We start from the raw sequence: 55468 nt of genomic DNA, 5'->3' as shown, positions 1-55468 counted from the left end.
CCGAAATGCGGCAAGAGCGCGCGCCGCGAGACCGACACGATGGACACCTTCATCGATTCGTCCTGGTACTACATGCGCTATACCTCGCCGGGCTCGAACGAGGCCATGGTCGACGCGCGCAACGATTACTGGATGCCGATGGACCAGTACATCGGCGGCATCGAGCACGCCGTCATGCACCTGCTGTACGCGCGCTTCTGGACCAAGGTCATGCGCGACTTCGGCCTGGTGAAATTCGACGAGCCGTTCGTGAACCTGCTGACCCAGGGCATGGTCCTGAACGAGACCTATTACCGCGAAGACGCCTCCGGCAAGAAAACCTGGTTCAACCCGGCCGACGTCGAACTCGTGTTCGACGACAAGGGCCGCCCGCAGAGCGCGACCCTGAAAAGCGATGGCCAGCCGGTGCAGATCGGCGGCACCGAAAAGATGTCGAAGTCGAAGAACAACGGCATCGATCCGCAAGCGCAGATCGCGCAGTACGGCGCCGACACCGCGCGCCTGTTCACGATGTTCGCCTCGCCGCCGGAACAGACCCTGGAGTGGTCGGATACCGGCGTGGAAGGCGCCAGCCGCTTCCTGCGCCGTGTCTGGGCCTTCGCCTATGCCCAGCGCGAACGCGTTGCCGCGGCCTTGGCCGGCCAGCAGCAAGGAACTGTGGAAGAAGCCCATAAAACGCTGCGCCGCGAAGTGCACAAGATCCTGCAGCAGGCCGACTACGACCTCAAGCGCATCCAGTACAACACCGTGGTGTCGGCCTGCATGAAGATGCTCAACACGCTGGAGCAGGCAAAGCTGGCCGAGGGCGTGGCCGGCGACGCCGTCATCGCCGAGGGCCTGTCGGTCTTCCTGCGCATGCTGAACCCGGTGGCGCCGCACATCACCCACGCGCTGTGGCAGGAACTCGGCTACGCACAGGTCCACGGCGACATCCTCGACGTGCAGTGGCCGGAAGTGGATGCGCAGGCGCTGGAGCAGGCCGAGATCGAGATGATGATCCAGGTGAACGGCAAGCTGCGCGGCTCGGTGAAGGTGGCCAAGGATGCCGACAAGGCGACGGTCGAGGCGGCCGCGCTGGCCTGCGAAGCCGTTCAGAAGTTCCTCGAAGGCGCGCCGAAGAAGGTCATCGTCGTGCCCGGCAAACTCGTCAACATCGTGGTCTGAACCATGCGCGCCCCTTTGACTCTCTTCAAGCGCGCGGCGGCGGCCTTGCTGCTGGCGCTGACGGTGGCCGCGTGCGGCTTCCAGCTGCGCGGCTCGACCGGCGCCTACGACATGCCCTTCTCCAGCATCTACCTGGCCTTCCCGGACACCTCGCCGCTCGGCAATGAGCTCAGGCGCAACCTGCGCGCCGGCGAGCGCGTCGTCGTCACGCCGACCCAGGACGGCGCACAGGCGCGCTTCGAGGTGCTGTCCGAAACCCGCAACAAGGCCGTCCTGTCGCTGAATAACCTGGGCCGCGTGCGCGAGTACCTGCTGAGCTATACGCTGGTGTTCCAGGTGCGCGACGCCAGCGGCAAGCTGCTGCTGGGGCCGACCGACATCACGCTGCGCCGCAACCTCGCCTTCAGCGAGGAAGCGGTGCTGGCCAAGGAAGGCGAAGAAGCGCTGCTGTACCGCGACATGCAGTCCGACCTGGTGCAGCAGGTCATGCGCCGCCTGGCGGCCGTGAAACTCCAGTGAGCACAGCAGGCGCAACAGGGATGATCGATGCAACTACGGCCTGAGGCGCTCGAGCCCCACCTGGCAAAAGGACTCGCCCCGTTGTACGTCATCACCAGCGACGAGCACCTGCTGGCGCTGGAGGCGGCCGACAAGATCCGCCGCGCCGCGCACGCCGCCGGCCACACCGAACGCGAGGTCCTGAGCGTCGAGCGCAGCTTCAAATGGGGCGAGCTGCTGGCGGCGAACCAGGCCTTGTCCCTGTTCGGCGACAAGAAGCTGATCGAACTGCGCATCCCCAGCGGCAAACCGGGCAAGGACGGCGGCGCCGCCCTGCAGGCCTATGCCAAGGACCTCAGCCCCGACAACATCACCATCATCACGCTGCCGAAACTCGACTGGCAGACGGCAAAGGCGGCTTGGGTCGGCGCCCTGCAGCAGGCCGCCGTGTACATCGAGATCCCAAGCATCGAACGGGCGCAGCTGCCGGCCTGGATCGGCCAGCGCCTGGCGGCGCAAGGGCAGGGCGCGGACCGCACGGCGCTCGACTTCATCGCCGACCGGGTCGAGGGCAACCTGCTGGCGGCGCACCAGGAAATCCAGAAGCTGGGCCTGCTGCACGAGCCGGGAAAACTGAGCTACGAGCAGGTGCAGGACGCGGTGCTGAACGTGGCGCGCTATGATGTCTTCAAGCTGTCGGAAGCGATGCTGGCCGGCGACCCGGCGCGCCTGACGCGCATGCTCGAGGGGCTCAAAGGAGAGGGCGAGGCGCTGCCGCTGGTGCTGTGGGCCGTCTCCGAAGAGCTGCGCACGCTGCTGAAACTGAAGGCCGGGATGGCGCAGGGGCGTCCGCTCGGGGCTTTGATGAAGGAATACCGGATCTGGGGGCCGCGCGAGCGCATGATGGAGCCGGCGCTGCGGCGGGTCTCGCTCGCCACGCTCTCGAACGCGCTGCAGCAGGCGGCGCAGGTGGACAAGATGGTCAAGGGCCTGCGCGCCAAGGGGTTTGCCGGCGATGCGTGGGATGCGATGCTGCAGCTGGCCTTGCGGGTGGCCGGGTAGGGAAGGAAGCGACACCATGGACATCACCGACTACATGCACACCCTGGGCCGCCAGGCCCGCACGGCCGCGCGCGCGATGGCGCGGGCCGATGGCGCCGCGCGCAACCGTGCGCTGCTCCTGATCGCCGAAGCCATCGAACGCGATGCTTCGCTCCTGTCCGCGGCCAACGGGCGCGATCTCGAGGCCGCCCGCAATGCCGGCCTCGAACCCGCGCTGCTCGAGCGCCTGGCCCTGTCTCCAGGCGCGATCGCGACCATGGTCGACGGCCTGCGCCAGATCGCCGCGCTGCCCGATCCCGTCGGCGGCATCTCGAACATGACAACCCGCCCGAGCGGCATCCAGGTCGGCCAGATGCGCGTGCCGCTGGGCGTGATCGGCATCATCTACGAGGCGCGCCCGAACGTCACGGTGGACGCCGCGGGCCTGTGCATCAAGAGCGGCAACGCGGCGATCCTGCGCGGCGGCTCCGAAGCCATCCATTGCAACCGGGCGCTGGCGGCATTGGTCGCCGAAGGTGTCGGCAAAGCCGGGCTGCCGGTCGATGCCGTGCAGGTGGTCGACACGGTCGACCGCGCCGCCGTCGGCGTCCTGATCACGATGCCGCACTACGTGGACGTGATCGTGCCGCGCGGCGGCAAAAGCCTGATCGCGCGCCTGATGGCGGAAGCGACGGTCCCGATGATCAAGCACCTCGACGGCATCTGCCACGTCTACATCGACGACAAGGCCGACGTCGCGAAAGCGCTGCCGATTGCGTTCAATGCCAAATGCCACCGCTACGGCACCTGCAACACGATGGAAACGCTGCTGGTGGCGCGCTCGGTCGCTGCAAGCGTGCTGCCGCAACTGGCGCAACTGTATGAAACTGAACAGGTCGAGCTGCGCGCCGACGCCGAGGCCCACGCGATCCTGGCCGGCTACCCGCGGCTGGCCGCGGCCAGCGAAGAAGACTGGAATACCGAATACCTGGCGCCGATCCTGGCGATCAAGGTGGTGGCCGGCATCGACGAAGCGATGGACCACATCGACCGCTATTCGTCCAAGCACACGGACGCGATCGTCACCGAAGACTACAGCGCGGCCCTGCGCTTCCTGCGCGAGGTGGATTCGGCTTCGGTGATGGTGAACGCCTCGACCCGGTTCGCCGACGGTTTCGAGTATGGGCTGGGCGCCGAAATCGGCATCTCGAACGACAAGCTGCACGCACGCGGCCCGGTCGGGCTGGAAGGGCTCACTTCACTCAAATACGTCGTCTTCGGTCACGGCGAAATTCGCACCTGACAACACCCTCATGGCGGCGTTGCACCGTCTCGCCGTACTAGCGTACTGTCATCGACGGTGCGCCTTGCCCTGAGGGCGCTGTCAGGCGCTCTGATGTTTTAATAATAAGGAATTTATGTACCTCTGGATCAAAGCCTTCCACATCATCTTCATCGCCTCCTGGTTCGCCGGCCTGTTCTACCTGCCGCGCATCTACGTCAACCTGGCCCAGGAAAGCGACGCCGCTGCCACTGCGCGCCTGCTCGGCATGGCGCGCCGGCTGTTCCGTTTCACGACCATCCTGGCGCTGCCGGCGCTGTTGCTGGGCCTCTGGCTGATGCTGGGCTTCGGCATCAAGGGCGGCTGGATGCATGCGAAACTGGCGCTGGTGGTACTGGCGATCGGCTACCATCATGCCTGCGGCTCGCTGCTCAGGAAATTCGAGCGCGGCGCGAATGTGCGCAGCCATACCTGGTATCGCTGGTTCAACGAAGTGCCGGTGGTCTTGCTGGTCCTGATCGTGATCCTGGTGGTGGTCAAGCCGTTCTGAATTCCCATGGCCGCAAGCGGAGGCGCTTGCGGCAACAATCTTTTTTTACCAACGGACAAAGGGTACTCCCATGACCTCATATTTTTGCCCATGCCCGCGCGGCATGGAAGCGGCGCTTGCCGAAGAAATCGCTGAAATCGCAGAGCAGCACAGCAGTACGCTGAAGGTGCACCAACAGGTGCCGGGCGGCGTGCACTGCTCGGGCAGCCTGGTCGATTCCTACCTCGTCAACCTGCATTCGCGGATTGCCTCGCGCGTGCTGATGCGCATGGCCCAGCGCAGCTACACCACCGAAAACGACATCTACGACCTCGTGCTCGAGCAGCCCTGGGAAGACTGGTTCGGCGTCGGCCACACGATCCGGGTCGACGTCACGGCGGTGAAATCGCCGCTGCGCAGCCTCGAATTCACGACCCTGAAAATCAAGGACGCGATCTGCGACCGCTTCCGCGACCAGTTCGGCGAGCGCCCGTCGGTCGACACGCGCGAGCCGGACATGCGCATCGTCGGTTTCCTCGATGCGCGCAACTTCATCATCTACCTCGACACGTCGGGCGAAGCGCTGTTCAAGCGCGGCTGGCGCGAAGAAACGGGCGACGCGCCGCTGCGCGAGAACCTGGCGGCCGGCATGCTGCGCGTGGCGGGCTGGAAGCCGGGCACGCCGCTGTTCGACCCGATGTGCGGCTCGGGCACGATCCTGATCGAGGCGGCCCAGATCCTGCAGGGTATTCCCGCGGGCGCGCGGCGCCGCTTCGCGTTCGAAAAATTCGCCGATTTCGACAGCAAGGCCTGGCAAGACATGAAGGCCGCGATCAAGGCCAATCCGCTGCCTGCAGAGCCCAGCATCTTCGGTTCCGACATTTCCGGCGACATGGTCGAGATGACGCGGCATAACCTGAAAATCGCGGGCATCATGTTTGAAGTGCCCCTGAAACAGATCGAGGCGCAGCACGTGAGCCCGCCGGTCGAGGGCCCGGGCATCCTGCTGACCAACCCGCCCTACGGCGAACGCATCGGCGTGCGCGGGGATTCGACCATGGCGCCGGACGACATGGCGGTGTCTTTCTATTCGGCGCTGGGCACCACGCTCAAGCAGCGTTTCGCCGGCTGGACCGTGTTCCTGTTCACCGCCGACCTGTCGCTGCCGAAGCTGCTGCGCCTGAAAGAAGCGCGCAAGACGCCGTTCTTCAACGGCGCCCTCGAATGCCGCCTGTTCCGCTTCGACATGGTGGCCGGCTACAACCGCCGCGAGGAAGCCAAGCCAAAACCGGGCCTGCCGCAGGAATAAGCCATGCTGCCGCCGACCGAACCCGACCTGCTGCCGAAAGACCCCGTGGTCCCGGTGCCGCTGCCGGCGCCGCACAAGATCGTCATGCTGTCGGCAGGCGGCCTGGCGATGGTGCTGGCGGCGCTGGCGATGCTGGGGCCGTTCTCGATCGACGCCTACCTGCCGGCTTTCCCGCAGATCCAGGCCGACTTGCGGGCCACGCCACTCGAAGTGCAGCAGACCCTGACCGCCTACATGCTGGCGTTTTCCGGCATGGTGCTGTGGCACGGCGCGCTGTCGGACGCGTTTGGACGGCGCAACGTGATCCTGGTGGCGCTGGTTGTGTTCGCGATCGGCACCCTGGGCTGCGCGGCCGCCTCCACCGTGCATTACCTGTGGGTGTTCCGCATCATGCAGGGGGTGTCGGCCGGCGCCGGGGTGGTGGTCGGGCGCGCCATCATCCGCGACCTGTATTCGGATGCGCCGGCGGCGCGCCTGCTGTCGATGGTGACGATGATTTTCTCGATCGCGCCGGCCCTGGCTCCGGTGCTGGGTGGCTGGATCGTCACCTGGTTCGACTGGCGCGCGATCTTCCTGGCGCTGTGCGGCTATACGGTGGTGCTGGGCTGGGTATGCTGGCAGCACCTGCCGGAAACGGTGCCGCCCGGCCAGCGCCAGCCCTTCAATCCGCGCTTCCTGGCGCAGAGCTACAGCGCCATTTTCAGCTCCGTGCTGTTCCACCTGAAGGCCGGCATCACGGCCCTGAACTTTGCCGGGCTGTTCCTCTACATTACCGCCTCGCCGGTGCTGCTGCCGGTGCACCTCGGGCTCGGCCCCTCGGAATTTGCCTGGCTGTTCGTGCCGACCGTGAGCGGCATTTTCCTGGGCTCGATGGCGGCCAACCGCATGGCCGGCAAGCAGAGCTTCGCGCGCCAGATCTGGATGGGTTTCGGCTTCATGCTCAGCGCCGTCGCCTTCAATGTCGGCTACCACCTGTTCCTGCCGCCGGCGCTGCCGTGGACGGTGCTGCCGATGTTCGTGTTCACCTTCGGCAGCTCGCTCATTTCGCCCGGCGCGACCCTGCTCGCGCTCGACCTGTTCCCGCACATCCGCGGTACCGCCGCGTCCTGCCAGTCCTTCATCACGACCCTGCTCGGCGCAATCGTGGCCGGCGTGATTTCGCCGGCGCTGTCGCATTCGGTGCTGGCGCTGGCGCTGGGCCAGGCCGGTTTCGCCGTGCTCTCGCTGCTGCTGTGGCTGACGGCCCGCCGCTACCGCCGGGTCAGGGAGCAGCGCGGCGCGTAGCACTGAGCATGACACCGCCGTTTCAGGTGTAAAAATGCTTTTATTGCAATAAAGTGTACCTAATATGCATAATTGTCCCAGGACTGACCAGACTTTTTACAGAAAGTATTGTTCCTGATCAGAAATGTATATATGCTAAGACGGCTTTTTAACAATGGAACAGAGGCAATTTATTTTCTCTGTTTCAAAGATTGCTTGATTGTCATGTCGTGGTAGCCCCGTCGGGAGCGCCACCCCGCAACCATCGTTTAGTGGCGTCCTCGCTTGAGACAATGCATCAACCAGACCAGGATATCCGCAATCGCCTGTTGATCGCCCGCTTGCCGGCGATGCCGCAGATACTCATCAAGCTGCTCGGGCACCTGCAGGCCGACGACCTCGGCATGCCGGAGCTGGCGGCCCTGATCGCGAACGACGCCGGCATTACCGGCAAGCTGCTGGCCACGGCCAGCAGTTCGGCCTATCACCGCAGTGGCCGCGGCACCAGCCTCGAACAGTCGCTCGTTGCGCTCGGCACCGACATGATCAAGACGCTGGTGATCAGCGATTCGGTGTTCCAGACCTTCAGCAGCTTCCCGCATTCCGGCAGCACCGACCTGCGCGCCTTCTGGAAAACCTCGCTGGCAGCGGCCGTGATCGCACGCGACATCGCGCGCCGCATCGACTATCCGCAGCTCGAGGAAGCCTATCTGGCCGGCCTGCTGCACAACGTCGGACGCCTGGCGCTGCTGGCCACCGCGCCCAAGGAATACGCGTTCAACTTTACCGCGCGCGACGACGAAAACCTGTGCGCGGTCGAGCAGCGCACGCTGCAGATCACCCACGCCGAAGCCGGCGCCTGGCTGATCGAGCGCTGGCAGCTCGACTCCTTCATGGCCGACGCCGTGCTGTACCACCACGAGTCGAGCGAGCGCCTGCAGTCGGCCCATCCCCTGATCCGCATCGTGCGCCTGGCGCACCTGATGGCCTGCCACTCCGAAGACCGCGAGGCAATGGGCGAGGGCGCGGCGCTGTGCGGCATCGAAGAGACTGAACTCGACGCGATGCTGACATCGGGCGCGCGCCAGGTCGACAAGGCCGCCGCCCACCTCGGCATCGACCTCGCCGGCGCCGACGACATCCCGACCCCGCCGGCCTATGCGCCGCCGACGCTCGACCCGGTCCAGCAGCGCCTCTCGGAAGAAGTGCGCAACCTGGTGCTGGTGTCGGAAGTCGGCCAGACCTTCGCGCGCCAGCAGGGCGAAAGCGGCCTGCTCGAATCGATGACGCGCTCGGCGCGCATCCTCTTCGATTTCGACAACACCGTGATCCTGCTCGAAAACCCCACCGGCCAGACCCTGGTCGGCGCGCCGAGTGGCAGCAGCGGTCGGATCGCCGAGTTCACCATCCCGCTGGGCAGGGGCGGCCAGGTGGCCGAGGCCGTGCAGCAGCGGCGCACCGCGTATATCCGGCGCGACGCCGAGGCGCTCGCCCTGCCCGAAGAACAGCTGCTGCGCATGCTCGGCACCGAAAGCATGGTCTGCCTGCCGCTGGTGGCGGGCGGGCGCTGCCTCGGCGTGATGGTCGGCGGCATCCAGGGCTGGCAGCTGGCCGATTGCCAGAAGCGCGAGCGCTTCATGCAGGCCTTCGGCGCCCAGGCCGCGAGCGCGCTCGAAACCGCGTTTTCCGAGCGCGGCAATGCGCGGCGCCAGCTGGCCAGCGTCGCCGAGGAATACCGCGAGGCCTCGCGCCGCGTGGTGCACGAGGTGAACAACCCGCTGTCGATCATTAAGAACTACCTGAGTGTCCTCGACAGCAAACTGGCGCGCCAGGAGCCGGTTACCACCGAAATGTCGGTCCTGAACGAAGAGATCGACCGCGTCGGCCAGCTGATCGGCAGCCTGGCCGAAATCCAGCCGGCCGCCACCGGTCCGCGTCCGCTCGACGTGGCCAAGGTGGTCGACGAGGTGGTGCGCCTGTTCCGCGCCGGCCAGTTCGTCCCGGCCGGCGTCCAGATCGCCACCAGCATGAACGACGAGGCGCGCCTGGTCGAGGGCGACGCCGACCTGCTCAAGCAGATCCTGGTGAACCTCGTCAAGAACGCGGTCGAGGCGCTGGCCGGTGGCGGGCGCATCGAGATCGTCAACCGCGGCCATGTCCACCGCGAGCGCAAGCTGTACCTGGAACTGGCCGTGACCGATACCGGTCCGGGCCTGTCGCCGGACGTGATGGCCAACCTGTTCTCGGTTGTGCGCAGCACCAAGGACGGCGCGCACCGTGGCCTGGGCCTGTCGATCGTCCATGGCCTGGTCAAGAAGCTGGGCGGCCAGATCGCCTGCCGCAGCGGCCGTGGCGGCACGGCATTCGAAATCCTGCTGCCGGCCTGGTCCGGCACCAGCTCCAACCCGGCGCCGGCACTTCCGGCGCGCGCAATCGGTTCTGTTTAAGGTCATGATGAACGAGTACAGCGCTAGCGGCGAACCAGGCGCACCTGCCGATTATGAAGACCAGCCACGCCTGCTCCTCGTCGACGACGAGCCGCGCCTGCTCGCTTCGCTCTACGAACTGCTGCGCGACCGCGGCTTCCACCTGACCACGGCCAGCTCCGGCACCGAGGCGATCGCCCACCTGTCGCGCTTCCGTTTCGACCTGGTCCTGCTCGATTTGCGCATGCCCGACATCGGCGGCCACGAGATCATGGACTTCATGAACGAGCGCGGCGTCGACGCCGACGTCATCGTGATGAGCGGCGAAGTCGGCATCGACGCGGCCATCGGCGCCTTGAAGCGCGGCGCCTACGACTACCTGCGCAAGCCCTACAGCCGCGAAGAGCTGCTGAAAACGGTCGGCAACGCGCTCGAGCAGCGCCGCCTGGCCGGCGCCAACCTGCGCATCGCGAACCAGCTGGAAAACTCGGAAAAGATGTACCGCTACCTGGTCGACAGCTCGCCGGACATCATCTACACGCTGAACCACGAAGGCCGCTTCACCTTCGTCAACGACCGCGCCTACCAGTTGCTGGGCTTTTCGCGCGATGAGCTGATCGGCAAGCATTACTCGATCCTGGTGCACGACGAAGACCTCGAGCGGGCGCGTTATGTCTTCAACGAGCGCCGCGTCGACGAACGCGCCTCGCGCAACGTCGAACTGCGCCTGAAGTGCCGGGGCGCGCGCAGCAATACCGGCGACCGCACCTTCAACAACACCCTGATGACGATCTCGCTGAACTCGATCGGCATGCACGTGCCCGACGGCGAAGTGCGCAAGCTCGAATTCTTCGGCACCTATGGCGTGGCGCGCGACATCACCGACCGCAAGCGCGCCGAGGAAGTCATCTCCTACCAGGCCTACCACGACATCCTGACCGACCTGCCGAACCGGATCCTGTTCAAGGACCGCCTCGGCCTGGCCGTGATCCAGGCCAAGCGCAAGCAGACCGAACTGGCGGTGATGTTCATCGACCTCGACCGTTTCAAACTGGTCAACGACACGCTCGGCCACGTCAAGGGCGACGAGCTGCTGCAGCAGGCGGCGGTGCGCCTGAAGGATTGCCTGCGCCGCGGCGACACCATCGCGCGCCAGGGCGGCGACGAGTTCACCATCGTCCTGCCCGAGCTGCGCGACCGCGACGACGCGCGCATCATCGCCGACAAGTTCCTCGAGAGCCTGCAGCGCCCGTTTGACCTGGACGGCCACGAAGTGCACATCTCGGCCTCGATCGGCATTGCGATCTACCCCGGCGACGGCGAATCGATCGACGAACTGCTGCGCCATGCCGACATCGCGATGTACCAGGTCAAGGCGCTGGGCAAGAACGGCCACAGTTTTTATCACAACTCGATGCTCGACGTGTCGCACCAGAAGATCGCGCTCGAGCAGGCGCTGCGCCGCGCGCTCGAGCACAACGAGCTGGAGATGTATTACCAGCCGCAGATCGACTCGACCAGCGGGCGCATCGTCGGCGCCGAAGCGCTGATGCGCTGGAACCATCCGACGCGCGGCCTGCTGGCCGCCGGCGAGTTCCTGCCTTTCGCCGAAGAGAACGGCCTGATGCTGCCGATTTCGGACTGGATGATCGGCGCCCTGTGCCGCGACATGCTGCAGTGGAACCTGGCCAGCGGCCAGGAAGTCAAACTGTCGCTGAACCTGTCGCCGCAATACCTCGACCGCGGCGACTTCTTCGAGAAGATGCGCGGCGCCCTGGTGCGCTACGGAATTTCCCCCGGCCAGATCGAGGTCGAAATCACCGAAAACATCTGCATCCGCAATCCGCAGTATGCGATCGAGCAGCTCAATAAACTGTGCCAGCTGGGCGTATCGGTAGCGATCGACGACTTCGGCACCGGCTACTCGTCGCTCTCCTACCTGCACCGCTTCCCGATCCACACGATGAAGATCGACCAGTCCTTCGTGCAGGAGATCCACGACGCCAACGGCCACTACCCGGTGATCCTTGCGATCATCTCGATCGCACGCGGGCTGAAACTGAACCTGGTCGCCGAGGGCGTCGAGACCGAGACGCAGGCCGATTACCTGCGCGCCAACGGCTGCGAAACGATGCAGGGCTACCTGTTCCACCGTCCGATTTCGCTCTCGTCCTTCATCGGCGTGCTGCGCGCCCAGGTGCCGATGGCGTCCGCGCCGCGGCCCCCGCGGCCGGCCGTGCGCGTGCTGCGCGCCTGACCCCTGCCCATGCATAGCGCCAGCGCGCCCGTCCCGAGCGAACGCCACACGGCCGAGTACCTGCGCGTCAAGGGACTGGCCGAGCGCGGCATCGCCAGCGCCCAGCACAGCCTGGGCTACATGTACGCCAATGGCGAAGGCGTGGCGCGCAGCGAAACCATGGCCGTGGCCTGGTACCGCAAGGCGGCCGAAGCCGGCTTGAGCCACGCCCAGTACAACCTCGGCGTCATGTTCCAGAAGGGGCAGGGCGTGGCGCAGGACCAGGCCGAGGCGATCTACTGGTACACCCGGGCGGCCGAGCAGGCGTATGCGCCGGCCCAGTACAACCTGGGCTGGCTGTATGCGAAGGGGCAGGGCGTCCAGGCCGACATCGGCCTGGCGCTGCACTGGTTCCGCCAGGCGGCCGAACAGGGCGACCCCGGCGCCCAGCACAACCTCGGCATGATGTTCGAAGGCGGCAAGGGCATGGCCCAGGACCTGGACGCGGCGCTGGCCTGGTACCGGCGCGCCGCGGCCCAGGGCTATGCGCGCGCGCAGTTCGCCCTCGCCCTGCGCTACGACAGCGGCCAGGGCGTGGAGCGCAATCCGGTGGAGGCCCTGGCCCTGCTGCGGCTGGCCGCGGAACAGGGCTATGCACCGGCCCAGTTCAACCTGGCGCTGCGCTACGATAAGGGTGACGATCATGGCGAGGGCGTCGAGCAGGACAGCCGCCAGGCGATTGCCTGGTACGAGCGCGCCGGCGCCCAGGGGCACGCCAGTTCCCAGTTCAACCTCGCGCTGATCCTCGACAGCGGCCATGGCGTGGCGCGCGACGAAGCGGCGGCCCTGACCTGGTACCGCCGCGCCGCCGAGCGCGGCCATGCGGGCGCGCAGGACAACCTCGGCCTGCGCTACGAGCACGGCCAGGGCGTCGAACGCGACCACGCGCAGGCCGCAAACTGGTACCGGCAAGCCGCCGTCCAGGGGCTGCCGGCGGCGCAGTACCACCTGGCCCAGCTGCTCGATGGCGGCATCGGCATCGAGCACGATCCGGCCCAGGCCGTCGAGTGGTATGTGCGCGCGGCCGAGCAGGGCCACCTGCGCGCCCAGTTCGACCTCGGCCTGCGCTACGAGAACGGCGCTGGCGTGGCGCCCGATCCGGCGCGCGCGCTGCGCTGGTATTTGCGCGCGGCCGAGCAGGACTATGCGCCGGCCCAGCACATGGTCGCCACCCTGCTCGACCGCAGCGAGTCGGTCGATCCCGCGGAGGCGACCGGTTGGTACCGCAAGGCGGCCGACGCCGGCCACGCGCTGGCCCAGTTCGCGCTCGGACTGCGCCATGACACCGCCCATGGCGCCGAGCGCGACGACGAAGCCGCCCATTTCTGGTACCTGTGCGCTGCGCGCCAGGGCCATGCGCGGGCGCAGTTCAATATCGGCGTGATGTTGGCGATGGGGCAGGGCACGATGCGCGACCTGGTCGAGGCGCATGGCTGGCTGGCGCGGGCAGCAAGCAGCGGCATCGCAGCGGCGGGACCGTACATGAAGCGGGTGCTTGGCCGCATGACGGCGGAGCAGCTGGCGCAGGTGCGCGGAGTCGAGCGCGAAGCGGCGTAAGGGCCCAAAACCCATCCCGATCGCCGGCCCCCACGGTTAAAATACGGACACAACAACCACAACGTTCCCCCGGAGATCCATGAACAAACCGCTTCCTGCCGTGCTGGCGCTGGCGCTGGCGCTCGCCTTCGCTTCGACCGCCGTCCTGCCCGCGCACGCCGCCCCAGCCGCCGCCCCGGTAGTGAAATTCGACCGCAAAGCCTACACCATCAACCACAAGAAATTCGTGCTGCCGAACGGCCTGACCCTGGTCGTCCACGAGGACCACAGCGTGCCGGTGGTCGGCGTGAACATGTGGTACCACGTCGGTTCGCGCAACGAAAAGCGCGGCAAGACCGGTTTCGCCCACCTGTTCGAGCACTTCTTCTTCAACGGCTCCGAAAACTATCCGCGCGGCTTCCGCGAGGCGATGGACGACCTCGGCGCGAACAACCGCAACGGCACCACGAATACCGACCGCACCAACTTCTTCGAAGACGTGCCGGTGTCGGCGCTGGAGCGCACCCTGTTCCTCGAATCGGACCGCATGGGCTTCCTCGGCAACTACATCTCGAAGGAGATGCTCGAGCGCGAGCGCGGCGTGGTGCAGAACGAAAAGCGCCAGGGCGAAAACCAGCCCTATGGCCGCGTGCGCAATGAAATCGGCGCCAAGATGTACCCGTATTCGCACCCGTATTCGTGGTCGACCATCGGCAGCATGGAAGATTTATCCGCCGCCTCGCTGGAAGACATCCGCGAGTGGTACCGCACCTATTACGGCCCGAACAACGCGGTCATTTCGCTGGCCGGCGACATCACGCCGGAAAAGGCGCTCGAGCTGGTCACCAAATACTTCGGCGCGATCCCGCCGGGCCCGCCGCTGCCGCGTACCGAGCAGTGGATCCCCACGCTGGAACGCAACATCCGCGACGAGATGGAAGACCATGTGCCGCAGGTGCGCATCTACCGCAGCTGGCACGTCGCTTCCTGGCGCGACGCCGATACCCCGCGTTTGACCCTGCTCGCCGAAGTGCTGGCCGGCTCGAAGAGCGCACGGCTCGACAAGCGGCTGGTGTACGAGAAGAACCTCGCCACGAATGTCAGCGCCTACGTGAATGATGCGGAGCTGGCCGGCACCTTCAATGTCGTGGTCACGGTCAAGCCGGGGACCGATCCGCTGCTGGTCGAACGCGAGGTCGACGCCATCGTCGCCGAGCTGCTCGAAAAGGGCCCCACCGCGGCCGAACTGGCGCGCGTCAAGACCCGCACCCTGTCCGATTTTTCGCGCAGCCTGGAGCGCCTCGGCGGCCTGGGCGGACGCTCGGACGTGCTGGCCGAGAGCATGACCTACGGCGGCGCGCCCGACGCCTACCTGAATCGCCTGGAGCAGCTGTCGCAGGCGAAGCCGGCCGAGGTGCAGGCCGCCGGCAAGCGCTGGCTGCGCGCCAACCACTACACGATGACGGTGCGCCCGTTCGCAAAACTGGCTGCCGTCAAATCGACGCTGGACCGCAAGGTATTGCCGGCCCTGGGCGAGGCGCCGGACGTGAAATTCCCGGCCGTGCAGCGCGCCCAGCTGAAGAACGGCCTGAAAGTGATCCTGCTCGAGCGCCACACGGCGCCGATCGTGAACGCGACGCTGGCGGTGGACGCCGGCGCCGCGTCGGACACGCTGGCCAAGTCGGGCGCCGCTTCACTGGCGCTCGACCTGCTCGACAAGGGCACCAAAACGCGCGACGCCTTCGCGCTGTCGGACGCGCTGGAAAACCTGGGCGCACGCCTGTCGACCGGGACCGGCGCCGACCAGTCGCTGGTGCGGCTGCAGGCCACCTCCGCCAACCTGGCGCCGTCGCTCGCCATCATGGCCGACGCCGCGCTGGCGCCGAGCTTCCCGCAAGAGCAGTTCACGCTGCAAAAGGGACGCCGCGTGGCCCAGATCGGCCAGGAAAAGGCGCAGCCTGCCAGCCTGGCGAACCGCCTGGTGCCGGGCCTGCTGTACGGCCCGGAGCACGCCTACGGCAAGCCGGCCAGCGGCAGCACCCAAAGCGTCGAAGGCATCACCCGCGACGACCTGGCGGCCTGGCACGCGACCTGGTTCAAGCCGGGCAGCGCAACCCTGATCGTCGCCGGCGACACCACGATGGACAAGCTGCTGCCGGCCCTGGAAGCCTCGTTTGGCAAGTGGGCCGCGGGCACAGCCCCGGCGAAGCAGGTGACGGCGTCGAACGGCGCATCGAACGGTAGCGCAGGCAGGAAGCTCTACCTGGTCGACAAGCCGGATGCGCCGCAATCGACGATCGTCGCCGCGCACCTGTCGCTGCCTTACGGCCAGCCGGAAGACCTGGCGATCGAGCCGGTGATGAACAACTTCGGCGGCATCGCGACCTCGCGCCTGAACCGCAACCTGCGCCTGGACAAGCACTGGAGCTACGGCACCAACGCACGCCTGCTTGACGTGCGCGGCCAGCGCAGCTTCATCACGGTGGCGCCGGTACAGACCGACAAGACGGTCGAGGCGATGCGCGAAGTGGCGATGGAGGTCAAGGGCGTGGCCGGCGCGCGGCCGCTGGTGGGCACCGAATACGAGAGCATCATGCGCAACATGACCTCGCGCCTGGCCGGCCGCTTCGAGACGCTCGGCGCACTCGAAGGCGCGGCGCTGGCCAGCGTCAACCTGAACCTGCCGGAAGACTACTGGAGCAACTATTCGCGCAACCTGAAGGCCCTCACGCCGGCCCAGCTGGGCCAGGCCGCCGCCCGCTTCGTCAAGCCCGATGAAGTGACCTGGATGGTGATCGGCGACCTGCGCAAGGTGGAAGCCGGGATCCGTTCGCTGGGCTGGGGCGAAGTGGTGGTGCTGGATCAGGACGGCAAGCAGGTGAGGTGAGGATGGTGTAGTTCCTGGCGTGGGCTCTCGAGCCCACGCTGTCGTGCTGCACTGAACCGCCATTGTCACGGTTTCGATTGCCGACACGGGCTGTACATATCGTGGCTGGTATATACTGTACACCCATACAGTTTCGCAGCCACGATGAAACTTTCCGAGAAGCTCGAAATCCTGGCGGATGCCGCCAAGTACGACGCCTCCTGCGCCAGCAGCGGCGCCCCGAAACGCGCTTCCGACGGGAGCGACGGCGGCATCGGCGCAACTACCGGCATGGGCATTTGCCACAGCTATACGCCCGACGGCCGCTGCGTCTCGCTGCTGAAAATCCTGCTCACCAATTTCTGCGTCTACGATTGCCAGTACTGCGTCAACCGCCGTACCTCGAATGTGCCGCGCGCGCGCTTTTCGGTCGAGGAAGTGGTGAAGTTGACGCACGATTTCTACCTGCGCAACTACATCGACGGCCTGTTCCTCAGCTCGGGCATCATCCAGTCGAGTGACTACACGATGGAGCAGCTGGTCGCCGTGGCGCGCACGCTGCGCGAAGTCCACAATTTTCGCGGCTATATCCATTTAAAAACCATTCCCGACGCCGACCCGCTGCTCATCGCCGAGGCCGGCCGCTATGCCGACCGCCTGTCGGTCAATATCGAGCTGCCCACGCACGACAGCGTCACCCGCCTGGCGCCGGAAAAGAACGTGCACACGATCAAGCTGGCCATGGGTTCGATCCGCCGCAAGCTCGACGAAAAGGCCGACGAGCCGAAATTGCCGGCCTTTGCCCCAGCCGGGCAGAGTACGCAAATGATCGTCGGCGCCGACGCCAGCGACGACCAGACCATCCTCAATACCGCCGAGACCCTGTACGGCAGCTATAAACTCAAACGCGTGTACTACTCGGCCTTCAGCCCGATCCCGCAAAGCCCGGACAGCGTACCGCTGGCGCCCCCGCCGCTGCTGCGCGAGCATCGCCTGTACCAGGCCGATTTTCTGCTGCGCAGCTACGGTTTCACCTCCGGCGAACTGATGCCCGACGCCGGCAACCTGGCGCTCGACATCGACCCGAAACTGGCCTGGGCGCTGGCGAACCGCGACCACTTCCCGATGGACCTGAACCGCGCCGAGGAAACCATGATCGCGCGCGTGCCCGGCATCGGCCTGCGCAATGCCAAGCGCATCGTCGAGCTGCGCCGCCTGCGCCGGGTGCGCTGGGAAGATCTGTCGCGCCTGCGCTGCAGCATGAAGAAGATCGCGCCCTTCGTCGTCACGGCCGACTACAAGCCGGCGCAAGGCCTGGCCAGTTCCGACCTGCTGCGGCGCCACCTCGGCGCCCCGGCCGAGCAGATGAACCTGTGGCCCGAGTTGCAGGCGGCATGAACGCGGCGGCTGCCTCTGCCAGGGTTGCCGCCGGCCAGCCGCTGGTGGTTGCCAGCTTTACCGAATGGCGCACGGCCGCGCGCGACCTCTTGATGCACTGCGTGGCGCCGGAACTGGTGACCTGGAACGAGAGCGCCTCGCTCGATGCCGACCTGTTCTCGGGTGCGCCGGCTGCCTCGCCGCCTGGTGATAATGCTCCTGCCGGCACTACCATACTAAAACCGCCGCCCCACATTCCGCGTGCCTTCATGGACATGCTGCAGTCGGCCGCCTGCTGCCGCGTGCCCGACCGCTGGGCCTTCCTGTACCGCGTGATCTGGCGCTGGCAACGCGGCGAGCACGACGTGCAGTCGCCGGCCGACGTCGACGGCGTCAAGTTGGCGGCCATGGTGAAAGCGGTGCGGCGCGAGGAGCACGACATGCATGCCTATATCCGTTTCCGCGAGCGTCCCCTGGAGGCTGGCCCGCCGCGCTTCGCCGCCTGGTTCGAGCCGCGCCACGACGTGCTGCCGCAGGTGGCCGAACATTTCAAAAACCGCATGGGCGGCGTGACCTGGATGATCGGCACGCCCGAGGCCAGCGTGATGTGGGACGGTGCGACCTTGCACCACACGGGCCCCCTGATGTCGAGCGCCGCCGACCTGGATGACGCCGGTGAAGCTCTCTGGCTGACCTATTACCGCAGCATCTTCAATCCGGCGCGCGTGAATGCCCAGCTCCTGCAAAGCCACATACCCTCGCGCTTCTGGAAAAACCTGCCCGAAGGCGCGATCGTCCCGGGCATGGTCAGCAATGCCGAGCTGGGGGCGCGCAGCACCGGCCAGGCCCAGGCCGTGGGAAATAAAAGCGGTTTTACGATTCCGATCACCCCGGCCGACGCCCAGCCCGAGCGCCAGCAGCCGTCCAAGCTCGACGAGTGCCGGCGCTGCGAGCTGTGGCAGCACGCGACCCAGGCCGTGCCCGGGGAAGGACCGACGCAGGCGCAGATCATGCTGGTCGGCGAGCAGCCGGGCGACCAGGAAGACCTGGCCGGCAAGGCCTTTATTGGTCCCGCCGGCAAGCTGCTCGACCAGGTGTTCGCGGCGGCCGATCTGGAGCGCCAGGCGATCTACCTGACGAATGCCGTGAAACATTTCAAGTGGGAGCCGCGCGGCAAGCGCCGCCTGCACAAGACGCCGGCGCAGCGCGAAGTCGAAGCCTGCGGCTACTGGCTCGACAAGGAGCTGGCCAGCGTCCAGCCATCGGTGATCGTGGCGCTCGGGGCCACCGCGCTGAAAGCCGTGCTCGGCGATAAGAATGCCAAGCTGGGCGAATCGCTGGGCAAGGCCATCGCGCATGAGGGGCGCTGGGTCGTGACCGTCTACCACCCGTCCTACATCTTGCGGGTGCCGGACGAGAAGACCAAGAAGGAAGCCTTTACTGTGATGGTCGAGGGGCTGAAGCTGGCCAAGGCGCTATTGAACGGGCCGCCCGCAACAACTTAAGGTCCCGGCGCCACCGCCACATCGAAACGCACCATATCCCCGGCGCTGACTTGGCGCGCGGCCGCGGGCGGCGTCACGGTGCCGATTGCAAACCCGGGCTGCACCTGCACGATGGCAAGCGTCCCCACCGGCGTCTCGACCGTGCCGAGCGGCACCAGGGGATCGGTCCCGTACACCTGCTGGCGCGCGTCGCGCCGATAAATCACGAGCTGGTCGCCCGGCGTCACCGAGGAGGTGCCGCCGGCGTCGATAAAAATGCGGTCGCCCTGCACCTGCACCACCCGCGCCATGAAGGGCAGGGGAGCGAGGTCGAGCATGATGCCGGCGATGCCTTCGTCGAGGGCGCGCAGGATCGCGCCACCAAACGGCGTTTGCGCGAAGCTGGCGCTGCCAAAAGGCTTGTCGCGGCCGACGCGCTGCTCTCCCACCTGTTCCACGCTGGCGCGGCGCCGTGCCAGCAGGGCCCCGGTCAGGCCATCGTGCACGAAGAATTCGATCTCGATGCGGCGCGCATCCCTGGCGATCAGGCCGTACAAGGCCGGTTTGCCGAACTTGCTGGCGTCGACGATTTCGCCTGAAATGACGAACTGGCTCTCGTGCAGCGAGGCCAGGCGGCGCACGGCGGCCGTGTCCGCACTCGGCCCGCTGCTGCCGGGAGAAATCACCCAGGGGCTGGTTTTGCCGAGGAATTTGCCGGTGCCGGTGAGGCGGCTCAGGAGTTCCTGCGGCAGGCGGGTGGCGATGTCGTCGATATCGTCGAGCTGGGGCGAGCGGCGCACGTGGAAGGGCGTGACGACGACTTTTTTCTTGTAGCCGAGGTTGACGCTGCCCTTGGGCCGCGCTTCCTCTTCCTGCACCGCGATGCGCACATGCAGCATCGGGCCGGATTGCCATTCGCGCACGACGCTGTAGCGGTCGAATTCGGCGGTCGGCTGGACCCGGCTGCTTTCGTAGGCGCCGCGCTGGCCCGAGCCGGCCGCGACATCGATCCGCGCGCCGGTGCGCAAGCCGAGCTGCTCGAGCGCATCCTTGATCGCGAGCTGGCGCGCACGCGCCACGCCGCCGTCGGCGATCGCGGCGATACCCTCGGCTTCGATGGGCGCGGCCAGGGCCGGCTGGGACAGCGCCAGCAGCAGCGCCAGCAGGGTGGCGCTGAATTTACTGCGCATGGTAGAACGAGGCGCCATAGCTCGCGCCGGGACCGGCGCTGCCGACCATGGCGCGCGCGCTCCTTGCGCCGGGCGCGGCGCTGTAGCGTGCCTGCGCCTGGGAACGGGCTGCATTGGCGTCGAAATCCATCTCTACCGTCGTCTCGTAGGTGCCGTCTTCGCGCTGGGCGACGTTGGTCACGCGCGCGCCACGGATGAAGGCGTCAATATACACCTTGAAACTGTCGTCCTTCAGCGCCAGCGAAGCCACCGTGCTGCCGCCTTCGATGCGCAGGCCATAGACCTGCTCGGCCATGGTGCGGTAGGCATCCAGGCGCGAGGCGCGCATCGCCAGCAGCTTGCGCTGGGCCGGCGCCACGCGCTCGCACTGGCCGACGCAGACGGTATTGTTGACGGCTGCATAGCCGGTGGCGTTCAGGGTGACGACGGGCTGGGCGGCACTCTGTCGGGCAGGCAGATGCAGGGTGCCGCAGGCGGAGAGCAGGGAGGCGCAAGCAAGGGCGAGGGCAGCGACGAGTTTCATGACGGATCCGGTAAAAATGCGGGGCGCGAAAGGCGCGGTATCAGTCAGAATAACGGCCGCTGCGGCCGGATCTTTATGGACGTACGGAAATATTTACCGTAACGACCAGATCGATCATGAGGAAGACAGCACGAACTGGTTACCGTCCGGATCTTTCATGATGGCGAATTCGCCCCAGGGCTGCTTCTGCGGCGGCGAAATGAACTCGACGCCGCGGCTCGACAACTGGCGGTAAGTCGCCTCGACATCGTCGCAGGCGAGCGAGCCGTTGAAGGCGCTGCCGATGCGGTCTTCCTGGCCATCCGGCGTGAACAGCACGAAACGCGTGTCGGAAGCACCGACGCGCAGTTCGATCCAGCGCTGTTTGCCGAAGGGCTGGTCGGTGATCACGCGAAAGCCGAGCTTTTCGGTATAGAAGGCAAGCGCGACGTCCTGGTCGCGGGTCGGGATGCTGACGAATTTGATGTGGGTGATCACGCGGGTCTCCTCTGTTGACATCGGACATTTTCGCACGGGACAGGGTCGCGCTATAATCATCGTGACTATACTCTTGAAGACTACAGTGACGATCCTGGACCCGTATGTGCTTGACGTACTGATGCCCGATCTCGTCGGCCACGAGCATTCGCCGGCCGCCTTCGTCATTTACCTTTATCTTTGGCACCGGATCGAGGCGATCGAGGGCCGTACAGTGCAGCTGAGCTATGCGACGATGGCGCTGGAAACCGGCCTGTCGCGCGTCACTGCCCAGCGCGCCATCGCCTTGCTCGAACGGCGGCAACTGATCAAAGTCACGCGACCCTCGCGCACTGCCGTGCCGGGCTACCTGGTGCTGCGGCCCTGGGCGGCGCGCAAGCAGGCGGAATAACCAAGCATGCATATGCTTCTTGTAACATCTTGTTGCTTGATGGTGGTTGCTTAGTTCGCTTAACGTAAAGACAATGCCGTTCAGTAATTAACTAGAGAAAGAAATGCCATGATGTCCAATCGCATATTGCCGGTCCTGAGCTTGTGTTTCCTGAGCCTGCCGGCAGGGGCGCAGACCGTGACTCCGGTCGCTCCCCCGGCCGCCGCCGCGTCGACGCTCGACAATGGCGAAGCCGTTCCCCAAACCGTGCTCGTTTCGGGCGTCCGCCCGGGGCCAGGCATGTGGAAAGTATCGAAGGGTAACAATGTGATGTGGGTGTTCGGCACCTATTCGCCGCTGCCATCCAGGATGGAATGGCGCTCGACCAAGGTCGAGAAAGTCATCGCCGCATCCCAGGAATACCTGAAGGCGCCAGGTCTTTCCTTCGAGGTCGGCTGGAATGCGGTCACCGCCTTGCCCTACGCAATCGGCATCAAAAACAATCCTGATGGCGCTGAACTGAAGGATGTATTGCCGCCTGAGGTGTACGCACGCTGGCAGCCATTGAAGGCAAAATATTTTGCCAACGACAGCGGCGTCGAGCGCCAGCGCCCGACCTTTGTCGCCGGGGAACTCTACAGCCGTGCCTTGAAGCAGGCCGGACTTTCCGGAGACGACGAGGTACGCACCAAAATCGGCAAGCTGGCGGAAAAGCACAAGCTGAAATTCACGGATGCGACCTATCGGGTGGCCATCAAGGACCCCGGCAGGGCCGCGCGCGATTTCAAGAAGTCGGCCATGGACGATGCACCCTGCCTGATGAAAACGATCGAAAGCCTCGACACCGATGTCGACGCCATGCGTACCTACGCGAATGCCTGGGCAAACGGCGAGCTCGACGAAATCCGCAAGCTGAACTTCAGTGACCGGGCCAATGCCTGCATCCACGCAGTCGGCACGAGCTCGCTCGGAAAGAATCAGCCAGAACTGAAAAGCGCGCAGGAAACAGCGATGGCCCGCTGGCTCCTGGCCGCCGACAAGGCGCTGAAGACCAATGCCAGCACCTTTACCGTCGTGCCCATCAAGGAAATCCTGAACCCGAAGGGCGTGATTGCCACGCTGCAAAGCTGGGGTTATACGGTGGAGCCGCCGAAATAAGATGCGCCGGGCGCACGCAAAAGCGCCGGCTTGTGCCGGCGCTTTCAGACTGCCATGACTTGCACTGCAGTTACCTGGCTTGCCATTTGCGACGTGCGGCAACAAAGCCGACCAGCGCAATGCCGAACAGCGCGAAGCTGCCTGGTTCAGGAACTTTGTTTGGAGGCACCGGTGGAGCAACGGCGACGAGCTCGCCACCAAAGCCGTTGAGCTTGAAGTAATCGTTGCTGTTACCAAAATCGTTTGGGATAGGTCCCGCCGTATAGGCCGAATTGTAAGCACTCACCAGCCACCAGGCGCCGGTTTTGGCATTCGCGCCGGTATTGAAGTTCAGGACAGGATTCGTGCGCAGCGTCGAGTAGTTACCCACCCAATCCCAATCCGCCGCCGCGTCCAGGGTCGCCACCGTATTGCTGGCAAGCGAAGCCGGCGCACCGGCGCCGGTATAGCGCAAGATGCTGACGTCGGCATCGCCATTGAGCCAGCCAATCGAAATCTGGTTCAGGGCGAAGTTGGCCGCGCCGAAATTGATCAGGAAGGCATCGGTGCCGTTGACGTTGTCGGCGGAGTGCTGGGAGCCGTCACCTGGTTCGCCGGCGGCGTCGATACCCAGGCCGTAGCCTGCAAAATAGTCGATCGATGCAGTTGCAAATTTACCGTTGGTCGGAGCGGACCATGCCGTCGCCGTTGCCGTATGGTTGACACCCGACACCCTCGTCGCGCACGTCACCGAAGTGGCTGTGGCACTGGCGTAGCCGCAAGTCGATTCATTGAAAGTAATCGGCCCAGCTTGTGCCACGCCATGTGCTGCAACGGTAAGCGAGAAAGCGAGCGCGCTAAATTGATTCAATTTCATCATAAGCCTGTAAATTATTGTTTCCGTTAAGATATATTCATTAACATAGTACAACAAAATTACCGGAATTGATCACCCACCTTGGCTTTTGCTCAATGATTCAAGGGCGTAGTTGTGCTATAGACACAAATATGATAAATATTGCAATTAACTGCCATGTTGGCAAGGATGCGCAAGGCGCGTAGAATGTTGGCAACGCGGGTGTAGCTCAATGGTAGAGCAGAAGCTTCCCAAGCTTACGACGAGGGTTCGATTCCCTTCACCCGCTCCAGCGACAAATCAAAGCCTTCCGCCCTGGCAGTGCCACTCCACCAATACCGATAAAGCGCCCCTAAAACGGCAGGGCTTCGTTCTGCCTTGGCGGCAGCGACACATCGAGATCGCGCAGTTCCAGCGTCTCGAGCTGCAGCAAGGCCAGCAGCTGCGCGGTCTGGAACGGGGCCCAGGCCCGGAAACCGTTCGGCTCGATCGATACCAGCATCACCGGGCGCGTCGGAAAGTGCGCCGAGACGGTTTTCCATACCGGCTCGGCCGCGCCTGTCACCGTATAGCGCGGCTCGACGATGGCCACGACGACAGGCGAACCGTGCGGCGCGAATTCGGTGATCTGCACCCGCATCAGATCCGGTCGCTTTCCTTGCGCACGACACGGCCGATGATGAGGCAAGCCTCGCCCTCGCAGGCGCGGCGGTAATAGGTGCGCTGGTCCGGGTTGTCCGAGGCCAGCCACCAGCGGCCGCCGTCTTTCTGCATGCGCTTGACGACCGGTTCGCCATTGAAATTCACGGCGAACACTTCGCCGACCACCGGCTTCCTGTCGGCGGTATTGATCACGACGATATCGTCCTCGTACAAGGTCGGCTCCATGCTCTGGCCCTTGATCAGGATGGCGATCAGGCTGGCCGGACGCAGACCCTTGCGTTCGATCCAGTCGCGGCGCATGCCGACGGTGCCGCCGTCGTGCTGCTCGGGCTCGGTCTGGAAGCCGGTGACGCCGGCCGACAGGCGCAGCTTGACCATCGGCACCTGGACGAACGCCTCGTCGTTGGGGTCGAGCAGCTCGACGCGCATCGCGCCCGGGATCAGGGCCTCGGGATTTGATCCCTGCAGGCCGGCGATGATGGCCGGCGGCAGGCTTTTACCGGTGACCTTGGCGATGGCCAGCAATTGCTGGAGGTTCGGACTGTGCTTCTCGGTCTCCCAGTGCGAGATATTCGCCTTGGTATGGCCGCGCGCCGTCCCCAGCGCGAACGCCAGTTTGGTCCCGAGCGCTTCCCCGGACAGGCCGGCATCCTTGCGCGCCTCTTTGAGCCAGTTGGCAATCATTGTCTTGAGTTCCATGGCGCAAGTGTATAGGAAGCGGCGCGCGTTTGTATAGAAAATCTTGACCAGCAAGTATAGAATACCTATACTTTGTTTAATCGTTGTCAATATCTAACGCAGCGATGCTGACCCAAGCCCAGTGAAAGGACACCCATGAACAAGCTGACATTTCCCGACATGACGAGCTATCTTGGAGCGCTCGCTGCGCTCCTGGCGTCTTTTACCCTGGGAGAGTGGAGTGTCCTGGCCGGGATCGTGACCGCGCTCGTGACCTGCGCCTCGAACCTGGCCTACATGCGCCGCAAGGATGCGCGCGAGCAGCGCCAGGCCGAGCTGGCCGAGCGTGAAACGCTGGCCCGGCTGGAGGGGCTGAAACTGAAGTAATCAGCTATCCTGACATTCACCTGGTTCCAGACCAGATCCAGACGGGGTTCAATATGAAAATACATTCCCGCCAGCGCCGGCTTTTATTACAAGCCTCGCTCGCCGCCGCCGGCATGGCCATCGCAGCACCGGGCGCCGCCGCCACCGCCGCCACCGCATTACCACTCGTTCTGCGCAAGATCCCGTCCTCGGGCGAAGCCTTGCCCGTCGTCGGCCTCGGCAGCTGGATCACCTTCAATGTCGGCAGGGATCCTGCCGCGCGCGCCGTCAGTGCCGAGGTCGTGCGCGCCTTTTTTGCGGGCGGCGGCCGCATGATCGACTCGTCGCCGATGTACGGCTCTGCCCAGGACGTGATCGGCGACGCGCTGGTGCGCCTGGGCCACCCGCCCGCGCTGTTCTCGGCCGACAAGGTCTGGATCGGCGCGGGCGAGCGTGGCCCGGCGCAGATTGAATCCTCGCGCAAGCTGTGGCGTGTGCCGCGCTTCGATTTGCTCCAGGTGCACAACCTGCTGGCCTGGGAAGACCATTTACGTACCCTGTTCGCGATGAAGGCGGCTGGGCGCCTGCGCTATGTCGGCATCACGACCTCCGAGGGGCGCCGCCATGGCGAGATTCTCAAGATCATGGGCAGCCAGCCGATCGACTTCGTGCAGGTCAGCTACAACATCCTCGATCGCGAGGTGGAACAACGGATCCTGCCGCTGGCGCGCGAGCGCCGCATTGCCGTGATCGCCAACCGGCCGTTTCGCCAGGGAGACTTGACCCAGGCGCTCGCCGGCAAGCCACTGCCGGGCTGGGCCGCTGAGATCGGCTGCAGCACCTGGGCCCAGGCGCTGCTGAAATTCATCGCCTCGCATCCGGATATCACCTGCGCCATTCCGGCCACGTCGAACCCGGCGCATGCGCGCGAAAACATGCTGGCCGCGCGCGGCCCCTTGCCGGACGCGGCGCTGCGCCGGCGCATGATCGCCGATGTGGAACGGCTGGCATGAGCGAGTGGTCGAGCTACGCGCTGTCGGACCTGCTGATGTTTTCCAAAGCGACGTATTTTCGGCTATTCGAACTGCATAGCCTGGCGCTCTGGCCGGCCCAGCTGCTGGCAATAGCGGCCGGCATCGTCCTGGTGGCCTGCCTGCTGCGCGGCGGCGAGCGGGCAGGGCGGACGGCTGCGGTGTTGCTCGCGCTGGCCTGGCTAGGCGTCGCCTGGGGCTATTTTGCCGAGCGCTACGCCACCATCAATACCGCCGCGCCATATTATGCGATCGCATTCGCGCTGCAGGCCGTGTTGCTGCTGTGGCTGGCGAGCCGGCGCGCCGCGGCACGCTTGATCGCGCCGGACGGCAGCCTGGCCAGGCTGGCGCTGGGCATCAGCTTGCTGGCGCTGCTGGCGTTTCCACTGCTGGCGCCGCTGGCCGGACGGCCGTGGATGCAGGCCGAACTGTTCGGCCTGGCGCCGGATCCAAGCGTCGCCTTTACTTTCGGCGCCTTGCTGCTGTGGCGCGCACGCTGGATGCTGTGGATCGTGCCGCTGCTGTGGTGCGCGTTCACCGGCGCGACGCTGATGGAGCTGGGCTCAAGCCAGGCCTGGGTGTTGCCGGCAACGGGCCTGGTGGCGCTGGCGCTGCGGACGGTGGCCAGTGTCCGCGCGCGCCCGTCCCCGCCTTAAGAGCTCAGCAAATTCCCGGCCCGAAAAGCCGTTTCACCGGCGATCTTGCAGACGTGCATGCCGCGCAGCAAATGCCGGTGCGCCGTGCTGGCGAAGAAGACGCCGGGACGTTCCGGCCGGATTGGCGTAACGGTACCGGTGACCGGGTTGACGATCTCGGCGACCGTTTCCCCGGCGGCGACCCGCTCTCCCAGCTTTTTCACGAAGACCAGCACACCCGAATGCGGAGCCGTCAACGGTTCGACCCCTTCCAGCGGCGTCGGCGCGCACAGCGCCTGCGGCAGCGGAGTGAGCTGCAGGTCGAGGATGCCTGCGCGCGCCAGGTATTGCAGGATGGCGGCGGCGTCTTGTCGGGCCAGGTCATAGCGTACGTCGCTTTCCCCGCGCAGCTCGACCGTGATCGCGGCGCAGGCCGGGGGAATCGCGACATCCGGTCCGAAATGTTCGAGCAGCTCCCACCACAGCCGGCTGCAGGCTTCGTCAAAAGGCTCGCCGCCCGATTCGCGCGCAAGCAGAACGGCATGCGCCCCCATCAGGGTCGCCAGCGGCTGTGCGGCCGCGGCCAGCGGCTCGCCGGCGTACAGGTGCAGCACCGCCTCGTTGTCGCAATGCAGGTCGAGCATGATGTCGGCGTCGATCGCCATCGACAGCAGGATTTTTTTAAGCAGGCCCCCACTGGTGGTCGGCGCCCAGGCAGCCAGCGACTGGCGCGCGTGTTCGCGGATCAGCGCCACGTTGGCCTCGGCGTCCGGACCAAGCTTGCCCTCGAGCGAATTCTTCAGATCTTCGGCTACATGTTTGTAGGCGCGATTGAAGTTGACGCCGGTCGACAGGTCGTAGCGGCCGAAGGGCGTGCCGTGGATTGTCTGCGACAGCCCGATCGGATTGGCCGCCGGCACCAAAATGATTTCACCTTGGATGCGTCCTTCCGCGTCGAGGCGGTCGAGTTCCTCGCGCAAGAAATGAGCAACCAGCATGGCCGGCACTTCGTCGGCGTGCAGGGCCGCCTGAATATAGACTTTCTTGCCGACGCCCGGCTTGCCGTAATGGAAAGAGGTGAGCTGGAAGGTGGCGACGTTGTCTTCGATCGCGATCGGGTGCTTGGTGAAATGCATCGGGGGTCTCGGCAGGATGGGCGGCAATCGGCAATTATCGCGCAAAAACGGTAGGCTATAATGTGCGCCGTTCTTTCCTCATACTCATCTTCACTTCATTTCCCCTCATTTCCATGTCCGACGATATCCCTGACAACGGCCCGGCCCGTACGATGCTGTACGACCCACTTGACCACCGCATCCGCAGTTTCGTCACCCGCGCCGGCCGCCTGTCGACAGGGCAGGCACGCGCGCTCGACGAATTCGGTCCGAAGTTCCTGGTCGCCTATCAAAAGGATATGCTGGACTATGCAGCCGCCTTCGGGCGCCAGGCGCCGACCATCCTCGAAATCGGCTTCGGCATGGGTGATACCACGGCGCATATCGCGCGCCAGATGCCGGACAAGGATTTTATTGGCGTCGAAGTGCACACGCCGGGCGTGGGCAGCCTGCTCAAGCAGATTGGCGAGCAGGACATCACGAATTTGCGCCTGATCCAGCACGACGCTTTTGAAGTGCTGAACAACATGATCCCGGACGCCTCGCTTGCCGGCGTCCACATCTTCTTCCCGGACCCCTGGCACAAGGCGCGCCACAACAAGCGCCGCCTGATCCAGGCGCCCTTCGTCAAACTGCTGTGCCAGAAGCTGATGGCCGGTGGCTACATCCACCTGGCGACGGATTGGGAAGACTACGCGGTGCAGATGCTGGACGTCCTGGGCGCGGAACCGCTGCTGGCCAATACCGCCGAGGGCTATGCGCCGCAGCCGGCCTACCGGCCGCTGACCAAGTTCGAGAACCGTGGCATCAAGCTGGGGCACGGGGTGTGGGACCTCGTGTTTACGAAAAAGTAGGTAGTGCGAAAATTGTGCAGCAGGGCGTAGGGTGGGCGGCTCCGCCGCTCACGCGTTCAAATCACGTTTGAAGAGCCTGCGCGTCTGTTTTCCCGCTGCTTGAACGCGTGAGCGGGAGACCCGCCCACCCTACGGGTATGTCGGCAATGCAGCCCTACATCATCTCGCTGATGATCCCGACAATCTCGTCCCCGTATGACACCAGCTTCTTCTCGCCGACCCCGGTCACGCCGCGCAGCTGGTCGAGCGAAGTCGGCTTGACCTTGGCGATTTCGCGCAGGGTCGCATCCTGGAACACGACATAGGCCGGCACGCCGTGTTCGCGCGCGCAGCCCATGCGCCAGGAGCGCAGTCGCTCGAAGATGCCCTGTTCCGACTTCGACAATTCCATTTCTTCGTAGCTGCCCTTGGAGGCGGCAAAGGCGCGTTTCGGCTTGACCGGCTTCTGGTACTGGCGCAGCTGCACCTTCTGGCCGCCCTTGAGCACCGGGCGCGCCGCGTCGGTCAGTTTTAAGGAGCTATACGACTCGTGGTCGACCGTGATCAGCCCGGCTGCGATGACCTGGCGCACGATGGCGCGCCATTCCTGCTCGCCGAGGTCCTTGCCGATGCCGTAGACCGACAAGGCATCGTGGTGCCACTGGCTGATGCGGTCGGTTTGCACGCCGCGCAGCACGTCGATCACGTGGCCGGCGGCGAAGCGCTGGTCGACCCGGTAGATGGTCGAGAGCAGCTTTTGCACGGGCACCGTGGCATCCATGCTGATCGGCGGGATCAGGCAGGTGTCGCAATTGCCGCAGGGGCCGGAACGCTCGCCGAAATAGTCGAGCAGGCGCATGCGGCGGCAGGACAGGGTCTCGCACAGGCCGAGCATGGCGTCGAGTTTTACACCCAGCACGCGTTTGAATGTTTCGTCGGCTTCGGATTCGGCGATCATGCGCCGCTGCAGCACCACGTCCTGCAAGCCGTAGGCCATCCAGGCGCTGGCCGGCATTCCGTCGCGCCCGGCGCGGCCGGTCTCCTGGTAATAACCTTCGATACTCTTCGGCAGGTCGAGGTGGCAGACGAAGCGCACGTCCGGCTTGTCGATGCCCATGCCGAAAGCAATGGTCGCCACCATCACGATGCTTTCTTCACGCAGGAAGCGGGCCTGGTTGTCGGCGCGCTTGGCGTACTCCATGCCGGCGTGGTACGCCATCGCGCGGAGGCCGTTTTCGTTCAGGAAATCGGCCGTTTCCTCGACCTTTTTCCGCGACAGGCAATACACGATGCCCGAATCGCCCGGGTGTTCGGTCGAAATGAAATCGATCAGTTGCTTGCGCCCGGTGGTCTTTTCGACGATCTGGTAGCGGATGTTCGGGCGGTCGAAGGAAGATACGAACTTGCGCGCGTCGTCCAGTTGCAGACGGTGGGCGATTTCGTCGCGGGTTTGCTGGTCGGCGGTGGCGGTGAGGGCGATGCGCGGCACGTCGGGAAACTGCTCGTGCAGGATCGACAGGCGAATGTATTCGGGGCGGAAATCGTGACCCCATTGCGACACGCAGTGCGCCTCGTCGATGGCGAACAGGGAGATGCGCGAATCGTGGAACAAATCCAGGCAGCGCTGCGTCATCAGCCGCTCGGGCGCGACGTAGACCAGGTCGATGTCGCCGGTACGCACCAGGCGCTCGATGCGCAGCGTTTCCTCGAAGGTCTGGGTCGAGTTCAGGAAAGCGGCGCGCACGCCGACCTCTTCCAGGGCATCGACCTGGTCCTGCATCAACGCGATCAGCGGCGACACGACGACGCCGACGCCGTCGCGCAGCAGCGCCGGAATCTGGTAGCACAGGGACTTGCCGCCGCCGGTCGGCATCAGCACCAGCGCGTCGCCGCCGCCGGCCACGTGATGGACGATGTCGGCCTGGTTGCCGCGGAACGCGGGGTAGCCGAACACGGTCTGCAGCAGGTGCAGCGCGCGCGCCTCCGTGTCCTGAGCCTGGATCTCGGTGTTCATTGAATTGCTTTCGGCCTCATTCCGCCCACTCATTCAGCCCACTCATTCCGCCCAATTCACCAGCCCGTAATGGGCGGTGACCAGCACGATCACACCGAACACGATACGGTACCAGGCGAACACCGTGAAGTCGTGCGTGCTGATGTAGCGCAGTAACCAGCGCACGCAGAGGAAGGCCGAGGCGAACGCGGCCAGCGCGCCGAGCCCGAACATCGGTATATCGGCCATCGACAGCAGCGCGCGCTGCTTGAAGACGGAATAGGCGGTAGCGCCCAGCAAGGTCGGGATGGCAAGGAAGAACGAGAATTCCGTGGCCGCCTTGCGCGACAGGCCGAACAGCATGCCGCCGATGATGGTCGCACCCGAGCGGCTGGTGCCCGGAATCAGGGCAAAGGCCTGGGCGCAGCCGACCTTCAACGCGTCGAGCATGGTCATGTCGTCCACCGACTCGACACGCGCCACGCCCCCGGCCAGCTTCTTGTGGCGGCGCTCCGCATACAGGATGACGAAGGCGCCGAGGATGAAGGCCAGCGCCACCGGCACCGGCTTGAACAGTTCGGCGGTGATGGCCTTGCTGAACATCAGGCCGAGGATCGCCGCCGGCATGAAACCGATGAGCACGTTAAAAGCGAATTTCTGCTGCTTGCGGTCCGAGAAAATTCCGGCGAGCAGGAGCTTGATGCGTTCGCGGAATTCCCAGATCACGGCCAGCATGGCGCCGGTCTGGATCGCGATTTCGAAGACCTTGACTTTCTCGCCCGTAAAATTGAGCAAGCTGCCCGCCAGGATCAGGTGGCCGGTGGAAGAAATCGGAAGGAACTCGGTGAAGCCCTCGACCAGGCCCATGATGATTGCCTTGACGGCCAGAAGAATATCCATGAATCGCTTGCTTTGCTTTGTAAAAGGGGAGTGCGGGGTGGACGAACTGCGCGGGGTGGAAGCTTACCATGAGCACGCTGTCCGCCGTTGCCCCGGCTGTCCCGGGAAGGGTAATTTTGGCGAGAATTGTTGCGCTGTGTTATCGGCGCCGGTACTGCCCCGAGCGCGCTGCACGATATCGCTCGCGCATGTGCCACGCCGCCTTGCACATGCTAGACTGGATTTTATGAGTAACGCTGCCATCCACTGATGAGTATTGTTGTAATCCTGATCTTGCTGGCGCTTGCATGGTCGCTGCTGTCGTTCAAGCAGGTGGTCAATCCCTTCCGTACCCGGGCCTCCCAGGGACGTCTGTGGCGCCGTGCCTTTCCGTGGGCCACGAAAAAGCAGATCCGCGAATTTCTCGCCGTGTTTGCCGACGCCTTTGCCTTTCGCGACATCGACCAACTGAAATTCCGTCCCGACGACCAGCTGCTCGGCATCTATAAAACCCTGCATCCATCGAAGTGGCTATCCGACGCCGCCGAACTGCAAAAGCTCGCCGGCGAACTGCGTACGCGCTATGGCGTCGCCCTCGAGGAAGTCTGGGACGAGCACATGACGCTGGGCGCCTTGTTCGCCCATGTGCAAGGGTCCCGGCGCCGCGCCGTGGAATGACCTAGATGGATGTATTTACGCGCGTCACTTGCAATGGCGCGGGCAATGCTTATCTATTGGCAATGCTGAAACGCCAACTCAACTGGAAACGACCGCTCTTCTACTTGCTGCTGCCGGTTTTCCTCATCATGATTTTCCTCGGCTTTCCAATGCCCGTCGCGCCGCCGCCGGCAACGAAGCCAGCGCAGGAAATCTCGGTCACCGTCAAGAAGAAAAAGAAGGCAGGCCTGCACGGGACCCATCCCCGCTAGCCGCATCAAGGCCGGAAGACAGCGACGACGGGCCTGTTTTTTGGCTCGCACTAGCGGCCACACAGTGTGCGTATGGCTGTCTGCAAGCGGATGTGAAACAGCGAGCGCTGGCGGTAATTGATGAAGGTTCAGACCTGAGACGCTGGTCTGGCAAGCTGCTCGAAAAGAGGCGAGAGGTACTGGCGGAGCTTCGGGCAAAGCTGCTCGGCCCGCAGCCGAAGGCCCGGCGGCCCCGAAAGCTCAAGAAGATCGAACCTCCCCCGCACCATGAAGCGGCAGCGCCGGACGGGCTTGGCAAGGCAGTGGCATTCAGTATGCCTGGCGCGGACTTTATGCAGGTCTATGTGGAGCGGGAGGTCGGGACATCACGTGGCGGAGGGAGTGTGTTCGTTGCTTACTGCGCGTTCGACGACGTCGAGCTGGCTTGGATGCCGGGTCCGACATTATGCGTGACTTATCCCTCCGGAATTGTCGTGCAGCAGCAGGCAAGCAAGCATTTTTTTTGCGGAGAAATTATCCCTATTGTCTATCGGACGAGGGAGTAGGGAGCTGTATCGGTTTCTGTTATTTCCAGAAACGCCAATATTACCTTGCACGACGACGTAATGTCTCGGCTAGTTCCACACATCTCTTCCGACGGCTGCAGCCCGTCGCAAAACGCCGGCCGCTCCGGCTTGCCGAACACGCGGCAGCGGTTGTCCCCGTCGAGTTGCACGCAGTGTACGCCTGCCGGCTTGGCGGTAATTATGTTAAGAGATGACGAAAAAGTGTGCCTCTGCGCGCAAAGAGCAACCCGACATCGGTAGTCATCCGCCAGCTGCACACGTCGGACGACTGCGGGATGGCTGTTGACAATTGCTTATGATGGGCGCCGCGCTTACTGACAGGGAAAGGTGATATGGAACAGTTTCTTTGGATGCCGGGGAATGGTGTGGACCCTCTAGCCTTAGGGCGGCTCCGTGCACATTTCCCAAGGCCGACCGAGCCGATGGGAGAGGCCTGGTTCATGAGTGACGGACGACGAATGTTTCGTGAACTGCTGGGGAACCTCGACGAGATTACAACGCAGGACTTGCAGGAGCCTCTTGCGGAAATTGCAACCGGTACCGGTTCATTCGGCCCAATGGAGGAATGGAACACTTGGTACCACTACCTTCTTGGAGCAGTCCTCCCGCGTCACCATGATTCGTTCGTCTCGTATCTACTAGAATCATTGCTGACCGGGTTCATGGCCATCTACCCGAATGGAATCTATCGGGAACCATACAAAGGGTTTCGGGAAGACGTGCTTCTCACCCTAGGGCGGTGCATGATGGACAGCATGTGCTGGAACGGCTCGGATATCACTATCGGGAAGGTTTTGCGTCAGTCAAACAATAACCCGAACCAAGTCTGGGTCTGGTGGGATGCAAGCGGGGATTTCGCCGCGTCGATGTTCTTCTGCCTAAAGTATCTGCCGGAGTCTTCAGTCGAGCCGTGGCTACGTTCTGTCTTGAATATTCCTTCGCCGCACTGGCGCGCACAGGTCATCGTCTGGTTAGTCGGCGCGCATGGGATTCTGAACAGCGTCATACGGTGGCCGTCCGAATTTTCAATGGAGGCTCGACCATACATCGGCTGGGAGTGGTCGCATTGCCTAAAGGTCGAAATGGCCGCCAGGGACGACAGTGGCGCGCTGCCGGTGGCAACATTTATCCCAGCGGCTGCTCAAACCTCAGCATTGAACGTGGTTCAATCGTATTTCACTGAAGACCGGTTCCTGGAGTGGCTCGACTGTATTTCAACTGTTCCGTACCTTGAGGCGGAACTGGCTGAAATTCCTTCGACTTTCGCGACGCTCTACGTCCGACAAGCCGCCCACTTATGATTTGCGGCTTGGCCCGCCCATGTCCGCTCAGCAAACTATGGATTTCCTGTGACACGAAGCCGTTCCGCAGACTCTCAGAAAGAACTCATCAAATGGCTGAACTATCAATACCCCAGGACTTCCCATTAGATGCATTGGTGGGGCAGGAATTGAGCCAGGTTTGTATAGGGCGTCATCATTTGCGGATGAGCTTCATAAAATTGCGTGGTGTCGTCGCCGAAGTGCCAAAGTATCAAGACGGCGCGAATATTGATGTTGAAGCTGGATTCAGATTGCTCACCGCGTCGGGGCAAGTGGTCAGTGCCGCCAATTCTGATTTGGCGACCGGGACGGCAGGCCTTACTCAGCTCTTGGACCAAGCGGTGACAAGCGTGACGCGACTCCCAAACAACGAACTTCGCCTTCAGTTCTCTGATAATTCTGAGCTTGTCCTTCTGGTCGACTCGCAAGGCTTCGAGTCCTATCATCTGCATGTTGACGGTGAGTCAGTTGACGTAACGAAGGAGTGGTAAGCATCCACCGTGAGCGCCCATGAGCCAGCGGCTGTCGCTGACTACCCGGGCATGGTCGCGCGCTCCAACTCGTCAAGCCATCGAATAGCTTGGTCGCGGCTAGTCCCGCACATCTCCTCAGACGGTTGCAGTCCTGCACAGAATGCCGGACGTTCTGGCTTTCCGAAAATGAGACACCGATTGTCAACCCCAAGCTGAACGCATCTGGCCCCCGCAGGCTTCCCGTCAGGCATGCCAGGAATCGGGCTGGTGATCGAAGGGGCGGTGCAGCAGGCACCACAGTGGTCGCGGCAGTTCATGGTGTTCAGTGTGCGGCTTGGGAGAGCGCGCAGTATAGCCGGAGGCGCGCGCTGCGGACCCGGCCTTGCTGCTATGTTTGACGCATACCCACAACACGCAGAATGGAGCATCGCATGGCAAGGTCCTTGAAACCACTCGATCAGCAGGTCATTGTCCTTACCGGCGCCTCCAGCGGCATCGGCCTTGCCACCGCCCAGGACGCGGCGCGCCGTGGCGCCAAACTGGTGCTGGTGGCGCGCAGCGGCGATGTGCTCGAGGCCGTCGTCAGCGCTCTGGCCGGCGCCGGCGTCGAGGCCATCCATGTGGTGGCGGACGTGTCGCAGCGCGAGCAGGTGGAGGAGGTGGCGCGCCAGGCGCTGGCGCGTTTCGGCCGCATCGATACCTGGGTCAATTGCGCCGGCAGCACCATTTATGGCCGCCTGGACGAAGTGTCGGAGTCCGACAGCCGGCGCCTGTTCGACATCAATTTCTGGGGCATCGTCAACGGCTCGCTGACGGCCCTGCCGCACCTGCGCCTGACGGGCGGCGCCCTGATCAACGTCGGCAGCGAGGCTTCGGAACTTGCCATCCCCCTGCAAGGCATGTATTCGGCTACCAAGCATGCAGTGAAAGGTTTTACCGACGCCCTGCGCATCGAGATCGAGCATGTCGATGGCGCGCCGGTGTCGATCACCCTGATCGAGCCGACCGCGGTCGATACGCCGCTGCCCCAGCATGCACGCAACTACCTGGCGCATGAGCCGAAATTGCCGGCGCCGCAGATCGACCCGCACCAGGTGGCCGCGGCGATCCTCGACGCGGCCACCACGCCGGCCCGCAACGTCAAGGTCGGCGCCATGGCCAGCATCGACGTGACGCTGGAAAGGCTGGTGCCGGGGCTGGTGGACGTGCTGTCGGTGTTCCAGGTGCCGCGCCAGCAGACCGACGCGCGGCCGATCGATCCCGAAGGCTCGCTCTACAAATCGCGCGCCCAGGGGCGAATTTACGGCTGCGGCAACAGTAAAGGAAGGTAAGTCAGGCAGTCCCGACGCGGCGAGCGGGGCTTGCGCTTGACTACCCCCGGGCCGGGGTCTATATTCGATAGCTTATTATTAAGTTGTCGGACGGAAGCATGGAATGCCCACTTGACACCAAGCCGCGCTGGGAGCGCCGCAAGGAGGCACGTCCGCAAGAATTGCTGGCGGCGGCGATCGACCTGTTCGTCGAGCGCGGCTTTGCCTCGACCAGGCTCGAGGATGTCGCGCGCCGTGCCGGTGTCTCGAAAGGCACCCTGTATCTGTATTTCGAGAACAAGGAAGAGCTGTTCAAGGCGGTGGTGCGCAACAGCATCGTCCCCGTGATCGGCGACGCCGAGTCCTCGGTCGCCGAATTCGAGGGCCACAGCGCCGAGCTGCTGCGCAGCGTGATGATGGGCTGGTGGGACCGCATCGGCGCCCATAAAGTGTCCTGCATCATCAAGCTCGTCACGGCCGAAGCCGGCAATTTCCCGGAGCTGGCCACCTTCTACCAGGCCGAGGTCATCAACCGCGGCACGCGCATGATTTCAAGCATGCTCGAGCGCGGCATCGCACGCGGCGAATTCCGGTCGATCAATGTCGCCCAGGTCACCCAGGTGCTGGTCGCGCCCATGCTGATGCTGGTCACCTGGAAGCATTCGGTCGGCCCCTGCGAACGCGGTGCGCTCGAGCCCCTGGCCTTCCTCGACGCTTTCCTCGATATGGCCTTGAATGGCCTGCTACCGCCGCCCGGCGCCGCCGCCTGCGCGCCAGCTTGAGCTTTTTCAGGCGTTCACCCCTCTCAAACTGCAGACTGTCGCAATTTCGCGCGATCTCGATACTGTCCCGATAAGATGTACGTGTTGAAGCAGTTCAACGATAAAATATCGGATTATTTCTTTTCCACCGAGTATTAAGATGAATATCGAACAAGCCCGCTTCAACATGATCGAACAGCAAATCCGCCCCTGGAACGTGCTGGACCAGGAGGTCCTGGACCTGCTGCACGTGGTCAAGCGCGAAGAGTTCGTGCCGGCGGCTTACCAGAACCTGGCCTTTGCCGACGTCGAGATCCCGCTGCCGGGCGGCCAGTCGATGCTCGATCCGAAGATCGAAGCGCGCATCCTGCAGGAACTGAACCTGAAAAAACACGAGAACGTGCTGGAAATCGGCGCCGGCTCCGGCTACATGGCCGCCCTGATGGCGCACCGCGCGCGTCACGTCACCACCGTCGACATCTCGCCCGAACTCAAGGCGCTGGCCGAGCAGAACCTGGCCCGTGCCGGCATCGCGAATGTGACCGTGGTCGAAGGCAATGGCGCAGCCGGCTGGGAGCAGGGCGGACCGTTCGACGCGATCGTCATTTCCGGCGGCCTGGAAACCATCCCGGAAGCGTTTTTGAAAAGCGTCAAGGTCGGCGGGCGTATCGTCGCCATCGTCGGCCGTTCGCCAGCCATGAGCGCAGTGCTGGTGACACGTGTCGGCGAAGCCGCGTATGACACGGTCAAGCTGTTCGAAACGAACGTCAAGATGCTCTCGGGCGCACCGACCGTGTCGCGCTTCACGTTCTGAGGACACGATGCAGCACATGACCGCGCCGCAACTGGCCGAACGCCTGCAGGACGACAGCCAGCCGCGCCCGTTGCTGCTGGACGTGCGCGAGAACTGGGAATTCGAGACCTGCCACATCGCCGGCTCGACCCTGATCCCGATGCACCTGATTCCGATCCGCGCCGGTGAAATCGATGATGGGCAAGAGATTGTCTGTATTTGCCACCACGGCGCGCGCAGCATGCAGGTCGCAGCTTTCCTCGAACGCAACGGGTTCGAAAACGTAACGAATTTAACGGGCGGCGTACACGCCTGGGCCTTGCAGGTCGATCCGGCGATGCCGAAGTATTGACCTGTGTATTTCCCTTCCAACTTTTGATGACTCCGACGGAGACCGCAATGCAGAAATCCCTCATCGCCGTGCTGCTGGCCAGCGCTTTCGTGTCGCTCAATGCGCACGCGATCGACCTGGTCCAGGTATACCAGCAGGCCCTGGCCAACGACGCCACCTTCGCCAGCGCACGCGCAACGCTTGCGGCCGGGCGCGAACGCGTCACCCAGGGCCGGGCGGGGTTGCTGCCGACGGTCAGCCTGTCGGGCTCGACCGTCAGGAGCGACAGCGATTTTTCGCCTTTTAACGAAGGCGAGACCGTGGTCGTGGGCGGCGTGCCGACCCAGATCCGTTCCGGCGGCACCAACCTGACCACCAGCGAATACACGCTGGCGCTGAGCCAGCCGCTGTTCCGCTGGGACCGCTGGCAGACCTATGAGCAAAGCAAGCTCGTGCAAGCCATTGCCGAAGCCCAGTTTGCCCAGGCCCAGCAAGACCTGATCACGCGCGTGGCGCAAGCCTATTTCGACGTGCTGTCGGCCCAGGACACGCTGGAATCGACGCGCGCCCAGAAGAGCGCCGTGACCGAGCAGCTGGCCTCGGCCAAGCGCAACTTCGAGGTCGGCACCCAGACCATCACCGACACCCACGAGGCGCAGGCCGCCTACGACCTGACGGTGGCGCAGGAGTTTGCCGCCGTGAACGACCTGGACAACAAGCGCAGCGCGCTGCAGGCGATCATCGGCAACGAGCCGGGCGCACTGGCGCCGCTGCAGTCGGGCGTGACGCTGGCGCCGCCGCAGCCGGCCCTGGTCGACCCGTGGGTGTCGTCGGCCGAGAACCAGAACTATGGCGTGACGGTATCGCAGCTGTCGCTCGAGTCCGCCAAGCGCGACATCAAGCGCAACCGCGCCGGCCACTTGCCGACGCTCGACCTGGTCGCCGCCTCGAGCGGCCGCGACACGGGCGGGCGCATCCAGAACACCTCGGGCGACAGCCGCAACAACTCGATCGGCGTGCAGTGGAACGTGCCGATTTTTAACGGCTTTGCCGTCACCAGCCGCGTGCGCGAATCGATCGCCCTGGAAGACCGGGCTCGTAACGACCTCGAGGCGACGCGCCGCAATGCCGCCCTGCAGGCACGCCAGGCCTTCCTCGGTGTGAACAGCGGCCTGGCGCAGGTCAGGGCGCTGCAGGCGGCGGAAGTGTCGAGCCAGTCGGCGCTCGAATCGAACAAGCTGGGTTACCAGGTTGGCGTACGCATCAATATCGACGTGCTCAACGCCCAGCGCCAGCTGTACTCGACCCGCACCGACCTGGCGCGCGCCCGCTACAACACCATCCTGAACGGCCTGCGCCTGAAGGCTGCCTCCGGCTCGCTGCGCGAAGCGGATCTGGTGCCGGTGAATAACCTGCTGCAGAAGTAAATTTGCGGGCCCAGCCCTGCAAATGAAAAACGGCGCCGTGTTCGGCGCCGTTTTGCGTTAAGCGCTCCCTTCAATTTCTCGGCCGCAGCACGCCGAGTCCCTTGTTGGTCAGCACCGCGATGCCGCCATCGTCGGCCACCGCCAGCGCGCTCACCAGCACGGTGCCGGCCGGCAGGTTCCTGGTGCGCGCATTCAGGTCGACCGGGCCATAACTGGCCGACCAGGCCGCGGCATGCTCGGCGTTTGCCGCCGGGTTTGTCGACGAGCCGACAACCAGGCCCGCGCTGTTGATGGCGACCGCGTTCGCATAGCCGCTGCCGCCCAGGCTACCGAGGTCGCGCAGGGTGGTGCCGTCGTGCAGGAAGGCGGACTGGCGTCCGTCCGGATAGGTCATGTTGCCTACGATCAGTCCGGCTCCATTGAGCGCACGTGCCTCGGCGCTGCGCGCGCCCGGCAGCAGGCCGAGGTTGTGCATCGTGCCCGCTTCCCAGCAGAAAGCGTTCAGCACGCCGTCGGCGACACGCGCGTTGCCGATGATCTTGCCGGCATCGTTGATGTCCACCGCCATCGAGGAGTCGCCCAGCGAGCCGAGGTCCTGGATCGGCGCCCCAGTGCGGGCGTCGTAGAGGAAGGCGTGGTACCAGCTGTTGCCCGGGCCGTAAGCATAGCCGACCACCTGGCCTAGCGTGTTCATCGCCAGTGCGTAGGAACCGGTGCCGCCCAGGGTGCCGAGGTCGCGCATGCCGCCATTGTCGTTGTAGAAGGCATGCGTTTCGCCGTTAGTCGTGCGCGACCAGCCCGCCACCTTGCCGCAGGTGCTGATCGCAAAGCCGAAGGATTCGGCGCCGCCCAGCGTGCCCAGGTCGTGCATGACGCCGTCGTAATGGAAGGCATGCGCCAGGCCGTTCTGCTCCTGGGCCCAGCCGGCGATCTGGCCGCAGCGGTTGATCGAGAAGGCGTGTGCATCGCGCCCGCCGAAGGTGCCGAGGTCGAGCGTTTCCTTGCCGTTGTAATAGAAGGCGCGCGCGTTGCCGGCGGCGTCGCGTCCGGTGCCGGTGACGCGCATGCTCGTGGCGATGCCGCGCCGGTCGACTTCACCCCAGGTCATGCCGGGCAGGCCGATCGGGGCGAAATCGTAGAGCGGGCCGAGATCGACCGGCGGCGCCGGAGGAGGGGGAGGGGGTGGCGCAGGGTGGTGACCACCACTGCCACCGCCACCGCCACATCCTGCCAGCAGTGCCGCCAGCGCGAACGCCGCTACCGATGCCGCAGCGCGCGGCGATGTTGGAAAATAGACCGAAGGGGAAGTGAACATGGCGCGTCTCCATGGAAGAGTTGACAGGTCCAGTCTAGAACCGTCGCGCGCAAATCGTTCACGTAATGATGAGTTAACTTGGCGGCGGTCAAAGGCATCGTTGACCGTCGGTAAAAGCGGAATTTTGTTCTCAAAAGAAAAACGGCGCCATGGGCGCCGTTGCTTGGGTGCTGCGCGCCTTAGCTGCTCAGGCCGCCACCCATTTCGCTGTCCTTGCGCTGGATGAATTCGATCTTGTAGCCGTCCGGATCGGTGACGAAAGCAATCACGGTGCTGCCGCCCTTGACCGGCCCCGGCTCGCGCGTGATGTTGCCGCCGGCCGCGCGCACCGCGTCGCAAGTAGCGTAGATGTCGTCGGTCGAGAGGGCGATGTGGCCGTAGGCGGTGCCCATGTCGTAGCTGTCGACGCCGTGGTTGTAGGTCAGCTCGAGTTCGGCGTGGTCGGGATTGCTGCCGTAGCCGAGGAAGGCCAGCGTGTATTTGTATTCGGGATTGTCGCTGGTGCGCAGCAGTTTCATGCCGAGCAACCTGGTGTAAAAGTCGATCGAACGCTGCAGGTCGCCGACGCGAAGCATGGTGTGCAGGAGGCGCATGGATGTGGTCTTTCTGGTGAAATCGGAAACGACGATTCTATGCGTTTGGCCGATTTCTTGCAGGGGGCGAGGACCGCCCCCCGTGCAAGTTAACTCTCGAGGCGCGAGGTCATTGTGATCTTGGCATTCAGCAGCTTCGAGACCGGGCAGTTTTCCTTGGCCGTCTGGGCCGCCTGGTCAAACGCTTCCTGGCTGGCGCCAGCAATTTTTGCCACCAAGTCGAGGTGCACGGCGGTGATGGTAAAACCGTCGCCTTCCTTTTCCATCGACACCGTGGCCGTGGTGCGCAGTTCCTGGGCCGTCATGCCGGCCTTGCCGAGCTGGCCCGACAGCGCCATCGTGAAGCAGCCGGCGTGGGCCGCGCCGATCAGTTCTTCCGGATTGGTGCCGGGGCCGTCTTCGAAGCGGGTATTGAAACCGTATTGCGCGTCCTTGAGGGCGCCGCTACCGGTCGTGACCGCACCTTTGCCGTCCTTGATGCCGCCGCTCCAGACGGCGCTGCCGTTGCGTTTGATTGTCATTGTTTTCCTCTTAGCGGTTGTCGGTCGGCAGGGGCTCGACCGAATCGTGATCGCGCATCGAACGATGGCGGTCGGGTTGCGGGTTGGCCTGGCCGGTGGCGCCGGGCGCCGGATCGACCGCTTCGCTGATGCCCGGCGTGTTGCGCGCGTCGGTATCGACCAGCCCCTGCGCCAGGTCTTCGGCGGCCTGCTTCATGATGCCGCGCGGCTCCATTTCCTGGCCATCGGGCGACTCGTCGCGCTCGTGCGGCTGGCGCTTGACGCCGTCGTTTTGAATCTTCGCATCGGTATTGACGAAGCGATCTTTAGTTTCGGTAACCATACATGCTCTCCTGTGACTGTTGCATGAATCCTAACCGCTCGAACCGAGCGGGGTCGCGCAATTGGATGATGCTTTTTTGCAATTAACTGGATACCATGAGGGCTTCGCCATTCTTGCCGGACGCCGCCTTGGAAAACGACCTCGCACCGCACGCCGCCATCCACTGCCCCAACTGCGGCGCACGCATCGCCGGCCAGTTCTGCCAGGGCTGCGGGCAAGCGGCGCAGCTGCATGTGCCGAGCGCGCGCGAATTCCTGCACGAGTTCATCGCCCACTACGTGGCGCTGGAAGGCAAGCTGTGGAGATCGCTGGCGCTGCTGGTGTTCCGGCCGGGCCGTCTGACGCGCGATTACATCGACGGCAAGCGCGCCCGCTATGTCGAGCCGCTGCGCTTGTACCTCAGCTTCAGCATCATCTTTTTCGCCGTCTTCAAGCTCAGTGGAGTCAGCGTCGGCAGTGACACGCCGGAGTCCGCGCCGGCACAGGGGGCAGGCGCTTCGGCGGAGCAAGTGGCGGGCAAGCCTAGGGATGCCGTCGGGGCCCCGGCGCCCCGTGCGCGCGAACAGGCAGCGAAAGAACAGCAGGGCGATCGGCGCAACGATTCAAACACGGGCCTGGTGACCCTGGATAAGGGCGACGACAAGAAGCTGGAAGAATTCGCGGCCTCCGTCCATCCCGCACTGAGCAAGAAGGTCGCGCATTTCTTCAGCCTGTCTGAGCAAGCGCGACAGGACACGCTGCTGCGCGCCCTGTCGAGCTATGCGCCGTATGCGATCTTCGCCGTGATGCCACTCTTTGCCGCCTTCCTCAAGCTGCTGTATTTCCGTTCAGGCCGGCGTTATGGCGAACACCTGCTGTTTGCGCTGCACACAAACGCCTTTGCCTTCCTGGCGCTGAGCCTGTGGATGCTGGTGCCGGACTTTATTCCCCTGGTTGGCTTCCTGCTCGGCGTGTGGCTGGTGTTCTACCTGCCGACCGCGATGCGCAAGGTGTACGGGGGCGGGCGGCTTGCCACGGCGCTGCGCTGGATCGTCCTGCTGGCCATGCACATGGTCAGCATTGTGCTGGCAATTGCCGCCGTCGCCGCCCTGGCCGTGATCGCCTGATCTTGCCGTTTCACGCCCTGCGCATCTATACTGTGATTTTGTACAGTATTTGATGCGCGGCCGGGTGGCAGCCATGGGGATTATCGGTTAATCTCCAGCGTGTCCGCCCATCCATCGCCGAGAACCCTATGCCCCTGACACCCGAATCGCAGTCGATCATCGCGCTCGTGGTGCGGCAAAACACGGCCGGCATCGAAGGACCCGTCACGAAGGTGCTGGCCTTCCTGAAAGACGCCGGGCACCGCGTCGTGTTTGAAACCGATACCGCCGCTTACCTCGGCATCCCCGGCATCGAGGCGATGACGGTGAGCGAGATCGGCGAGCACGCCACGCTCGCCATCGTCATGGGCGGCGATGGCACCATGCTCGGCATCGCGCGCCAGTTGGCCAAATACGACATTGCGCTGATCGGCATCAACCTCGGCCGGCTTGGTTTCATTACCGATATTCCGGTCGAGCGCATGCTGCCGGCGCTCGGCGAAATTTTGCAGGGCAAGGCCACCTCCGAAAACCGTTCGCTGCTCGAAGGACGGGTAATGCGCGGCGGCGAAATGATTTTTTGCGGCGCCGCCGTCAACGACGTGGTGGTGGCGCGCGGCAGCGGCGCCGGCATGGTCGAACTGAAAGTGACGGTCGACGGCCACTTCATGTACAACCAGCGCTCGGACGGCCTGATTGTGTCCACGCCAACCGGTTCCACCGCCTATGCGCTGTCGGCCGGCGGCCCGCTGCTGCACCCGAGCCTGCAAGGCATCGTGCTGGTGCCGATCGCCCCGCATGCGCTGTCGAACCGCCCGATCGCAATTCCCGACACCAGCGAAATCGTGGTCGAGATCGTCAGCGGACGCGATGTGTCGGTGAACTTCGACATGCAGACCTTCGCCAGCCTGCAGCACGGCGACGAAATCATCATCTCGCGTTCGCCCAACACCATCACCTTCCTGCATCCGGAAGGCTGGAGCTATTACCATACGCTGCGCGAAAAGCTGCACTGGCATGAATATCCTTCCAGCGACGGCAAGCTCAAATAACGCTTCAACAGAATAATTCGGGAGACCTGTTTTTTCATGCTGCGCACACTGACCATCCGCGACTTCGTCATCGTCGACGCCATCGAACTCGAATTCGCCCGTGGATTCTCGGTACTCACCGGCGAGACCGGGGCCGGCAAGTCGATCCTGATCGACGCCTTGCAGCTGGCCCTCGGCGGGCGCGGCGACGCCAGCATGGTGCGTGAAGGCGCGGCCAAAGCCGACATCACGGCCGACTTCGCCGTGACCGAGTCCGCCACCAGCTGGCTCGAGCAGCACGAGTTCGCCAGCGACGAAGGCGGCGCCTTGCTGCGCCGCGTGATCGACAATGCCGGCCGTTCCAAGGCCTATATCAATGGCGTCGCGGCCACCGCCGGCCAGTTGCGCGAGCTGGGAGAATTGCTGGTCGACATCCACGGCCAGCACGCGCACCAGAGCCTGCTGAAATCCGACGCCCAGCGCGCCTTGCTCGACAATCAGATCGTCATGCGCGACCCGCTTGCCGCCGCCGAGGCGCAGGAAGTGGCCTTGGCCTGGCGCGCCTGGCGCGCGCTGTCGCGCCAGCGCGAAGAATATGAAACCAATGCCAAGAACGTGCTGATCGAGCGCGAGCGGCTGGAATGGCAGGTGAGCGAACTCGACAAGCTGGCGCCGAAAGCCGGCGAGTGGCTTGACATCACCAACGAACACAGCCGTCTGTCGCACGCCGCCAGCCTGATCGAGGGCGCGCAGGAAGCGCTGGCCGCGATTTCCGAATCGGACCACCCGATCCTCTCGCAGCTCAGTTCGTTGAACACGAAGCTGGGCAAGCTGGTCGACGTCGACGCCGAGCTGCAAACCGTGCTCGACTGCATGGAACCGGCCCGCATCCAGCTGCAGGAAGCCGTGTATGCGCTCAACAGCTATATCGACAAGGTCGAACTCGACCCGGCGCGCCTGCGCGAAGTCGATTCGCGCATGGACGCGCTGCACAGCGCCGCCCGCAAATACCACGTGACGCCCGAAGAACTGCATGAAGAACATGCGGCGCTGGCGCTGAAACTGCGCCAGCTGGCCGACGCCAGCGACATGGACGGTTTAAAACGCCAGGAAGCGAAAGCGGAAGCCGCCTACCGCGAGGTCGCCGCACGCCTCTCAAGGCGCCGCGCCGGCGCCTCCAAAACGCTGGGCGAGCAGGTAACGAGCGCCATGCAGGAACTGAGCATGGGCGGCGGGCGCTTCGAAGTCGCGCTCAATCCCGCCGAACCGGGCGCACATGGCCTGGAACAAGTCGAATTCCTGGTCGCCGGCCACGCCGGCGTCGTCGCACGTCCGCTGGCGAAGGTCGCCTCGGGCGGCGAACTGGCGCGCATCTCGCTGGCAATTTCCGTCATCACCTCGAACGCTACCACCACTCCCACCTTGATCTTCGACGAAGTCGACAGCGGCATCGGCGGCGGCGTGGCCGAAGTGGTCGGCCGCCTCCTGAAACGCCTGGGCCAGGAACGGCAGGTGCTGTGCGTGACTCACCTGCCGCAGGTGGCCAGCCAGGCCAACCAGCATTTCCAGGTCGCCAAGGGCACGACCGGGGAAGGGCGCACCGTCTCGCGCATCGAGGTACTGAACAACCGGGCGCGCGTGGAGGAAGTAGCGCGCATGCTGGGCGGGATCGAGATTACGGAGACGACCAGGAAGCATGCGCGGGAGCTGCTGGCTTCTTGAGAAGGGCTCGAACCGTTGTCAGCGGCGCTGGATGCGTGACTGCTACGCCTGTTTTTCCGACGTTGTTGCTTGCTTTCGCCTTACGAACGCCTGAGTGGTTCCCGTCGTCTCATTCAGCACAACGGCTTTTGTTTCCAAATAGGGTTGAGCCCGCACCAGTTCGCCTAATTTTTCGAAACCGTAATTGCGTGCGTCAAAGTCGGGATTGGTCTTGGTGATCAAGGATCCGATAGTGGATAAGAGCGACCATCCGTCATCACGCATTGCGGCGCTAACAGCGCTGAGGAGGACGCCTTTTATCGGTTTCGCGGCTACTGGTTCAGGCGGTTTCAACGATGCAGAGGCCGTGTCACTAACGTTGACGCGCAGGATCTCGGTATAGACGAACTTGTCGCAAGCCGCGACGAAAGGTTGTGGCGTTTTCTTTTCACCGAATCCATATACTGCCAGGCCCGACTCACGGATACGCGTGGCGAGTCGAGTGAAATCACTGTCCGACGATACCAGGCAGAAGCCATCAACACGCCCAGAATGCAGCAGGTCCATCGCATCGATGATCAAGCATGAGTCGGTGGCATTCTTGCCGCTGGTATAGCTGAATTGCTGAACTGGTTGCACGGCGTAGGCATTCAGTGACTCCTTCCAGCCTTTGAGATTTGGCGTCGTCCAGTCACCGTAGACGCGTTTGACGGTAGCGATGCCATACCTGGAGATTTCTGCCAAGAGCTGCGCCACAATTGACGACTGCGCATTATCTGCATCGATAAGCACTGCAAGTCTTTGATTTTCTCGATTTGCCTGATTTCCCATATATCTTCCTCACAGTTGAATCGACAGCTAGCAAGTGGATGTAGCCGAAGATCAGTCTATCTATTCCGGCACTGTCACGACAAGCTAATATTCCAGGAGCATAGCGAAGCGCGATATGCTCTGTACCGGGCGCTCTGTCTCTCACCCCTCTGCCACAATCTCCTTCCAACTAATAAGAGGAGGCTCCGATGAGCATCGACAAAGTCCTGTACCGCGCCAAAGCCACGTCCCAGGGCGGCCGCGAAGGCAGTTCGCGCAGCGACAACGGCGTGCTGGACCTGAAACTCACGACGCCGAAGGAACTCGGCGGCAATGGCGCAGAAGGCACCAATCCCGAGCAATTGTTCGCGGCCGGCTATTCGGCCTGCTTCCTGGGCGCGCTGAAATTCGTCGCCGGCCAGCAGAAAGTGACGCTGCCGCAAGACCTGACGGTGACCGGGGATGTCGGCATCGGCCCGATTCCAACCGGTTTCGGCATCGAAGTCGATCTCGCCATCCATGGCCCGGGCATGGAGCAGGGGCAGTTGCAGGAGCTGGTCGACAAGGCGCATATCGTGTGCCCGTACTCGAATGCGACGCGCAACAACATCGACGTGCGCCTGAAGGTCACCACCTGAGGATGACGTGCCAGCCGGCTAAGCGTGGTAGCGCTGCGACGCTATCACGGCAACAACATTGCCAAACAGCCGGGTTAGCACACCATTCGTAAATATCGGCGTGGGGCCGCATTCGGCACACATATAATGGAGGCCCTCCCGCCTCCTGTTTGCCCATGCCTTTCCGAAAAGAACCAAGCCATACCCACGGTAGCATTGCCCAGAGCGCCATCGTCCTTGTCAACCTCGGTACGCCCGATGCGCCGACCCGTGCGGCGGTCAAGCGCTACCTGAAGCAATTCCTGTCCGATCAGCGTGTGGTCGAGATCCCGCGCCTGGTGTGGTGGTTCATCCTGAATTTGATCATCCTGCCTTTCCGGTCAGGGGCGTCGGCCAAGAAATACCAGTCGATCTGGACCCGCGAGGGCTCGCCGCTGAAGGTGCATACCCAGAAGCAGGCGAATCTCTTGGCCGAGGCGCTGGAAGAGCGCGGGCATGAAGGTGTGCAGGTACGCATGGCGATGCGTTACGGTTCGCCGTCGCTGGCCGAGGTGCTCGACGAACTGAAAGCGGCCAACTGCGACCGCATTGCGGTGCTGCCGGCCTATCCGCAGTATTCCGGCACCACCACTGCCTCGATCTGGGACGCCGTCTTTGCCCATTACAAGGACGTGCGCAATGTGCCCGAGCTGCGCCTGATCAAGCATTACCACGACCATGACGGCTATATCGACGCCCTGCACGATGTCGTGCAGGCGCACTGGGACGCGCACGGCCGCGGCGGTAAATTGGTGATGAGTTTCCATGGCGTGCCCAAGCGCACGCTGATGCAGGGCGACCCGTATTTCTGCGAATGCCAGAAGACGGCGCGCCTGCTTGCCAGCCGCCTGCGTTTATCGCCCGACGACTACCTGGTGACTTTCCAGTCGCGTTTCGGCAAGGCCGAGTGGCTGCAGCCGTACACGGCGCCGACCGTGCAGGCTTTGGCGCGCCAGGGCGTGGCGCGAGTGGACGTGATCTGCCCGGGTTTTACCAGCGATTGCCTGGAAACCCTGGAAGAAATCTCGATGGAAGTGAAGCACGATTTCGAGTCCGCCGGCGGCAAGGAATTTCACTACATTCCCTGCCTGAACGAGTCGCCAACCTGGATCGTGGGCCTGGCCGAAATCGCCGAACAGCACCTGATCGGCTGGCCGACCATCATGAGCCCGTCTCAGCGGGAAGCCGAGCGGCGCGATGCCGATGCGGCGCGCGAGAATGCGTTGCGGCTAGGGGCTTGATCCGCGTGGGCTCGGGAGCCCACCCTACGAACTACCCTACAACCCGGCGTAGCAGATGCAGGCTGTTGCCAGTGCGGTATAGACGACGACTGCGCTGCTGATCAGATGGTATTTCATCATGCTTCCCTGGGACGATTGTTCTTGTGACGGCGCCTTCTCGCGCCTTGAGAACATCGTACGGCTTCCGATCGTGGAAAGAATTACCTCAGCCGTAACTCTTGTAACAAATGTTGTCACTCTTTCTGCGGCCAGCGCTGCAATACCCCTTGAAGTTGTAGGAGATCGCCCCATATGGGGCGCTGTATGACAAGCAGCATCTGTCCAATTATTCAGACAAGTACTTGATTTCAGGAGTTTTTCGATGCAAGACCAAGAAAATCCAGATGTGATTGCCCAGCCAGAAGGCGAAGAAGCCGCAGCGGCCCAGCCGTCCGGCGAGCCGAGCCTCGAAGAACAGCTGAGCGCGACCGAAGCCAAGCTGGCCGAGATGCACGATGCCTTCATGCGTGCCAAGGCCGATGTCGAAAACATCCGCCGCCGCGCCCAGGAAGACGTCAGCAAGGCGCATAAATTCGCCATCGAAAGTTTTGCCGAGGCCATGGTGCCGGTGCGCGACAGCCTGGAAATGGCATTGAAGGTCGAGTCGCCGACCGTGGAGTCGATCAAGGAAGGCGTCGAGATGACGCTCAAGCAGCTGACTTCCGCGTTCGAAAAGAATCGCCTGGTCGAAGTCATGCCGCTGGCCGGCGACAAGCTCGATCCGAACAAGCACCAGGCCGTGGCCGTGGTGCCGGCCGACCAGGAAGCCAATACCGTGGTGACCGTGCTGCAGAAGGGTTACATGATTGCCGACCGCCTGCTGCGTCCGGCGATCGTGACCGCGGCAGCGCCGAAATAAACACCGAAACAAGAAAAAGTTCCGTGCTGATTGGCAAAAGCCCTTGAAAGCACGCAGTTTTTCCCAATATTACAAAACATCCGAAACTTAGTATCTAAAGGAAAAAAATCATGGGCAGAATCATCGGTATCGACCTGGGCACCACCAACTCGTGCGTTGCGATCATGGAGAACGGCCAGCCAAAGGTCATCGAAAACGCGGAAGGCGCGCGTACCACGCCGTCGATCATCGCTTACCAGGAAGATGGCGAGATCCTGGTTGGTGCGCCGGCCAAGCGCCAGGCCGTCACCAACCCGAAAAATACCCTGTTCGCCGTCAAGCGCCTGATCGGCCGCAAGTACGATGAAAAAGAAGTGCAAAAGGACATCGGCCTGATGCCTTACGCGATCGTCAAGGCCGACAACGGCGACGCCTGGATCGGCGTGCGCGACAAGAAGCTCGCGGCCCAGCAGGTCTCGGCTGAAATCCTGCGCAAGATGAAGAAGACCGCCGAAGACTACCTCGGCGAAGAAGTCACCGAAGCGGTCATCACCGTGCCGGCCTACTTCAACGACTCGCAGCGCCAGGCGACCAAGGACGCCGGCCGCATCGCGGGCCTGGACGTCAAGCGCATCATCAACGAGCCGACCGCGGCCGCGCTGGCTTTCGGCCTGGACAAGACCGAAAAGGGCGACCGCAAGATCGCCGTGTATGACCTCGGCGGCGGCACCTTCGACGTGTCCATCATCGAGATCGCGGACGTGGACGGCGAGAAGCAGTTCGAAGTGCTGTCGACCAATGGCGACACCTTCCTCGGCGGCGAAGACTTCGACCAGCGCATCATCGATTACATCATCGACGAGTTCAAGAAGATCAACGGCCTCGACCTGTCGAAAGACGCGATCGCCCTGCAGCGCATCAAGGCTTCGGCCGAGCGCGCGAAGATCGAACTGTCGTCGTCGCAGCAGACCGAAATCAACGAGCCGTACATCGCCATGGCGAACGGCGCGCCGGTCCACCTGAACCTGAAAATGACCCGTGCCAAGCTCGAGTCGCTGGTTGAGGAACTGATCAACAAGACGATCGAGCCATGCCGCATCGCGATCAAGGATGCCGGCGTCAAGGTCTCGGACATCGACGACATCATCCTGGTAGGGGGCATGACCCGCATGCCGAAGGTGCTGGAAAAAGTGAAGGAATTCTTCGGCAAGGAGCCCCGCCGCGACGTGAATCCGGACGAAGCGGTCGCTGTCGGCGCCGCCATCCAGGGCTCGGTCCTGTCGGGCGAGCGCAAGGACTTGCTGCTGCTGGACGTGACGCCGCTGTCGCTGGGTATCGAAACCCTGGGCGGCGTGATGACCAAGATGATCCACAAGAACACCACGATCCCGACCAAGTTCTCGCAGGTGTTCTCGACCGCCGACGACAACCAGCCGGCCGTGACGATCAAGGTCTTCCAGGGCGAGCGCGAAATCGCAGCCGGCAACAAGGGCCTGGGCGAATTCAACCTCGAGGGCATCCCACCGGCGCCACGCGGCACCCCGCAGGTTGAAGTGACCTTCGACATCGACGCCAACGGCATCTTGCACGTCGGCGCCAAGGACAAGGCCACCGGCAAGGAAAACAAGATCACCATCAAGGCGAACTCGGGCCTGACCGAAGCCGAAATCCAGAAGATGGTGAAGGATGCCGAGCTGAACGCCGAAGAAGACAAGAAGGTCAAGGAACTGGCGGAATCGCGCAACCAGGCCGACGCGCTGGTGCACTCGACCCGCAAGTCGCTGACCGAATACGGCGACAAGCTGGAAGCCGGCGAGAAGGAAGCCATCGAAGCGGCCATCACGGATCTCGAGGGCTCGATCAAGTCGGGCGACAAGGCCGACATCGACAACAAGACGGCCGCACTGTCGACCGCTGCGCAAAAGCTGGGCGAGAAGATGTACGCCGACATGCAGGCGCAGCAGGCCGGTGGCGCAGGCGCCGAAGGCGGCGCCCAGCAGGGCGGCGAGCAATCGGCCCAGGCTGACGACGTCGTCGATGCCGACTTCAAGGAAGTAAAAGACGCGAAGTAATTTTCGCTTCGTACAAAACCGAGCCGACGCACTGTTTCATGCGCGGCTCGGTTTTTTTGCTCAAACAGTTCGATTAGTAGATAACAGCAAGGTGCCACATGGCAAAGCGTGATTTTTACGAGATCCTTGGGGTCGCAAAGGGTGCTTCGGAAGAAGAGATCAAGAAGTCGTATCGCAAACTGGCGATGAAGTACCATCCTGACCGCAACCCGGACAACAAGGAAGCGGAAGAGAAGTTCAAGGAGGTCAAGGAAGCCTACGAGATGCTGACCAATCCGGAAAAGCGCGAGGCGTATGACCGTTACGGTCACGCCGGCGTCGATCCGAACATGGGCGGCGGCGGCGGCTTCGGCGGCGCTGGCGCCGGCGGTTTTGGCGATGCCTTCGGCGACATCTTTGGCGACATCTTCGGCGGCGGTGGTCGCGGCGGGCGCGGCGGCGGCGGACCACAGGTCTACCGCGGCGCCGACCTGCGCTACAACCTCGAGATCTCGCTGGAGCAGGCGGCCAACGGCTTCGACACGACGATCCGCGTGCCGAGCTGGGACAAGTGCGACACCTGCCACGGCAGCGGCGCCAAGCCGGGCACCCAGCCGGTCACCTGCACCACCTGCGCCGGCCATGGCCAGGTGCGCATGCAGCAGGGCTTCTTCAGCATCCAGCAGACCTGCCCGAAGTGCCACGGCAGCGGCAAGATGATCCCGGAACCGTGCGCTGCCTGCAGCGGCGCCGGACGCATCAAGCGCAACAAGACGCTGGAAGTGAAAATCCCGGCCGGTATCGACAACGGCATGCGCATCCGCTCGACCGGCAACGGCGAGCCGGGCACGAACGGCGGACCGTCGGGCGACCTGTATGTGGAAATCCACATCAAGCCGCACGCCGTGTTCCAGCGCGAAGGCGACGACCTGCATTGCGAAATGCCGATCTCGTTCTCGAAAGCGGCTCTGGGCGGTGAAATCGAAGTACCGACCCTGACCGGCAAGGTCTCGTTTACCGTGCCGGAAGGCACCCAGACCGGCAAGACCTTCCGCCTGAAAGGCAAGGGTATCAAGGGTGTGCGTTCCGGCTATGCGGGCGACCTGTTCTGCCACATGATCGTCGAGACCCCGGTCAAGCTGACGGAGAAGCAGAAAGACCTGCTGCGCGAGTTCGAACGCTCGACCACCGAAGGCGGCGCCAAGCACAGCCCGCAAAGCAAGGGCTGGATGGACAAGGTCAAGGACTTCTTCGAATAAGAGGTTCTGCAAAAACCGCTGAGGGCGCGAACCCTCAGCGGTTTTTTTTCGTCCAATCGCTCGCAGTGTTGCCGCACTGTTACGTTTACAATATGCGACGCTTATAACCAGCAGGAGAATCACATGGCAAAAACACCAACCGGCCTGACGTCGGCCGACCTCTTCCAGCGCAACCGCGAATGGGCGGCGACGATGGTCGAAGAAGACCCGGGCTATTTTGCGGATCTGGCCTCGCAACAAGCACCGGAATACCTGTGGATCGGCTGTTCCGACAGCCGCGTCCCGGCCAATGAACTGGTCGGCATGGCGCCGGGCGAACTGTTCGTGCACCGTAACATCGCCAACGTCGTGGTCCACTCGGACCTGAACTGCCTCTCGGTGCTGCAGTTCGCGGTCGACGTGCTCAAGGTCAAGCACGTGATCATCTGCGGCCACTACGGCTGCTCGGGCGTGCACGCGGCCCTGACCGACAACCGGGTCGGCCTGGCCGACAACTGGCTCGGCCACGTGCGCGATGTGCGCGAGAAGCACGGTAAATACCTCGGCAACGTTGCCGGCCGCGCCGCCACCAACCGCCTGGTCGAACTCAACGTGGCCGAGCAGGTCATCAACGTGGCGCAAACGACGATCGTGCGCGACGCCTGGGAACGGGGCCAGCCACTGACGATCCACAGCTGGGTCTACGGCGTCCACGACGGCCTGCTGCGCGACCTCGGCATTACGGTCAGCAGCCATGCCGAAATCGCGCCGAAGCTCGAAGTAGTCCTGCAGGGCTATCGCGACGGGGAAGCGGAGTGACCACGCCGACGGGCGAGGGCGACCTGGCGCGCCTGCGCGCGCTGGTGCGCGCTTTCGTGGACGAGCGCGACTGGGACCAGTTCCACACGCCCAAAAACCTGGCCTCGGCGCTGTCGGTCGAGGCGGCCGAGCTGCTGGAACACTTCCAGTGGCTGCAGCATGGCCGCATCGACGAACTCGGCGCCGACAAGCTGGTCGAGGTGCGCCACGAGATGGCCGACGTGCTGGTCTACCTTGTGCGCCTGGCCGACAAGCTCGATGTCGACCTGATGGCCGCGGTCGACGAAAAGATGGTGCTCAACCGGGCCAAGTACCCGGCGGATAAAGTGCGCGGCGATGCGCGCAAGTACCACGAGTACAAGGAGTTGTAGGGTGGAGTCCTGACTCCACCGAGACTACATCCCGCCCAGATAAAAACTCAACACCCCATCCGAACTCTCGATCCCGAGGAGTTCCATGATCTCTTCAAGCGCCATCCCGAAGTGCTCGCGCGCCTCCGTGTCCTCGGTTTCCATGGCAACCAGCGTTTGCTGGAACTGCTTCATCACGAAGAACTTGGTCGGATGGCGCTCGATGCCCGCCAGCAGGCGCTCGAGCAGGCCGTCGAGCGCCGCTTCCAGTCGCGCACGCTCCTCGGCCGTGTCGGTCCCCGGCAAAAGATCGAAATGCGGCGCCGTTTGAAACGCGCGCAAGGCGTCGAGCACGCGCGGAACGATGAACAGCGGCGCGTCCTCCACGCTTGACAAGGGATCATGCTCCATTCCAGCTTGGTCCAGGTTCGTCATCCCATCCTCAACATGTCGTTCAGTCCAGGGCTCATGCTAACCGTAAAAACCCTGCAGCGGCAGTGCCGGGGCTGCGTGCCGCCCGTTCGTGTTGGCATCCTTCCCCACTTGCCGTTAAGCTTTTGTTATTGAATCGCAGATTCAGTAGCAGATCGGCGTGACGCGTGAGCCCTACCGCACCGTGTTTGATCTGGATTAACAGCCCCTCGCGCTTGGACCAGATAGCTCGTATGATGGTCTTCAGTGCGGCCACGACAAGGTAAAACCATGCGCCCCATCGTAATCGTCCCGGCATGCACGCGTGATTTTGGCGAGCACCCGTATCACGCGGCCCAGTACAAGTATGTCGACGCCATCGTGCTTGGCGCCGACTGCGCTCCCATGATCCTGCCCTCGCTTGGCAAGGACCTCGACCTGGAAACGATGCTGCAGCTGTGCGATGGGATCATGCTCACCGGTTCGGCATCGAACGTCCATCCCAGCTATTACTCGCAAGAGGTGCTCGACCCTTCCTTGCCGCAGGACCCTGCGCGCGACGAAACGACGCTGCCGCTGATCCGGGCGGCAGTGGGGCGCGGTATCCCGATCATTGCGATCTGCCGCGGTTTCCAGGAAATGAACGTGGCGCTCGGCGGCAGCCTGCACCAGGCGGTGCAACTGGTCGAAGGCAAGTTTGATCATCGCGAGAATCCCG

The 55468-nt window shown here is 63.7% G+C and carries 56 protein-coding genes and 1 tRNA gene (2 of these 57 only partly in view); 41 read left to right on the top strand and 16 right to left on the bottom strand.

Translation table 11 applies throughout. The annotated features are described in order from the left end of the window. The 13 genes from leuS to AC56KZ_RS10405 form a co-directional block, all read left to right on the top strand. Positions 1-1164, top strand: partial view of a leucine--tRNA ligase gene (leuS, locus tag AC56KZ_RS10465; protein WP_497162087.1) — the 3' end only. Its footprint begins 1479 nt before the window's first position; only the last 1164 of its 2643 coding nucleotides appear in the window; the start codon falls outside the window, past its left edge; it ends in the stop codon at positions 1162-1164. Between the two features lie 3 nt (positions 1165-1167). After that, positions 1168-1683, top strand: a complete 516-nt coding sequence (locus tag AC56KZ_RS10460) for an LPS-assembly lipoprotein LptE (protein ID WP_497162086.1) — start codon at positions 1168-1170, stop codon at positions 1681-1683. Between the two features lie 27 nt (positions 1684-1710). Continuing rightward, complete coding sequence (gene holA / locus AC56KZ_RS10455) at positions 1711-2724, top strand: DNA polymerase III subunit delta (protein ID WP_497162085.1); 1014 nt, start codon at positions 1711-1713, stop codon at positions 2722-2724. 16 nt (positions 2725-2740) lie between these two features. Beyond that, positions 2741-4006 (top strand): glutamate-5-semialdehyde dehydrogenase, encoded by a 1266-nt coding sequence (locus tag AC56KZ_RS10450; RefSeq protein ID WP_497162084.1) that lies wholly within the window; start codon positions 2741-2743, stop codon positions 4004-4006. A 115-nt stretch (positions 4007-4121) separates the two neighbouring features. Then, positions 4122-4535 carry a CopD family protein gene (locus AC56KZ_RS10445; protein WP_497162083.1) on the top strand — a complete coding sequence of 138 codons (414 nt, stop codon included), beginning with the start codon at positions 4122-4124 and terminating at the stop codon, positions 4533-4535. A gap of 103 nt (positions 4536-4638) precedes the next feature. Then, positions 4639-5823, top strand: a complete 1185-nt coding sequence (locus AC56KZ_RS10440) for a THUMP domain-containing class I SAM-dependent RNA methyltransferase (RefSeq protein ID WP_497162139.1) — start codon at positions 4639-4641, stop codon at positions 5821-5823. Positions 5824-5826: 3 nt separating this feature from the next. After that, the gene (locus AC56KZ_RS10435; RefSeq protein WP_497162082.1) at positions 5827-7107 is read left to right on the top strand and encodes a multidrug effflux MFS transporter; all 1281 of its coding nucleotides are present in this window, start codon (positions 5827-5829) and stop codon (positions 7105-7107) included. A gap of 272 nt (positions 7108-7379) precedes the next feature. Beyond that, positions 7380-9533 carry an HDOD domain-containing protein gene (locus AC56KZ_RS10430; protein ID WP_497162081.1) on the top strand — a complete coding sequence of 718 codons (2154 nt, stop codon included), beginning with the start codon at positions 7380-7382 and terminating at the stop codon, positions 9531-9533. 7 nt (positions 9534-9540) lie between these two features. After that, complete coding sequence (locus AC56KZ_RS10425; protein ID WP_497162080.1) at positions 9541-11769, top strand: EAL domain-containing response regulator; 2229 nt, start codon at positions 9541-9543, stop codon at positions 11767-11769. Between the two features lie 9 nt (positions 11770-11778). Further along, positions 11779-13365, top strand: coding sequence for a tetratricopeptide repeat protein (locus AC56KZ_RS10420; protein WP_497162079.1), 1587 nt, complete (start codon positions 11779-11781; stop codon positions 13363-13365). Between the two features lie 79 nt (positions 13366-13444). Beyond that, positions 13445-16231, top strand: a complete 2787-nt coding sequence (locus tag AC56KZ_RS10415) for a M16 family metallopeptidase (protein WP_497162078.1) — start codon at positions 13445-13447, stop codon at positions 16229-16231. 144 nt (positions 16232-16375) lie between these two features. After that, complete coding sequence (locus AC56KZ_RS10410) at positions 16376-17608, top strand: putative DNA modification/repair radical SAM protein (protein ID WP_497162077.1); 1233 nt, start codon at positions 16376-16378, stop codon at positions 17606-17608. Next, the gene (locus tag AC56KZ_RS10405) at positions 17605-19092 is read left to right on the top strand and encodes a UdgX family uracil-DNA binding protein (RefSeq protein ID WP_497162138.1); all 1488 of its coding nucleotides are present in this window, start codon (positions 17605-17607) and stop codon (positions 19090-19092) included. The genes AC56KZ_RS10410 and AC56KZ_RS10405 overlap by 4 nt, the downstream gene beginning before the upstream one ends. Here the strand turns inward: AC56KZ_RS10405 and AC56KZ_RS10400 are convergent. From AC56KZ_RS10400 to AC56KZ_RS10390, 3 genes are all read right to left on the bottom strand, one after another. Beyond that, positions 19089-20261, bottom strand: a complete 1173-nt coding sequence (locus tag AC56KZ_RS10400) for a flagella assembly protein FlgT middle domain-containing protein (RefSeq protein WP_497162076.1) — start codon at positions 20259-20261, stop codon at positions 19089-19091. The genes AC56KZ_RS10405 and AC56KZ_RS10400 overlap by 4 nt on opposite strands. Beyond that, complete coding sequence (locus tag AC56KZ_RS10395; protein ID WP_497162075.1) at positions 20251-20784, bottom strand: LPP20 family lipoprotein; 534 nt, start codon at positions 20782-20784, stop codon at positions 20251-20253. Before AC56KZ_RS10395 ends, AC56KZ_RS10400 begins: the two co-directional genes overlap by 11 nt. A gap of 114 nt (positions 20785-20898) precedes the next feature. Next, positions 20899-21261, bottom strand: a complete 363-nt coding sequence (locus AC56KZ_RS10390) for a VOC family protein (RefSeq protein ID WP_497162074.1) — start codon at positions 21259-21261, stop codon at positions 20899-20901. Between the two features lie 85 nt (positions 21262-21346). Here AC56KZ_RS10390 and AC56KZ_RS10385 point away from each other — a divergent pair, with 85 nt between their 5' ends. Further along, entirely contained in the window at positions 21347-21652 is a 306-nt protein-coding gene (locus AC56KZ_RS10385; protein ID WP_497162073.1) for a hypothetical protein, read from the top strand. Positions 21653-21760: 108 nt separating this feature from the next. Next, positions 21761-22789, top strand: coding sequence for a TraB/GumN family protein (locus tag AC56KZ_RS10380; RefSeq protein WP_497162072.1), 1029 nt, complete (start codon positions 21761-21763; stop codon positions 22787-22789). Between the two features lie 70 nt (positions 22790-22859). Here the strand turns inward: AC56KZ_RS10380 and xdp1 are convergent, their stop codons facing one another. Further along, positions 22860-23645 (bottom strand): exosortase-dependent surface protein XDP1, encoded by a 786-nt coding sequence (xdp1, locus tag AC56KZ_RS10375; RefSeq protein WP_497162071.1) that lies wholly within the window; start codon positions 23643-23645, stop codon positions 22860-22862. 197 nt (positions 23646-23842) lie between these two features. Between xdp1 and AC56KZ_RS10370 the strand changes: the two genes are divergently transcribed. Further along, a tRNA-Gly gene (locus tag AC56KZ_RS10370) sits at positions 23843-23916 on the top strand. A gap of 60 nt (positions 23917-23976) precedes the next feature. Here AC56KZ_RS10370 and AC56KZ_RS10365 read toward each other — a convergent pair. Together AC56KZ_RS10365 and AC56KZ_RS10360 are read right to left on the bottom strand one after the other, a co-directional pair. Then, a complete protein-coding gene (locus tag AC56KZ_RS10365; RefSeq protein WP_497162070.1) occupies positions 23977-24264 on the bottom strand; it encodes a hypothetical protein in 288 nt (95 codons plus the stop codon). Further along, positions 24264-24986: a S24 family peptidase gene (locus AC56KZ_RS10360; protein WP_497162069.1), complete on the bottom strand. Its 723-nt coding sequence runs from the start codon at positions 24984-24986 to the stop codon at positions 24264-24266. The genes AC56KZ_RS10365 and AC56KZ_RS10360 overlap by 1 nt, the downstream gene beginning before the upstream one ends. A gap of 135 nt (positions 24987-25121) precedes the next feature. On the opposite strand from AC56KZ_RS10360, the gene AC56KZ_RS10355 reads away from it, so the two are divergent. From AC56KZ_RS10355 to AC56KZ_RS10345, 3 genes are read left to right on the top strand one after another with little or no spacing between them, the layout of a single operon-like run. Continuing rightward, entirely contained in the window at positions 25122-25352 is a 231-nt protein-coding gene (locus AC56KZ_RS10355) for a phage holin family protein (protein WP_497162068.1), read from the top strand. 53 nt (positions 25353-25405) lie between these two features. Next, positions 25406-26344 carry an aldo/keto reductase gene (locus tag AC56KZ_RS10350; protein ID WP_497162067.1) on the top strand — a complete coding sequence of 313 codons (939 nt, stop codon included), beginning with the start codon at positions 25406-25408 and terminating at the stop codon, positions 26342-26344. Then, positions 26341-27018, top strand: a complete 678-nt coding sequence (locus AC56KZ_RS10345; protein ID WP_497162066.1) for a DUF6064 family protein — start codon at positions 26341-26343, stop codon at positions 27016-27018. The genes AC56KZ_RS10350 and AC56KZ_RS10345 overlap by 4 nt, the downstream gene beginning before the upstream one ends. Here the strand turns inward: AC56KZ_RS10345 and AC56KZ_RS10340 are convergent. After that, complete coding sequence (locus AC56KZ_RS10340) at positions 27015-28133, bottom strand: succinylglutamate desuccinylase/aspartoacylase family protein (RefSeq protein WP_497162065.1); 1119 nt, start codon at positions 28131-28133, stop codon at positions 27015-27017. The genes AC56KZ_RS10345 and AC56KZ_RS10340 overlap by 4 nt on opposite strands. Positions 28134-28285: 152 nt before the next feature. Here AC56KZ_RS10340 and trmB point away from each other — a divergent pair, with 152 nt between their 5' ends. Then, positions 28286-28966 (top strand): tRNA (guanosine(46)-N7)-methyltransferase TrmB, encoded by a 681-nt coding sequence (gene trmB, locus AC56KZ_RS10335; RefSeq protein ID WP_497162137.1) that lies wholly within the window; start codon positions 28286-28288, stop codon positions 28964-28966. Between the two features lie 154 nt (positions 28967-29120). Here trmB and recQ read toward each other — a convergent pair whose 3' ends face one another. Then, complete coding sequence (gene recQ / locus AC56KZ_RS10330) at positions 29121-30959, bottom strand: DNA helicase RecQ (protein ID WP_497162064.1); 1839 nt, start codon at positions 30957-30959, stop codon at positions 29121-29123. A 42-nt stretch (positions 30960-31001) separates the two neighbouring features. Continuing rightward, positions 31002-31838, bottom strand: coding sequence for an undecaprenyl-diphosphate phosphatase (locus AC56KZ_RS10325; RefSeq protein ID WP_497162063.1), 837 nt, complete (start codon positions 31836-31838; stop codon positions 31002-31004). A 249-nt stretch (positions 31839-32087) separates the two neighbouring features. Between AC56KZ_RS10325 and AC56KZ_RS10320 the strand changes: the two genes are divergently transcribed. From AC56KZ_RS10320 to AC56KZ_RS10300, 5 genes are all read left to right on the top strand, one after another. Further along, positions 32088-32495 carry a hypothetical protein gene (locus tag AC56KZ_RS10320; RefSeq protein WP_497162062.1) on the top strand — a complete coding sequence of 136 codons (408 nt, stop codon included), beginning with the start codon at positions 32088-32090 and terminating at the stop codon, positions 32493-32495. A gap of 5 nt (positions 32496-32500) precedes the next feature. Further along, entirely contained in the window at positions 32501-32746 is a 246-nt protein-coding gene (locus AC56KZ_RS10315) for a hypothetical protein (RefSeq protein ID WP_497162061.1), read from the top strand. Between the two features lie 92 nt (positions 32747-32838). Further along, the gene (locus AC56KZ_RS10310) at positions 32839-33291 is read left to right on the top strand and encodes a hypothetical protein (RefSeq protein ID WP_497162060.1); all 453 of its coding nucleotides are present in this window, start codon (positions 32839-32841) and stop codon (positions 33289-33291) included. A 479-nt stretch (positions 33292-33770) separates the two neighbouring features. After that, the gene (locus tag AC56KZ_RS10305) at positions 33771-34613 is read left to right on the top strand and encodes a hypothetical protein (RefSeq protein ID WP_497162059.1); all 843 of its coding nucleotides are present in this window, start codon (positions 33771-33773) and stop codon (positions 34611-34613) included. A 92-nt stretch (positions 34614-34705) separates the two neighbouring features. Further along, positions 34706-35125: a hypothetical protein gene (locus AC56KZ_RS10300; RefSeq protein WP_497162058.1), complete on the top strand. Its 420-nt coding sequence runs from the start codon at positions 34706-34708 to the stop codon at positions 35123-35125. A gap of 41 nt (positions 35126-35166) precedes the next feature. Here AC56KZ_RS10300 and AC56KZ_RS10295 read toward each other — a convergent pair whose 3' ends face one another. Next, positions 35167-35424 carry a YkgJ family cysteine cluster protein gene (locus AC56KZ_RS10295; RefSeq protein ID WP_497162057.1) on the bottom strand — a complete coding sequence of 86 codons (258 nt, stop codon included), beginning with the start codon at positions 35422-35424 and terminating at the stop codon, positions 35167-35169. A 126-nt stretch (positions 35425-35550) separates the two neighbouring features. Between AC56KZ_RS10295 and AC56KZ_RS10290 the strand changes: the two genes are divergently transcribed. From AC56KZ_RS10290 to AC56KZ_RS10270, 5 genes are all read left to right on the top strand, one after another. Further along, a complete protein-coding gene (locus AC56KZ_RS10290; protein WP_497162056.1) occupies positions 35551-36438 on the top strand; it encodes an SDR family oxidoreductase in 888 nt (295 codons plus the stop codon). 98 nt (positions 36439-36536) lie between these two features. Beyond that, positions 36537-37199: a TetR/AcrR family transcriptional regulator gene (locus AC56KZ_RS10285; RefSeq protein ID WP_497162055.1), complete on the top strand. Its 663-nt coding sequence runs from the start codon at positions 36537-36539 to the stop codon at positions 37197-37199. A gap of 139 nt (positions 37200-37338) precedes the next feature. Further along, complete coding sequence (locus AC56KZ_RS10280; protein ID WP_497162054.1) at positions 37339-37992, top strand: protein-L-isoaspartate O-methyltransferase family protein; 654 nt, start codon at positions 37339-37341, stop codon at positions 37990-37992. Between the two features lie 7 nt (positions 37993-37999). Then, complete coding sequence (locus AC56KZ_RS10275; RefSeq protein WP_497162053.1) at positions 38000-38323, top strand: rhodanese-like domain-containing protein; 324 nt, start codon at positions 38000-38002, stop codon at positions 38321-38323. Positions 38324-38370: 47 nt separating this feature from the next. Next, positions 38371-39729, top strand: a complete 1359-nt coding sequence (locus tag AC56KZ_RS10270; RefSeq protein ID WP_497162052.1) for a TolC family outer membrane protein — start codon at positions 38371-38373, stop codon at positions 39727-39729. Between the two features lie 70 nt (positions 39730-39799). Here AC56KZ_RS10270 and AC56KZ_RS10265 read toward each other — a convergent pair whose 3' ends face one another. The 4 genes from AC56KZ_RS10265 to AC56KZ_RS10250 all read right to left on the bottom strand — a co-directional run bounded on the left by AC56KZ_RS10265 (position 39800) and on the right by AC56KZ_RS10250 (position 42480). Next, complete coding sequence (locus AC56KZ_RS10265; protein ID WP_497162051.1) at positions 39800-41044, bottom strand: hypothetical protein; 1245 nt, start codon at positions 41042-41044, stop codon at positions 39800-39802. A 179-nt stretch (positions 41045-41223) separates the two neighbouring features. Beyond that, positions 41224-41637, bottom strand: coding sequence for a lactoylglutathione lyase (gloA, locus tag AC56KZ_RS10260; protein ID WP_497162050.1), 414 nt, complete (start codon positions 41635-41637; stop codon positions 41224-41226). Positions 41638-41726: 89 nt separating this feature from the next. After that, on the bottom strand, positions 41727-42158 hold the full coding sequence (locus tag AC56KZ_RS10255) for an OsmC family protein (protein ID WP_497162049.1): 432 nt from the start codon (positions 42156-42158) through the stop codon (positions 41727-41729). 10 nt (positions 42159-42168) lie between these two features. Further along, the gene (locus AC56KZ_RS10250; RefSeq protein ID WP_497162048.1) at positions 42169-42480 is read right to left on the bottom strand and encodes a hypothetical protein; all 312 of its coding nucleotides are present in this window, start codon (positions 42478-42480) and stop codon (positions 42169-42171) included. A gap of 95 nt (positions 42481-42575) precedes the next feature. Between AC56KZ_RS10250 and AC56KZ_RS10245 the strand changes: the two genes are divergently transcribed. The 3 genes from AC56KZ_RS10245 (at position 42576) to recN (ending at position 46318) form a co-directional block, all read left to right on the top strand. Continuing rightward, positions 42576-43586 (top strand): DUF3667 domain-containing protein, encoded by a 1011-nt coding sequence (locus AC56KZ_RS10245; protein WP_497162047.1) that lies wholly within the window; start codon positions 42576-42578, stop codon positions 43584-43586. 128 nt (positions 43587-43714) lie between these two features. Further along, entirely contained in the window at positions 43715-44617 is a 903-nt protein-coding gene (locus AC56KZ_RS10240; protein ID WP_497162046.1) for an NAD kinase, read from the top strand. 36 nt (positions 44618-44653) lie between these two features. Next, the gene (recN, locus tag AC56KZ_RS10235; protein ID WP_497162045.1) at positions 44654-46318 is read left to right on the top strand and encodes a DNA repair protein RecN; all 1665 of its coding nucleotides are present in this window, start codon (positions 44654-44656) and stop codon (positions 46316-46318) included. 42 nt (positions 46319-46360) lie between these two features. Here the strand turns inward: recN and AC56KZ_RS10230 are convergent, their stop codons facing one another. Next, positions 46361-47128 carry an NYN domain-containing protein gene (locus AC56KZ_RS10230; RefSeq protein ID WP_497162044.1) on the bottom strand — a complete coding sequence of 256 codons (768 nt, stop codon included), beginning with the start codon at positions 47126-47128 and terminating at the stop codon, positions 46361-46363. A gap of 188 nt (positions 47129-47316) precedes the next feature. On the opposite strand from AC56KZ_RS10230, the gene AC56KZ_RS10225 reads away from it, so the two are divergent. The 7 genes from AC56KZ_RS10225 (at position 47317) to AC56KZ_RS10195 (ending at position 54360) form a co-directional block, all read left to right on the top strand. Next, a complete protein-coding gene (locus AC56KZ_RS10225; protein WP_497162043.1) occupies positions 47317-47745 on the top strand; it encodes an organic hydroperoxide resistance protein in 429 nt (142 codons plus the stop codon). Between the two features lie 155 nt (positions 47746-47900). Then, the gene (gene hemH / locus AC56KZ_RS10220; RefSeq protein ID WP_497162042.1) at positions 47901-49004 is read left to right on the top strand and encodes a ferrochelatase; all 1104 of its coding nucleotides are present in this window, start codon (positions 47901-47903) and stop codon (positions 49002-49004) included. Positions 49005-49365: 361 nt separating this feature from the next. Next, positions 49366-49902 (top strand): nucleotide exchange factor GrpE, encoded by a 537-nt coding sequence (grpE, locus tag AC56KZ_RS10215; protein WP_497162041.1) that lies wholly within the window; start codon positions 49366-49368, stop codon positions 49900-49902. A gap of 110 nt (positions 49903-50012) precedes the next feature. Further along, a complete protein-coding gene (dnaK, locus tag AC56KZ_RS10210; protein ID WP_497162040.1) occupies positions 50013-51953 on the top strand; it encodes a molecular chaperone DnaK in 1941 nt (646 codons plus the stop codon). Between the two features lie 98 nt (positions 51954-52051). Continuing rightward, entirely contained in the window at positions 52052-53191 is a 1140-nt protein-coding gene (dnaJ, locus tag AC56KZ_RS10205) for a molecular chaperone DnaJ (protein WP_497162039.1), read from the top strand. Positions 53192-53314: 123 nt separating this feature from the next. Continuing rightward, positions 53315-53989: a carbonate dehydratase gene (can, locus tag AC56KZ_RS10200; RefSeq protein WP_497162038.1), complete on the top strand. Its 675-nt coding sequence runs from the start codon at positions 53315-53317 to the stop codon at positions 53987-53989. Then, positions 53986-54360: a nucleotide pyrophosphohydrolase gene (locus AC56KZ_RS10195; protein ID WP_497162037.1), complete on the top strand. Its 375-nt coding sequence runs from the start codon at positions 53986-53988 to the stop codon at positions 54358-54360. The genes can and AC56KZ_RS10195 overlap by 4 nt, the downstream gene beginning before the upstream one ends. Before the next feature lie 24 nt (positions 54361-54384). Here the strand turns inward: AC56KZ_RS10195 and AC56KZ_RS10190 are convergent, their stop codons facing one another. Then, complete coding sequence (locus AC56KZ_RS10190) at positions 54385-54774, bottom strand: DUF4844 domain-containing protein (protein WP_497162036.1); 390 nt, start codon at positions 54772-54774, stop codon at positions 54385-54387. Between the two features lie 267 nt (positions 54775-55041). On the opposite strand from AC56KZ_RS10190, the gene AC56KZ_RS10185 reads away from it, so the two are divergent. Next, positions 55042-55468, top strand: the 5' portion of a protein-coding gene (locus tag AC56KZ_RS10185; RefSeq protein ID WP_497162035.1) for a gamma-glutamyl-gamma-aminobutyrate hydrolase family protein. The gene runs 332 nt beyond the window's last position; the window shows 427 of its 759 coding nt (coding positions 1-427); its start codon is at positions 55042-55044; its stop codon lies beyond the right edge, outside the window.

The sequence above is a fragment of the Telluria sp. LT2P34 genome (genome assembly GCF_059685915.1).
The sequence above is the reverse complement of the archived record's forward strand: the minus strand, read 5'-3'. Positions and strand labels throughout refer to the sequence as shown.

Excerpts from the sequence above, each read along its gene's own strand:
- AC56KZ_RS10460 (WP_497162086.1), top strand. The coding sequence starts at position 1,168 with ATGCGCGCCCCTTTGACTCTCTTCAAGCGCGCGGCGGCGGCCTTGCTG.
- holA (WP_497162085.1), top strand. The coding sequence starts at position 1,711 with ATGCAACTACGGCCTGAGGCGCTCGAGCCCCACCTGGCAAAAGGACTC.
- AC56KZ_RS10450 (WP_497162084.1), top strand. The coding sequence starts at position 2,741 with ATGGACATCACCGACTACATGCACACCCTGGGCCGCCAGGCCCGCACG.
- AC56KZ_RS10445 (WP_497162083.1), top strand. The coding sequence starts at position 4,122 with ATGTACCTCTGGATCAAAGCCTTCCACATCATCTTCATCGCCTCCTGG.
- AC56KZ_RS10440 (WP_497162139.1), top strand. The coding sequence starts at position 4,639 with ATGGAAGCGGCGCTTGCCGAAGAAATCGCTGAAATCGCAGAGCAGCAC.
- AC56KZ_RS10435 (WP_497162082.1), top strand. The coding sequence starts at position 5,827 with ATGCTGCCGCCGACCGAACCCGACCTGCTGCCGAAAGACCCCGTGGTC.
- AC56KZ_RS10430 (WP_497162081.1), top strand. The coding sequence starts at position 7,380 with ATGCATCAACCAGACCAGGATATCCGCAATCGCCTGTTGATCGCCCGC.
- AC56KZ_RS10425 (WP_497162080.1), top strand. The coding sequence starts at position 9,541 with ATGAACGAGTACAGCGCTAGCGGCGAACCAGGCGCACCTGCCGATTAT.
- AC56KZ_RS10420 (WP_497162079.1), top strand. The coding sequence starts at position 11,779 with ATGCATAGCGCCAGCGCGCCCGTCCCGAGCGAACGCCACACGGCCGAG.
- AC56KZ_RS10415 (WP_497162078.1), top strand. The coding sequence starts at position 13,445 with ATGAACAAACCGCTTCCTGCCGTGCTGGCGCTGGCGCTGGCGCTCGCC.
- AC56KZ_RS10410 (WP_497162077.1), top strand. The coding sequence starts at position 16,376 with ATGAAACTTTCCGAGAAGCTCGAAATCCTGGCGGATGCCGCCAAGTAC.
- AC56KZ_RS10405 (WP_497162138.1), top strand. The coding sequence starts at position 17,605 with ATGAACGCGGCGGCTGCCTCTGCCAGGGTTGCCGCCGGCCAGCCGCTG.
- AC56KZ_RS10400 (WP_497162076.1), bottom strand. The coding sequence starts at position 20,261 with ATGCGCAGTAAATTCAGCGCCACCCTGCTGGCGCTGCTGCTGGCGCTG.
- AC56KZ_RS10395 (WP_497162075.1), bottom strand. The coding sequence starts at position 20,784 with ATGAAACTCGTCGCTGCCCTCGCCCTTGCTTGCGCCTCCCTGCTCTCC.
- AC56KZ_RS10380 (WP_497162072.1), top strand. The coding sequence starts at position 21,761 with ATGATGTCCAATCGCATATTGCCGGTCCTGAGCTTGTGTTTCCTGAGC.
- xdp1 (WP_497162071.1), bottom strand. The coding sequence starts at position 23,645 with ATGAAATTGAATCAATTTAGCGCGCTCGCTTTCTCGCTTACCGTTGCA.
- AC56KZ_RS10365 (WP_497162070.1), bottom strand. The coding sequence starts at position 24,264 with ATGCGGGTGCAGATCACCGAATTCGCGCCGCACGGTTCGCCTGTCGTC.
- AC56KZ_RS10360 (WP_497162069.1), bottom strand. The coding sequence starts at position 24,986 with ATGGAACTCAAGACAATGATTGCCAACTGGCTCAAAGAGGCGCGCAAG.
- AC56KZ_RS10355 (WP_497162068.1), top strand. The coding sequence starts at position 25,122 with ATGAACAAGCTGACATTTCCCGACATGACGAGCTATCTTGGAGCGCTC.
- AC56KZ_RS10350 (WP_497162067.1), top strand. The coding sequence starts at position 25,406 with ATGAAAATACATTCCCGCCAGCGCCGGCTTTTATTACAAGCCTCGCTC.
- AC56KZ_RS10345 (WP_497162066.1), top strand. The coding sequence starts at position 26,341 with ATGAGCGAGTGGTCGAGCTACGCGCTGTCGGACCTGCTGATGTTTTCC.
- AC56KZ_RS10340 (WP_497162065.1), bottom strand. The coding sequence starts at position 28,133 with ATGCATTTCACCAAGCACCCGATCGCGATCGAAGACAACGTCGCCACC.
- trmB (WP_497162137.1), top strand. The coding sequence starts at position 28,286 with ATGCTGTACGACCCACTTGACCACCGCATCCGCAGTTTCGTCACCCGC.
- recQ (WP_497162064.1), bottom strand. The coding sequence starts at position 30,959 with ATGAACACCGAGATCCAGGCTCAGGACACGGAGGCGCGCGCGCTGCAC.
- AC56KZ_RS10325 (WP_497162063.1), bottom strand. The coding sequence starts at position 31,838 with ATGGATATTCTTCTGGCCGTCAAGGCAATCATCATGGGCCTGGTCGAG.
- AC56KZ_RS10320 (WP_497162062.1), top strand. The coding sequence starts at position 32,088 with ATGAGTATTGTTGTAATCCTGATCTTGCTGGCGCTTGCATGGTCGCTG.
- AC56KZ_RS10315 (WP_497162061.1), top strand. The coding sequence starts at position 32,501 with ATGGATGTATTTACGCGCGTCACTTGCAATGGCGCGGGCAATGCTTAT.
- AC56KZ_RS10305 (WP_497162059.1), top strand. The coding sequence starts at position 33,771 with ATGTTTCGTGAACTGCTGGGGAACCTCGACGAGATTACAACGCAGGAC.
- AC56KZ_RS10300 (WP_497162058.1), top strand. The coding sequence starts at position 34,706 with ATGGCTGAACTATCAATACCCCAGGACTTCCCATTAGATGCATTGGTG.
- AC56KZ_RS10295 (WP_497162057.1), bottom strand. The coding sequence starts at position 35,424 with ATGAACTGCCGCGACCACTGTGGTGCCTGCTGCACCGCCCCTTCGATC.
- AC56KZ_RS10285 (WP_497162055.1), top strand. The coding sequence starts at position 36,537 with ATGGAATGCCCACTTGACACCAAGCCGCGCTGGGAGCGCCGCAAGGAG.
- AC56KZ_RS10280 (WP_497162054.1), top strand. The coding sequence starts at position 37,339 with ATGAATATCGAACAAGCCCGCTTCAACATGATCGAACAGCAAATCCGC.
- AC56KZ_RS10275 (WP_497162053.1), top strand. The coding sequence starts at position 38,000 with ATGCAGCACATGACCGCGCCGCAACTGGCCGAACGCCTGCAGGACGAC.
- AC56KZ_RS10270 (WP_497162052.1), top strand. The coding sequence starts at position 38,371 with ATGCAGAAATCCCTCATCGCCGTGCTGCTGGCCAGCGCTTTCGTGTCG.
- AC56KZ_RS10265 (WP_497162051.1), bottom strand. The coding sequence starts at position 41,044 with ATGTTCACTTCCCCTTCGGTCTATTTTCCAACATCGCCGCGCGCTGCG.
- gloA (WP_497162050.1), bottom strand. The coding sequence starts at position 41,637 with ATGCGCCTCCTGCACACCATGCTTCGCGTCGGCGACCTGCAGCGTTCG.
- AC56KZ_RS10255 (WP_497162049.1), bottom strand. The coding sequence starts at position 42,158 with ATGACAATCAAACGCAACGGCAGCGCCGTCTGGAGCGGCGGCATCAAG.
- AC56KZ_RS10250 (WP_497162048.1), bottom strand. The coding sequence starts at position 42,480 with ATGGTTACCGAAACTAAAGATCGCTTCGTCAATACCGATGCGAAGATT.
- AC56KZ_RS10245 (WP_497162047.1), top strand. The coding sequence starts at position 42,576 with ATGAGGGCTTCGCCATTCTTGCCGGACGCCGCCTTGGAAAACGACCTC.
- AC56KZ_RS10240 (WP_497162046.1), top strand. The coding sequence starts at position 43,715 with ATGCCCCTGACACCCGAATCGCAGTCGATCATCGCGCTCGTGGTGCGG.
- recN (WP_497162045.1), top strand. The coding sequence starts at position 44,654 with ATGCTGCGCACACTGACCATCCGCGACTTCGTCATCGTCGACGCCATC.
- AC56KZ_RS10230 (WP_497162044.1), bottom strand. The coding sequence starts at position 47,128 with ATGGGAAATCAGGCAAATCGAGAAAATCAAAGACTTGCAGTGCTTATC.
- AC56KZ_RS10225 (WP_497162043.1), top strand. The coding sequence starts at position 47,317 with ATGAGCATCGACAAAGTCCTGTACCGCGCCAAAGCCACGTCCCAGGGC.
- hemH (WP_497162042.1), top strand. The coding sequence starts at position 47,901 with ATGCCTTTCCGAAAAGAACCAAGCCATACCCACGGTAGCATTGCCCAG.
- grpE (WP_497162041.1), top strand. The coding sequence starts at position 49,366 with ATGCAAGACCAAGAAAATCCAGATGTGATTGCCCAGCCAGAAGGCGAA.
- dnaK (WP_497162040.1), top strand. The coding sequence starts at position 50,013 with ATGGGCAGAATCATCGGTATCGACCTGGGCACCACCAACTCGTGCGTT.
- dnaJ (WP_497162039.1), top strand. The coding sequence starts at position 52,052 with ATGGCAAAGCGTGATTTTTACGAGATCCTTGGGGTCGCAAAGGGTGCT.
- can (WP_497162038.1), top strand. The coding sequence starts at position 53,315 with ATGGCAAAAACACCAACCGGCCTGACGTCGGCCGACCTCTTCCAGCGC.
- AC56KZ_RS10190 (WP_497162036.1), bottom strand. The coding sequence starts at position 54,774 with ATGACGAACCTGGACCAAGCTGGAATGGAGCATGATCCCTTGTCAAGC.